General features: G+C 70.8%; 54 protein-coding genes (2 of these 54 running past the window's edge). 20 read left to right on the top strand and 34 right to left on the bottom strand.

Translation table 11 applies throughout. From position 1 onward, the window contains the following. The 4 genes from ACZ7L4_RS22970 to ACZ7L4_RS22955 all read right to left on the bottom strand — a co-directional run. Positions 1-1,082, bottom strand: the 5' portion of a protein-coding gene (locus tag ACZ7L4_RS22970) for an AI-2E family transporter (protein WP_472105083.1). Its footprint begins 232 nt before the window's first position; 1,082 of the gene's 1,314 nt are visible here — the first part of the coding sequence; its start codon is at positions 1,080-1,082; its stop codon lies beyond the left edge, outside the window. A gap of 108 nt (positions 1,083-1,190) precedes the next feature. Further along, positions 1,191-1,913 carry an aggregation-promoting factor C-terminal-like domain-containing protein gene (locus ACZ7L4_RS22965; protein ID WP_450815565.1) on the bottom strand — a complete coding sequence of 241 codons (723 nt, stop codon included), beginning with the start codon at positions 1,911-1,913 and terminating at the stop codon, positions 1,191-1,193. Between the two features lie 417 nt (positions 1,914-2,330). Then, positions 2,331-3,656: a PhoH family protein gene (locus tag ACZ7L4_RS22960; protein ID WP_399227672.1), complete on the bottom strand. Its 1,326-nt coding sequence runs from the start codon at positions 3,654-3,656 to the stop codon at positions 2,331-2,333. Between the two features lie 302 nt (positions 3,657-3,958). Then, positions 3,959-4,732, bottom strand: a complete 774-nt coding sequence (locus ACZ7L4_RS22955; protein ID WP_450815569.1) for an isoprenyl transferase — start codon at positions 4,730-4,732, stop codon at positions 3,959-3,961. Between the two features lie 108 nt (positions 4,733-4,840). Between ACZ7L4_RS22955 and mgrA the strand changes: the two genes are divergently transcribed. Next, positions 4,841-5,878: an L-glyceraldehyde 3-phosphate reductase gene (mgrA, locus tag ACZ7L4_RS22950; protein ID WP_472105080.1), complete on the top strand. Its 1,038-nt coding sequence runs from the start codon at positions 4,841-4,843 to the stop codon at positions 5,876-5,878. A 454-nt stretch (positions 5,879-6,332) separates the two neighbouring features. On the opposite strand, the gene ACZ7L4_RS22945 is transcribed toward mgrA, so the two are convergent. Continuing rightward, positions 6,333-8,291: a heavy metal translocating P-type ATPase gene (locus tag ACZ7L4_RS22945; RefSeq protein ID WP_472105078.1), complete on the bottom strand. Its 1,959-nt coding sequence runs from the start codon at positions 8,289-8,291 to the stop codon at positions 6,333-6,335. An 80-nt stretch (positions 8,292-8,371) separates the two neighbouring features. On the opposite strand from ACZ7L4_RS22945, the gene ACZ7L4_RS22940 reads away from it, so the two are divergent. Beyond that, positions 8,372-8,722, top strand: a complete 351-nt coding sequence (locus ACZ7L4_RS22940; protein ID WP_399227676.1) for an ArsR/SmtB family transcription factor — start codon at positions 8,372-8,374, stop codon at positions 8,720-8,722. A 33-nt stretch (positions 8,723-8,755) separates the two neighbouring features. On the opposite strand, the gene ACZ7L4_RS22935 is transcribed toward ACZ7L4_RS22940, so the two are convergent. Both ACZ7L4_RS22935 and ACZ7L4_RS22930 read right to left on the bottom strand, forming a co-directional pair. After that, positions 8,756-9,448, bottom strand: a complete 693-nt coding sequence (locus tag ACZ7L4_RS22935; protein WP_472105075.1) for a DUF6882 domain-containing protein — start codon at positions 9,446-9,448, stop codon at positions 8,756-8,758. Positions 9,449-9,511: 63 nt separating this feature from the next. Further along, complete coding sequence (locus ACZ7L4_RS22930; protein WP_472105073.1) at positions 9,512-10,303, bottom strand: methyltransferase domain-containing protein; 792 nt, start codon at positions 10,301-10,303, stop codon at positions 9,512-9,514. A 207-nt stretch (positions 10,304-10,510) separates the two neighbouring features. Here ACZ7L4_RS22930 and ACZ7L4_RS22925 point away from each other — a divergent pair, with 207 nt between their 5' ends. Next, the gene (locus tag ACZ7L4_RS22925) at positions 10,511-11,821 is read left to right on the top strand and encodes a cytochrome P450 (protein WP_472105071.1); all 1,311 of its coding nucleotides are present in this window, start codon (positions 10,511-10,513) and stop codon (positions 11,819-11,821) included. A 113-nt stretch (positions 11,822-11,934) separates the two neighbouring features. Then, positions 11,935-12,129, top strand: coding sequence for a hypothetical protein (locus tag ACZ7L4_RS22920; protein WP_472105069.1), 195 nt, complete (start codon positions 11,935-11,937; stop codon positions 12,127-12,129). 27 nt (positions 12,130-12,156) lie between these two features. On the opposite strand, the gene ACZ7L4_RS22915 is transcribed toward ACZ7L4_RS22920, so the two are convergent. Genes ACZ7L4_RS22915 through ACZ7L4_RS22900 form a run of 4 tightly spaced genes read right to left on the bottom strand, consistent with a single transcriptional unit; the run spans position 12,157 to position 14,218 of the window. After that, positions 12,157-12,777 (bottom strand): OmpA family protein, encoded by a 621-nt coding sequence (locus ACZ7L4_RS22915; protein ID WP_472105067.1) that lies wholly within the window; start codon positions 12,775-12,777, stop codon positions 12,157-12,159. Between the two features lie 2 nt (positions 12,778-12,779). Beyond that, positions 12,780-13,367 (bottom strand): hypothetical protein, encoded by a 588-nt coding sequence (locus ACZ7L4_RS22910; protein ID WP_472105065.1) that lies wholly within the window; start codon positions 13,365-13,367, stop codon positions 12,780-12,782. A 21-nt stretch (positions 13,368-13,388) separates the two neighbouring features. Continuing rightward, positions 13,389-13,961 carry a pilus assembly protein TadG-related protein gene (locus ACZ7L4_RS22905; protein WP_472105063.1) on the bottom strand — a complete coding sequence of 191 codons (573 nt, stop codon included), beginning with the start codon at positions 13,959-13,961 and terminating at the stop codon, positions 13,389-13,391. A 35-nt stretch (positions 13,962-13,996) separates the two neighbouring features. Then, positions 13,997-14,218: a hypothetical protein gene (locus tag ACZ7L4_RS22900; protein ID WP_472105061.1), complete on the bottom strand. Its 222-nt coding sequence runs from the start codon at positions 14,216-14,218 to the stop codon at positions 13,997-13,999. Between the two features lie 294 nt (positions 14,219-14,512). Between ACZ7L4_RS22900 and ACZ7L4_RS22895 the strand changes: the two genes are divergently transcribed. From ACZ7L4_RS22895 to ACZ7L4_RS22885, 3 genes are read left to right on the top strand one after another with little or no spacing between them, the layout of a single operon-like run. Next, entirely contained in the window at positions 14,513-16,033 is a 1,521-nt protein-coding gene (locus tag ACZ7L4_RS22895) for a zinc ribbon domain-containing protein (RefSeq protein ID WP_472105059.1), read from the top strand. 58 nt (positions 16,034-16,091) lie between these two features. Next, the gene (locus ACZ7L4_RS22890) at positions 16,092-16,472 is read left to right on the top strand and encodes a hypothetical protein (RefSeq protein ID WP_472105057.1); all 381 of its coding nucleotides are present in this window, start codon (positions 16,092-16,094) and stop codon (positions 16,470-16,472) included. A gap of 4 nt (positions 16,473-16,476) precedes the next feature. Continuing rightward, positions 16,477-17,163, top strand: coding sequence for a hypothetical protein (locus ACZ7L4_RS22885; protein ID WP_472105055.1), 687 nt, complete (start codon positions 16,477-16,479; stop codon positions 17,161-17,163). Between the two features lie 6 nt (positions 17,164-17,169). Here the strand turns inward: ACZ7L4_RS22885 and ACZ7L4_RS22880 are convergent, their stop codons facing one another. From ACZ7L4_RS22880 to ACZ7L4_RS22850, 7 genes are all read right to left on the bottom strand, one after another. Continuing rightward, a complete protein-coding gene (locus tag ACZ7L4_RS22880) occupies positions 17,170-18,072 on the bottom strand; it encodes a DUF5936 domain-containing protein (RefSeq protein ID WP_472105053.1) in 903 nt (300 codons plus the stop codon). 7 nt (positions 18,073-18,079) lie between these two features. After that, complete coding sequence (locus ACZ7L4_RS22875; protein WP_472105051.1) at positions 18,080-19,036, bottom strand: type II secretion system F family protein; 957 nt, start codon at positions 19,034-19,036, stop codon at positions 18,080-18,082. Continuing rightward, positions 19,033-20,415 (bottom strand): CpaF family protein, encoded by a 1,383-nt coding sequence (locus tag ACZ7L4_RS22870; protein ID WP_472105049.1) that lies wholly within the window; start codon positions 20,413-20,415, stop codon positions 19,033-19,035. Before ACZ7L4_RS22870 ends, ACZ7L4_RS22875 begins: the two co-directional genes overlap by 4 nt. A gap of 12 nt (positions 20,416-20,427) precedes the next feature. Further along, positions 20,428-20,757, bottom strand: coding sequence for a TadE/TadG family type IV pilus assembly protein (locus ACZ7L4_RS22865; RefSeq protein WP_472105047.1), 330 nt, complete (start codon positions 20,755-20,757; stop codon positions 20,428-20,430). A 128-nt stretch (positions 20,758-20,885) separates the two neighbouring features. Then, on the bottom strand, positions 20,886-22,472 hold the full coding sequence (locus tag ACZ7L4_RS22860) for an AAA family ATPase (RefSeq protein ID WP_472105045.1): 1,587 nt from the start codon (positions 22,470-22,472) through the stop codon (positions 20,886-20,888). A gap of 94 nt (positions 22,473-22,566) precedes the next feature. Continuing rightward, the gene (cpaB, locus tag ACZ7L4_RS22855) at positions 22,567-23,286 is read right to left on the bottom strand and encodes a Flp pilus assembly protein CpaB (protein WP_472105043.1); all 720 of its coding nucleotides are present in this window, start codon (positions 23,284-23,286) and stop codon (positions 22,567-22,569) included. Between the two features lie 46 nt (positions 23,287-23,332). Further along, positions 23,333-24,274, bottom strand: a complete 942-nt coding sequence (locus tag ACZ7L4_RS22850) for a hypothetical protein (protein ID WP_472105041.1) — start codon at positions 24,272-24,274, stop codon at positions 23,333-23,335. Positions 24,275-24,555: 281 nt separating this feature from the next. On the opposite strand from ACZ7L4_RS22850, the gene ACZ7L4_RS22845 reads away from it, so the two are divergent. Then, on the top strand, positions 24,556-25,575 hold the full coding sequence (locus ACZ7L4_RS22845) for a chitinase (protein ID WP_472105039.1): 1,020 nt from the start codon (positions 24,556-24,558) through the stop codon (positions 25,573-25,575). Positions 25,576-25,639: 64 nt separating this feature from the next. On the opposite strand, the gene ACZ7L4_RS22840 is transcribed toward ACZ7L4_RS22845, so the two are convergent. From ACZ7L4_RS22840 to ACZ7L4_RS22815, 6 genes are all read right to left on the bottom strand, one after another. Beyond that, positions 25,640-26,971: an Nramp family divalent metal transporter gene (locus tag ACZ7L4_RS22840; RefSeq protein WP_472105037.1), complete on the bottom strand. Its 1,332-nt coding sequence runs from the start codon at positions 26,969-26,971 to the stop codon at positions 25,640-25,642. 52 nt (positions 26,972-27,023) lie between these two features. Then, positions 27,024-27,533: a hypothetical protein gene (locus tag ACZ7L4_RS22835; RefSeq protein ID WP_472105035.1), complete on the bottom strand. Its 510-nt coding sequence runs from the start codon at positions 27,531-27,533 to the stop codon at positions 27,024-27,026. A gap of 77 nt (positions 27,534-27,610) precedes the next feature. Further along, positions 27,611-29,092, bottom strand: coding sequence for a GntP family permease (locus ACZ7L4_RS22830; protein ID WP_472105033.1), 1,482 nt, complete (start codon positions 29,090-29,092; stop codon positions 27,611-27,613). Positions 29,093-29,205: 113 nt separating this feature from the next. Then, positions 29,206-29,616: a RidA family protein gene (locus tag ACZ7L4_RS22825; protein WP_426901506.1), complete on the bottom strand. Its 411-nt coding sequence runs from the start codon at positions 29,614-29,616 to the stop codon at positions 29,206-29,208. A 26-nt stretch (positions 29,617-29,642) separates the two neighbouring features. Beyond that, the gene (locus ACZ7L4_RS22820) at positions 29,643-30,392 is read right to left on the bottom strand and encodes an IclR family transcriptional regulator (protein ID WP_422409316.1); all 750 of its coding nucleotides are present in this window, start codon (positions 30,390-30,392) and stop codon (positions 29,643-29,645) included. Then, positions 30,389-31,375, bottom strand: a complete 987-nt coding sequence (locus ACZ7L4_RS22815) for a sugar kinase (RefSeq protein ID WP_472105647.1) — start codon at positions 31,373-31,375, stop codon at positions 30,389-30,391. The genes ACZ7L4_RS22820 and ACZ7L4_RS22815 overlap by 4 nt, the downstream gene beginning before the upstream one ends. Before the next feature lie 214 nt (positions 31,376-31,589). Here ACZ7L4_RS22815 and ACZ7L4_RS22810 point away from each other — a divergent pair, with 214 nt between their 5' ends. Together ACZ7L4_RS22810 and ACZ7L4_RS22805 are read left to right on the top strand one after the other, a co-directional pair. Beyond that, positions 31,590-32,900, top strand: coding sequence for an amino acid deaminase (locus ACZ7L4_RS22810; protein WP_472105030.1), 1,311 nt, complete (start codon positions 31,590-31,592; stop codon positions 32,898-32,900). Between the two features lie 239 nt (positions 32,901-33,139). Further along, positions 33,140-34,744: an N-acyl-D-amino-acid deacylase family protein gene (locus tag ACZ7L4_RS22805; protein ID WP_472105645.1), complete on the top strand. Its 1,605-nt coding sequence runs from the start codon at positions 33,140-33,142 to the stop codon at positions 34,742-34,744. Positions 34,745-34,753: 9 nt separating this feature from the next. Here ACZ7L4_RS22805 and ACZ7L4_RS22800 read toward each other — a convergent pair whose 3' ends face one another. Both ACZ7L4_RS22800 and ACZ7L4_RS22795 read right to left on the bottom strand, forming a co-directional pair. Then, positions 34,754-35,308, bottom strand: coding sequence for a hypothetical protein (locus tag ACZ7L4_RS22800; RefSeq protein ID WP_472105028.1), 555 nt, complete (start codon positions 35,306-35,308; stop codon positions 34,754-34,756). Positions 35,309-35,386: 78 nt separating this feature from the next. Next, positions 35,387-36,004 carry an alpha-ketoglutarate-dependent dioxygenase AlkB gene (locus ACZ7L4_RS22795; RefSeq protein ID WP_472105026.1) on the bottom strand — a complete coding sequence of 206 codons (618 nt, stop codon included), beginning with the start codon at positions 36,002-36,004 and terminating at the stop codon, positions 35,387-35,389. A gap of 251 nt (positions 36,005-36,255) precedes the next feature. Here ACZ7L4_RS22795 and ACZ7L4_RS22790 point away from each other — a divergent pair, with 251 nt between their 5' ends. Together ACZ7L4_RS22790 and ACZ7L4_RS22785 are read left to right on the top strand one after the other, a co-directional pair. Beyond that, positions 36,256-37,467 (top strand): pyridoxal phosphate-dependent aminotransferase, encoded by a 1,212-nt coding sequence (locus ACZ7L4_RS22790; protein ID WP_472105024.1) that lies wholly within the window; start codon positions 36,256-36,258, stop codon positions 37,465-37,467. 105 nt (positions 37,468-37,572) lie between these two features. After that, a complete protein-coding gene (locus tag ACZ7L4_RS22785; protein ID WP_450815623.1) occupies positions 37,573-37,983 on the top strand; it encodes an SCO4983 family protein in 411 nt (136 codons plus the stop codon). 63 nt (positions 37,984-38,046) lie between these two features. Here the strand turns inward: ACZ7L4_RS22785 and ACZ7L4_RS22780 are convergent, their stop codons facing one another. Continuing rightward, positions 38,047-39,885, bottom strand: a complete 1,839-nt coding sequence (locus ACZ7L4_RS22780) for a phosphoenolpyruvate carboxykinase (GTP) (RefSeq protein ID WP_472105021.1) — start codon at positions 39,883-39,885, stop codon at positions 38,047-38,049. A gap of 229 nt (positions 39,886-40,114) precedes the next feature. On the opposite strand from ACZ7L4_RS22780, the gene trhA reads away from it, so the two are divergent. Further along, positions 40,115-40,798 carry a PAQR family membrane homeostasis protein TrhA gene (trhA, locus tag ACZ7L4_RS22775; protein ID WP_472105019.1) on the top strand — a complete coding sequence of 228 codons (684 nt, stop codon included), beginning with the start codon at positions 40,115-40,117 and terminating at the stop codon, positions 40,796-40,798. Between the two features lie 30 nt (positions 40,799-40,828). On the opposite strand, the gene ACZ7L4_RS22770 is transcribed toward trhA, so the two are convergent. Next, positions 40,829-42,859, bottom strand: coding sequence for a thioredoxin domain-containing protein (locus ACZ7L4_RS22770; protein WP_472105017.1), 2,031 nt, complete (start codon positions 42,857-42,859; stop codon positions 40,829-40,831). Positions 42,860-42,978: 119 nt separating this feature from the next. On the opposite strand from ACZ7L4_RS22770, the gene ACZ7L4_RS22765 reads away from it, so the two are divergent. Beyond that, positions 42,979-46,188, top strand: a complete 3,210-nt coding sequence (locus ACZ7L4_RS22765) for a tetratricopeptide repeat protein (RefSeq protein WP_472105015.1) — start codon at positions 42,979-42,981, stop codon at positions 46,186-46,188. 101 nt (positions 46,189-46,289) lie between these two features. On the opposite strand, the gene ACZ7L4_RS22760 is transcribed toward ACZ7L4_RS22765, so the two are convergent. Both ACZ7L4_RS22760 and mca read right to left on the bottom strand, forming a co-directional pair. After that, positions 46,290-46,529 (bottom strand): hypothetical protein, encoded by a 240-nt coding sequence (locus ACZ7L4_RS22760; RefSeq protein WP_472105013.1) that lies wholly within the window; start codon positions 46,527-46,529, stop codon positions 46,290-46,292. Then, positions 46,522-47,403: a mycothiol conjugate amidase Mca gene (gene mca / locus ACZ7L4_RS22755; protein ID WP_472105011.1), complete on the bottom strand. Its 882-nt coding sequence runs from the start codon at positions 47,401-47,403 to the stop codon at positions 46,522-46,524. The genes ACZ7L4_RS22760 and mca overlap by 8 nt, the downstream gene beginning before the upstream one ends. A gap of 134 nt (positions 47,404-47,537) precedes the next feature. Here mca and ACZ7L4_RS22750 point away from each other — a divergent pair, with 134 nt between their 5' ends. Next, on the top strand, positions 47,538-47,942 hold the full coding sequence (locus tag ACZ7L4_RS22750) for a DUF4307 domain-containing protein (protein WP_472105009.1): 405 nt from the start codon (positions 47,538-47,540) through the stop codon (positions 47,940-47,942). A gap of 195 nt (positions 47,943-48,137) precedes the next feature. Beyond that, positions 48,138-48,635, top strand: coding sequence for a transcription elongation factor GreA (gene greA / locus ACZ7L4_RS22745; protein ID WP_385770453.1), 498 nt, complete (start codon positions 48,138-48,140; stop codon positions 48,633-48,635). Between the two features lie 73 nt (positions 48,636-48,708). On the opposite strand, the gene ACZ7L4_RS22740 is transcribed toward greA, so the two are convergent. The 3 genes from ACZ7L4_RS22740 to ilvA form a co-directional block, all read right to left on the bottom strand. Further along, positions 48,709-49,515, bottom strand: coding sequence for an ABC transporter permease (locus ACZ7L4_RS22740; RefSeq protein WP_472105007.1), 807 nt, complete (start codon positions 49,513-49,515; stop codon positions 48,709-48,711). Further along, positions 49,512-50,507 carry an ATP-binding cassette domain-containing protein gene (locus ACZ7L4_RS22735; RefSeq protein WP_472105005.1) on the bottom strand — a complete coding sequence of 332 codons (996 nt, stop codon included), beginning with the start codon at positions 50,505-50,507 and terminating at the stop codon, positions 49,512-49,514. Before ACZ7L4_RS22735 ends, ACZ7L4_RS22740 begins: the two co-directional genes overlap by 4 nt. 125 nt (positions 50,508-50,632) lie before the next feature. Next, the gene (gene ilvA, locus ACZ7L4_RS22730; RefSeq protein WP_472105003.1) at positions 50,633-51,874 is read right to left on the bottom strand and encodes a threonine ammonia-lyase; all 1,242 of its coding nucleotides are present in this window, start codon (positions 51,872-51,874) and stop codon (positions 50,633-50,635) included. A gap of 175 nt (positions 51,875-52,049) precedes the next feature. Between ilvA and ACZ7L4_RS22725 the strand changes: the two genes are divergently transcribed. From ACZ7L4_RS22725 to ACZ7L4_RS22715, 3 genes are all read left to right on the top strand, one after another. Then, entirely contained in the window at positions 52,050-52,535 is a 486-nt protein-coding gene (locus ACZ7L4_RS22725; RefSeq protein ID WP_450815688.1) for a MarR family winged helix-turn-helix transcriptional regulator, read from the top strand. A gap of 78 nt (positions 52,536-52,613) precedes the next feature. Then, positions 52,614-53,093 (top strand): sigma factor-like helix-turn-helix DNA-binding protein, encoded by a 480-nt coding sequence (locus ACZ7L4_RS22720; protein WP_472105001.1) that lies wholly within the window; start codon positions 52,614-52,616, stop codon positions 53,091-53,093. Continuing rightward, a complete protein-coding gene (locus ACZ7L4_RS22715) occupies positions 53,090-53,344 on the top strand; it encodes a hypothetical protein (protein WP_472104999.1) in 255 nt (84 codons plus the stop codon). The genes ACZ7L4_RS22720 and ACZ7L4_RS22715 overlap by 4 nt, the downstream gene beginning before the upstream one ends. 1 nt (position 53,345) lies before the next feature. Here ACZ7L4_RS22715 and ACZ7L4_RS22710 read toward each other — a convergent pair whose 3' ends face one another. Next, positions 53,346-54,521 carry a cystathionine gamma-synthase gene (locus ACZ7L4_RS22710; RefSeq protein ID WP_472104997.1) on the bottom strand — a complete coding sequence of 392 codons (1,176 nt, stop codon included), beginning with the start codon at positions 54,519-54,521 and terminating at the stop codon, positions 53,346-53,348. A gap of 107 nt (positions 54,522-54,628) precedes the next feature. Between ACZ7L4_RS22710 and ACZ7L4_RS22705 the strand changes: the two genes are divergently transcribed. Next, positions 54,629-54,910: the beginning of a hypothetical protein gene (locus ACZ7L4_RS22705; RefSeq protein WP_472104996.1), read on the top strand. 816 nt of this gene lie beyond the right edge of the window; 282 of the gene's 1,098 nt are visible here — the first part of the coding sequence; it begins with the start codon at positions 54,629-54,631; the stop codon falls past the right edge of the window.

Genomic DNA, 54,910 nt, shown 5'->3' with positions numbered 1-54,910 from the left:
ACCGCGGCGAACACGCCCTGCGTCACCAGCGCGACGACCACCGCGAGCGCGCCCGAGACGACGGCGCCCACCAGCGGGATGAACGCGAACAGGAAGATGAAGACGGCGAGCGGCACCGCCATCGGCACGCCGAGGAAGAAGATGCCGAGGCCGATGAAGATGGCGTCGATCAGGGCCACTATCACCGTGCCGCGCACGTAGGCGGTCAGCGTGCGCCACGCCCGCGGCCCCGCGCCCGCGATCCCGGGACGGGCCTGCGCCGGGACGAGCCCCAGGGTCCACTGCCAGATCCGCTTGCCGTCGTAGAGCAGGAACAGCGTCGAGAACATCGTGAGGAGTACGCCCGTCAGCGCCTCGACGATGACGGTCACGCCCTCCAGGCCCGCGGACGTGATCTCGTCCGTGTTCGCGCCGACCGCGTCGCGCAGCGACTTGGCGATGTCGTTGATCTGACCGTCGGTCACATGGAAGGGGCTGTTGAGCAGCCAGCGGCGCAGGTCGTCGATGCCGTCCTGGACCTGCTCGGAGAGCTGGTCGATGTTCTCCTGGACCTGCCAGACCACGAACCAGCCGACGAGCCCCATGATGACGAAGCCGAGGATCGCGGTCAGTGCCGTGGCGAGGCCGCGCGGCACACCGCGGCGCATGAGCCGCGCCACCGTCGGCTGCAGCAGCGCGGTGATGAGCAGCGCCGCGACGAACGCGAAGATCACCAGCTGCACCGAGCTGATGACCTTCATCAGCACCCAGAGCGTCCCGGCGAGCACCAGGAGCCGCCAGCCCGCCTCCGCCGCCACCCGCAGGCCCCACGGCACGGCGACGGCCGGCTCGGGGCGCGGCGAGACGGCCGGCGCGTACGCGGGCGGTGCGGGCACCTGGTCCGTGTCGTGCGCCGGCTGTGCTTCGGCCGGGCCCGGTGCGCCGGGATCCGGCACGGGAGGCACGGCCGGTGCCCGCGTGGGCCGGGGCGGCAGCTCCGCCTCCTCGGCACGCTCGGCCTCCGCGCGGCGCTCGTCCAGGCGCTCGCCCACCTTGCTGATTCCCGCGCCGACCCGGCCGAGCCACCCTGGAACTCGCGACATCATCCGTCCTCTTTGAGCCTTTGGCACCGACCGTATCGCGTGGAAACGCCGAAGCCCCTCACCGTGAGGACGGTGAGGGGCTTCGCGAGGTTGCGAACTACTGGTTGCTCAGTACCAGTTGTTGGCCTGCCAGAACGACCAGGCCTCGCAGGGGCTGCCGTAGCGGTCGTTCATGTAACCGAGGCCCCACTTTATCTGCGTGGCCGGGTTGGTCTGCCAGTCGGCGCCCGCCGACGACATCTTGGTTCCGGGCAGTGCCTGGAAGAGACCGTAGGCACCGGACGAGGCGTTGACGGCCTTGTAGTTCCAGCTGGACTCGTGGTCCACGATGTTGCTGAAGCACTGGAACTGTCCGGACGGCACCATCTGACGGGCCATCGACTGGACCTGGGCGACGCTGTACGAAGCCTGGGTGGCGAAGTCGGAGGCGTCGCGGGTGGCCGAGCGGCTGGCGGCCGCCTTCTTGGCTGCCTCGCGCTCCTTGGCCTCCTTCTCGGCCTTCTCCTTGGCCTCCTTGGCGTCCTGTGCGGCCTGCTGCTTGGCGACCGCGTCCTCTGCTGCCTGCTTCCGGGCGGACTCCTCGGCGGACTTCTGCGCAGCCGTGTCGGCCGCGATGGCCTGGGTCTGCGCCTGCTGCTTCAGCGACGAGGTCTGCACCTGCGCCTGCTGGCCAGCGGGGATGTCAGCGAGGAGAGTCGCGTCGCTCGCCGTTGCCTCAGCCTCGTGAGAGGGCTGACCGGTGCTGCCCGAGGCAACACCAACAACAGCTCCGACGGTGGTGACCGCGGTGGCCGAGGCCACTGCGAATCCCCGGACCGAAATCCGGCTCACACGGTTTCCTTCCAGCATCGCCCGCTTGAGTGTGACCGTCGCGGACGCAATCGTGCCCCTGGCACTGGTCTCCCAACTGCGGGGTCACGGGAGACACGGGCCCGGTGGACAACTCCCGTGACGGGAGCGCCGCGTGGTGCTCGGGCGGCATACGACGGCCTCTATGTAGTTCAGATGCAGCGGGTGCTGCTGTGGTTTCGTACCGCTGGGGGCACGCAAGTGTCGTATGCGGGGCCTGACAGGACCGTGACTCTGCCGTATCGGAGCGTGGCAAGGCAATTCCCCACCGCGTGTGAAAGGTCACACCTCGTTTGCTCCACGGGATTTTCGGAAACGAGCACACGCCGCGGCGCCGCCCGGCTAGGCTCTCCCGCCTTGCCGAACGGCGCCAAATGGGACGAACAGGCCCTGTACGGGCTAGATCTGACCGTCCTCCAGCATTTCGGTCACCAGGGCCGCGATCTGCGACCTTTCCGATCGGGTGAGCGTGACGTGCGCGAAGAGCGGATGTCCCTTCAGCTTCTCGACGACCGCGACGACGCCGTCGTACCGGCCGACCCGGAGGTTGTCGCGCTGCGCGACGTCATGGGTGAGGACGACACGCGAATTCGCCCCAATGCGTGAAAGGACCGTCAGCAGGACGTTCCGCTCCAGGGACTGCGCCTCGTCCACGATCACGAACGCGTCGTGCAGCGAGCGGCCCCTGATGTGGGTGAGCGGCAGGACCTCCAGCATCCCGCGCGCGGTGACCTCTTCGATCACCTCGCGCGAGGTGACGGCGGACAGCGTGTCGAAGACCGCCTGCGCCCACGGGCCCATCTTCTCGGCCTCGCTGCCCGGCAGATAGCCGAGCTCCTGGCCGCCGACCGCGTAGAGGGGCCGGAAGACCATCACCTTCTGGTGCTGACGCCGCTCCAGGACGGCCTCCAGGCCCGCGCAGAGCGCGAGCGCGGACTTGCCGGTGCCGGCCCGGCCGCCCATCGAGATGATCCCGACGTCAGGGTCGAGCAGCAGATCGAGGGCGATCCGCTGCTCGGCGCTGCGCCCCTTGAGACCGAAGGCCTCCCGGTCGCCGCGCACCAGGCGGACGTTGCCCTCGGGCGTGACGCGGCCGAGCGCCTTGCCGCGCTCGGACTGGATCGTCAGGCCCGTGTGCACGGGAAGGTCGGCGGCCTCGGGCACGTAGAGGGTGTCCTCTTCGAAGAGGAGGTCGACCTGCTCGGCGGGCAGCGTCAGCTCGGACATGCCGGTCCAGCCGGAGTCCGTGATGGCGAGTTCGGCGCGGTACTCCTCGGCGAGGAGGCCCACGGAGGACGCCTTGATCCGCAGCGGCAGGTCCTTCGACACGACGGTGACGTCGTACCCCTCGGCCTGCAGATTGCGGGCGACGGCCAGGATGCGGCTGTCGTTGTCGCCCAGGCGGTAGCCCGAGGGCAGCACGCTGGGATCGGAGTGGTTGAGCTCGACGCGCAGGGTGCCGCCCAGTTCGCCGGTCGGAATCGGCGCGTCCAGGCGTCCGTGGCGGATCCGGTAGTCGTCGAGCAGGCGCAGTGCCTGCCTGGCGAAGTAACCCAGCTCCGGATGATTCCGCTTGGCCTCCAGCTCCGTGACCACGACGACAGGAAGGACCACTTCGTGTTCGTCGAACCGGGTCATGGAGTTCGGATCGGCCAGCAGGACGCTGGTGTCGAGTACATAGGTGCGCCGGTCGGGCTTGGGAAGGCGCTTGTTACTGGTCACCACGGAAGGACGTACCCCCTCGGATGAGGTCGGGGAGCGACGGATTTTTCGGGGCCGGTTCATCGGCCGCGATGCGCGGGCCGAGAACCGGCCCTCCAAGTCGTCTTCCGTACCCATCTGCGTACGGTCGTCCTGGTGCAAAGGGCCTCCCGGGCGGACGGCCCGTGCCGCCCGCTGAGATGCGGTGTCCTTGGTTCGGGCACCGACTTGGAAGGCTTATTCCCTCGAACAAGCGCCGCCATGCAAAGGCACATGACGGCGCGTTCGTTAACTCCTGGTGACGTACGTCTCCCGGTGACCGGGGGTCAGCCGCCGAAACGGCGGTGGCGCAGGGCGTAGTCGCGCATCGCGCGCAGGAAGTCGACCTTGCGGAAGGCCGGCCAGAAGACGTCACAGAAGTAGTACTCGGAGTGGGCCGTCTGCCAGAGCATGAAGCCGGACAGGCGCTGCTCGCCGCTGGTGCGGATGACCAGATCCGGGTCGGGCTGCTCCTTGGTGTAGAGGTGCTTGCCGATGGCGTCGACCGTGACCGTCTCGGCGACGTCCTCGAGCGAGCTCCCCCGGTCGGAGGCGTCGAGCAGCATCGAGCGGACGGCGTCGGCGATCTCCTGGCGGCCGCCGTAGCCGATCGCGACGTTGACCACTATTCCGTCGCGCCCCGCGGTGGACTCCTCCGCCTCCTTGAGCACGGCCTGCATGCCCGACGGGAGGATGTCGGTGTTGCCCACGTGCTGCACGCGCCAGCGGCCGTCCTCGGCGAGCGTGCGCACGGTGTCCTCGATGATGCCGAGGAGCGGGACCAGCTCCTCCTGGGGGCGGTCGAAGTTGTCCGTCGACAGCAGCCAGAGGGTGACGACCTCGACGTCCGTCTCGCTGCACCAGCCGAGGAACTCCTCGATCTTGGCCGCGCCCGCCTGGTGGCCCTGGGCGGTGGTGGATCCGGCGGCCTTGGCCCAGCGGCGGTTGCCATCCATGATGACGCCGATGTGCTTGGGCACCTGGGCGTGGTCCAGGTGGCCTTCCACCCGGCGTGCGTACAGCCTGACCAGCAGGCCGCGCAGCCTGTCGCGCAGGTTCACGGTCTTTTTGCCCTCCGTGCAGATGGAAGTCCCCGAAGGCGAAAGCCTACTCGGGCGTAGCTTGGTGCCGGCTATGGGGTGTCAGTGGCCTGACGTAGCTTCGTATCCATGAACGACACCTCTCCTTATGTCGCCTCGGTGGGTCGGTACGGTTCCATGGAGTACCGGCGCACGGGCCGCAGCGGCCTCAAGCTCCCCGCCGTCTCCCTCGGACTGTGGCACAACTTCGGTGACGACCGCACACTTGCGAGCCAGCGCTCGATCCTGCGCCGCGCCTTCGACCTGGGCGTCACACACTTCGACCTCGCGAACAACTACGGGCCGCCGCCCGGCAGCGCGGAGCTGAACTTCGGCAAGATCTTCGCCCAGGACTTCGCGCCGTACCGTGACGAACTCGTCATCTCGACCAAGGCGGGCTACCGGATGCACCCCGGCCCGTACGGGGAGTGGGGCAGCCGCAAGTACCTGATGTCGTCGCTCGACGCGTCCCTGAAGCGGATGGACCTCGACTACGTCGACATCTTCTACTCGCACCGCTTCGACCCGGACACCCCGCTCGAGGAGACGATGGGCGCGCTGGCGTCCGCGGTCCAGCAGGGCAAGGCGCTGTACGTGGGCGTCTCCTCGTACAGCAGCGAGCAGACGGCCGAAGCGGCGCGCCTGCTCCGGGAGATGGGCGTTCCGGCGATCATCCACCAGCCCTCGTACTCGATGCTCAACCGCTGGACCGAGGACGACAACCTGCTGGACACGCTGGAGGCGGCCGGGATGGGCTGCATCTCCTTCGCGCCGCTCGCGCAGGGCCTGCTGACCGGCAAGTACCTGAAGGAGATCCCGGAGGGTTCGCGTGCGACGCAGGGCAAGTCGCTCGACCCGAACCTGCTGAGCGACGACGTCGTCCGCCGGCTGAACGGGCTGAACGACATCGCGCAGCGCCGCGGCCAGTCGCTCGCGCAGATGGCGCTGAGCTGGGTGCTGCGGGACGAGCGGATGACATCGGCGCTGATCGGGGCCTCCAGCGTCAAGCAGCTGGAGGAGAATCTGGCGGCGCTCGACGGGCCGAAGTTGACCGACGAAGAGCTGACCGAAATCGACTCGTTCGCGGTCTCCACGGCGGGCACCAACATCTGGAACGGCCGGCGCTGAACTCCCGTGCCGGGAGCGGGGGTTCGCCCGGGCACTCCCGGGACAGAAAAACGGGCCGGTCCGTGGGGGGGGGGGGGATACGGACCGGCCCGAGGGGGGGTTTCCACCATAACCCTTCGTAAGTGCCGCCGCTCGCATCGGCGTGCCACAACTACGCTCCGAAGTCGTCCGGCGACGCCCGGAGGTGGCTTTCAAGCCGTCCCGCAGCAGGTTCGAGGGGGTGCGCGGCCCGGATGCGCGGGGATTCGCGGGGCCGGAGCCCCCGGCGCGGCGTCCCTCTCCCGTGTTACGCGCGAGGTTGACACGCGGGCGATGACGGCCGGGGCACCGCGCGGCCCCCTCCACCGCGCGGTACCGACGCGCAGCTTTGCTCACGCGAATTGCCGTTGGTCTGAACTTACGTGATTCTTAGGCCGCATTCGATCGCGTATCGATAACGATCCGGATCGGCCGCTCAGCGCGTCCAGGCGCGCTCGCGCAGCAGGCGCAGGCCGTTGAGGCCGACCAGGACGGTGGAGCCCTCGTGCCCCGCGACGCCGAGCGGCAGCGGCAGGTGCCCCGCCAGGTCCCAGATCACGAGTCCGGCGATGAAGACACCGGCGACGACGAGATTCTGGACGACCAGCCGGCGCGCACGCCGGGACAGCGCCACGGTGCGCTCCAGGGCGCCCAGCTCGTCCCGCACGAGGACCGCGTCCGCGGTTTCGAGGGCGAGGTCGGAGCCGCCGCGGCCCATGGCCACGCCGGTGTGCGCGGCGGCGAGCGCGGGGGCGTCGTTCACCCCGTCGCCGACCAGGAGGACGGTGCGGCCCGCGGCCGCCAGCTCGCGTACGGCGTGCGCCTTCTCGTCGGGCAGCAGACCTGCCCGTACGTCGCCGGGGGCGATGTCGACCTGTCGCGCGACGGCGGCCGCGGCGTGTTCGTGGTCGCCGGTGAGGAGGATCGGCGCGGTGCCGGTGCGGGCCCGGAGGGCGCGGACCGCCTCCGGGGCGGCGGGGCGGAGGGTGTCGGTGAGGGTGATTCGGCCGGCGAGCCTGCCGTCCACCTGGACGGCCACCTCGGTGCCGGGGGTGGATGTGGCGTCGACGCCGAAGTGGTGCGGGGAGCCGGCGGCGACTTCGGGACGTCCGTCGTCGGGGCCGCCCCCGAGGACCCGTCCCGAGACACCCTTGCCCGGCATCGACTCGAAAGCCTCCACGGGGTGCGGCGTCAGGCCCCTGTCGTGGGCCGCCGCGACGATCGCCCGCCCCACCGGGTGTTCGCTCTGTTGCTCCACCGAGGCCGCCAGGGTCAGCAACTCGGCCTCGGTGTACGGGGATTCGGGGCGGACCTCCGTCACCTGGGGGACGCCTTCCGTCAGCGTTCCCGTCTTGTCGAAGGCGACCGTGTCGGTGCGGCCGATGCGTTCCATCACCACGGCCGACTTGATGAGCACGCCGTGGCGGCCCGCGTTCGCGATCGCCGACAGCAACGGCGGCATCGTCGCGAGCACGACGGCGCACGGCGAGGCCACGATCATGAACGTCATGGCCCGCAGGAGCGCGTCCGTGAGCGCGTCGCCGAGGGCGAGCGGGACCAGGAAGACCGCGAGGGTCGCGGCGACCATGCCGAGCGCGTAGCGCTGTTCGACGCGCTCGATGAACAGCTGGGTCGGCGCCTTGGTGCGGGTGGCCTCCTCGACCAGGGCGACGATGCGGGCGATGACCGTGTCGGAGGGGTCGCGGGCGACGCGGACGCGCAGCGCGCCCGTGCCGTTGAGGGTGCCGGCGAAGACCTCGTCGCCGACCGTCTTGGGCACGGGCAGGGGCTCGCCGGTGATGGTGGCCTGGTCGACGTCGCTTGCGCCTTCGAGGACGCGGGCGTCGGCGCCGACGCGTTCGCCGGGGCGGATCAACAGCACGTCGTCGACGGCGAGTTCGGAGGCCGGGACGGTCTCCTGCGTCCCGTCGGGGGCGAGCCGGGTGGCGGTCGCCGGGGCCAGGTCGAGCAGCCCGCGGACGCTGTCCTCGGTGCGGGCGGTGGCGAGGGCCTCCAGGGCGCCGGACGTCGCGAAGATGACGACGAGCAGGGCGCCGTCCATGACCTGCCCGATCGCGGCGGCGCCGAGCGCGGCCACGACCATCAGGAGGTCGACGTCGAGGGTCTTCTCGCGCAGCGCCCTCAGGCCTTCGAGCCCGGGCTCCCAGCCCCCGGCCACGTAGGCGACGGCGTACAGCGGGCCCCACAACCAGACGGTGGCGTCGAGGAGTTGGAGCGGGAGGGCGAGGAGGAAGGCGACGGTCGCGAGCGCCGCCCAGCGGGCCTCCGGGAGGGCCAGGACGGGGGTGCGGGCGCCGCGGACGGCGGTGCGCGGCGCGGTGGAGGCGGGCGCGGCGGCCTCGGCCGGTGCGGAGGCGGACACGGGTGCAGGCATGGGCCACACGATACAGGAACACATGAAGACCTCTTCATGCATGCCATGGATGACGGCCGTCGCCTGGATACGATGAGCCCATGGGCCATGGAATCGATCACAAGAGCAGCACGCGCGAGCGGCTCGACGCCGTGGGCGCGGCGGATGTCGCGGCAACGCTCCAGGCCCTCGCGACCCCGTCGCGGCTGCGCATCCTGGCCCGTCTGCAGGAGGGGCCGTGCGCGGTCGGCGATCTCGCGGAGGCGGCCGGCCTGGAACAGTCGGCGTGCTCGCACCAGCTGCGGCTGCTGCGCAATCTCGGCCTGGTCAGCAGTGAGCGCAAGGGGCGCTCGATCGTCTACGCGCTGTATGACGACCACGTCGCGCAGCTTCTCGACCAGGCGCTCTTCCACGTGGAGCACCTGCGCCTCGGACTGCGCGACGAGGCGTAGCTTCTGCGGCCGTTTCCTGCGGTCGTGCCGCCCTCAGTGCAGGGCGAGACGGATGCCGGCGATGCGACCCGCCTCGTCGAAGCCGATCTCGGCGGGGACGGAGCCGGGCAGCTCCGCGGCGATCTGCCCGCCGTTGTCCCGGTACGCCACCCCGTGGTGGTCGAAGAAGCCCGTGACCAGGCGCCGGGCGTCGACACCGAGCAGCCCTTCGGCCTGTACGAGGGTGCGCGGCAGCGTGACCGGGTCGAGGGCGGCGCGCGGCACCTGCGGATCCTCGGGCAGGAAGTAGACCTGGGTCTCGCGGTTCGCGGGCACGCCGATGTAGCCGGGGGCGCCCGTCACGCCCATCCCCGCGAAGGCGAGGGTCTCGGCGGCCCGCCGGGGGTCGGGGAAGCCGGACAGGTCGAGCACCTGGGTCGTGAACTCGGATATCCCCTGGCTCTGGCCGAAACGCCCCACCTGTTCGGAGAGCGCCGCGATCGGCGTTCCGCGCAGTTCGGGGTTGGCCCAGCCCCACATCCACGACCGCTGGGCGGCGTCGTACGTGCCGAGGACACCGACGCGCAGGTCCACATGGCCCTGCCGGTACCGGCACGTCGGCAGGTCGGCCGTCCACGACGCCCCTTCGGGCAGGAACCCCATGAGAGCTTCGAGCTGAGCGCCACCCCACGCCGCGTGCCGCTCGGTCTCGTACAGGAAAGCTTGGCTGAATTGCGTGTGGCTCATGGGGCGGGACCTTACGCGAGACGGCTGTAGAGGCCAGATTTACGGAGGTGCCCGGGGGCCCGGCTAGGGCTTGCGGGCCTCGAAGAGATGCCGGGCGCTGTGCGCCACGAACGGCCCGTCCGCCCTGATCTGCCGGTCCAGCGCCCGGAGTTGGGGTTCGTACGCCTCTACCGTGAAGTCCGGCACCATCCACACAACCTTGCGCAGAAAGTGGACAACTGCGCCGATGTCGTAAAACTCGATGCGCAGCCGCTCGGCGCGCAGATCGACGATCTCGAGGCCCGCCGCCTCGGCCTCGCGCCGCTCCGCGCGCGGGTCGCGGCCCGCGCGCACCTCGGCAGGCTGCGGGCCCAGGAAGTACTCGACCAGCTCGAACACGCTGCTGGGGCCCACGTGTTGGGCGAAGTACGTGCCGCCGGGGCGCAGTACGCGGGCGATCTCCGGGAAGTTCGCCCTGACCGGGTGGCGGGCGGTGACGAGCTCGAAGGCCGCGTCGGCGAAGGGCAGCGGGGCGTCGTCGGGCGAGGCGACGACGACCACTCCGCGCGGACCCAGGAGGCGGGTGGCCTTGTCCACATTCGGGGGCCAGCCCTCGGTCGCGGCCATGAGGGGCGGCAGCTTCGGGGCCAGGTTCAGCACCTCGCCGCCACCGGTGTGCAGATCGAGGGCGGATTCCGCGTGGGCGAGCCGCTCCCCCATGAGGCGGGCGTAGCCCCACGAGGGCCGCTCCTCGGTGGCCCGCCCGTCGAACCAGGAGAAGTCCCAGCCGTCGGTGGGCGCGGCGACGGCCTCGGCGACGAGCTCCTCATAGGGACGGTCCGCGTGAGAGGGACGAAGGTTGTCGGAAGTGGTCATGCCGCGCATGATCGCAGTCACTCCGGGTCGGATTCATCTCGATTTCACCGGTACTGGGGGTAGCCCCCGGGCGGGGGCGGGGGTTGCCCCTCTTCCGTAGAACAGGGGGATCGCACGTACCCTTGGCGTTCCCCACTGGCATTCCCCAACCCCCATACCTCCATCAGGCCCGTCCGTCCTACCGCCTCACCGCAGAAATGCGAGCACATGTCCGTACGTTCCGCGATAGCGACCTGGCTGACCCGCCTCTACTTCTCAAGGCTGCGCAAGAAGGGGGGCAGCCTGGACCTCTCCGTACTGTCGAAACTCCCCGACGCCGCGCTGCTGCCGCTGCGCCGCGAGGGCGTCGACCCCGTTCCCGAGATCGGCGTGCTGCGCGACCGGGAACCCGTGAGCAAACTGCCGATCCCCGGCATGACGGTATGGCTGGTCTCCGGATACGACGAGGCGAAGGCGGTCCTCGGCAACGCGAAGGCGTTCAGCAACGACTTCCGGAACCTGGTGGGGGTGGGCGGTGCCGAGGCCGAGCAGCACCCCGGCGGCCTCGGCTTCTGCGATCCGCCGGACCACACGCGGCTGCGCCGCCTCCTGACGCCCGAGTTCACGATGCGCCGCCTCTCCAGGCTCACGCCGCGCATCCACGCGATCATCGAGGAGCAGCTGGCGCAGCTGGAGAAGGCGGCCCGCGAGTCGCCCGACGGCACGGCCGACTTCGTCGAGCACTTCGCGATGCCGGTCCCCGCGCTCGTCATCTGCGAGCTGCTCGGCGTCCCGTACGAGGAGCGTGACGCGTTCCAGCAGTTCTCGGTCGCCCGCTTCGACGTGCTGGGCGGCGCGGGAGCCTCGTTCGGCGCGGTCTCCCAGTCGCTCGACTACCTCCGCGGCGTCGTCGCGGAGCAGCGCCGCGACCCCGGCGACGGGCTGCTCGGCATGCTGGTGCGCGAGCACGGCGACAACATCACCGACGAGGAGCTCACGGGCCTCGCGGACGGCGTCCTCACCGGCGGCCTTGAGACAACGGCGAGCATGATCGCCCTCGGCACCATGATCATGCTCAAGGACCGCGAGCACTTCACGGCGCTGCGCGACGCGGAGGACCCGGCGACGGTCGCGGCCCCGTTCGTCGACGAACTGCTGCGCCATCTGACCGTGGTGCAGACCGCGTTCCCGCGGTTCGCGCGCGAGGACACCGAGATCGGCGGGGTCACGCTCTCCGCCGGCGACATAGTCATCGTCTCCCTGAGCGCCGCGGACCGCGATCCGCGGCTCGGCGGCGAGGGCGACGACATGGACGCCTTCCTGCCCTCGCGGCCGCCCGCCTCCTCCCACCTGGCGTTCGGCTACGGCATCCACCGCTGCATCGGCGCGGAGCTCGGCAAGATGGAGCTGCGGGCGGCCTTCCCCCAACTGGTGCGGCGCTTCCCCGAGTTGCGGCTCGCGGTGGAGCCCTCGGAGCTGGAGTTCCGGAAGCTGTCCATCGTGTACGGGGTGGACCGGCTGCCGGTGTACGTGGACTGACGCGGGGCCGGGGTGTCGGGCGGCGGAGTGTCGTGTTACCTCCAATAACCCCCCGACCACTTTGGTGAACTCCCGCACTGGGTAAGGGTGTTCGGGCTCGCTAGCGTCACTGTATGAGGCGACGTAAACGTAACGGCACGACGGGGATCACGTCGTTGCAGCGCGTACGGGACCGGGCGCAGCGGCGGCGCGAGGCACGGCGGGCGCGCAGCCTGAGCAGGCGCCTCGGGCGCAGGGCCGAGCGGGTGCGCCCGTGGCTCCAGATCGTGGCGGATGTGGCGGCGCTGCTGGTGAGACTGGTGCGGTGAGCCGCGGGCGGTCCCGCGAGCGCGTCCTCAGCTCGACTTCGGGAGGGAGACCTCCACCCTTCGGTTCTTCTTGCGGCCCTGTTCCGAGCCGTTGTCCGCGATCGGGTAGTCCTCGCTGTAGCCCCTGACCTGGAACGTGATGTTCCCGCCCTTGGCGCCGAGCGCCGCGTTCAGGGCGTCGTGGACGGATTCCGCGCGGTTCTTGGAGAGCTTGAGGCCGTGGGCGTACGAGCCGAGGTTGTCGGTGAACCCGAAGACCCGTACGGAGCTTGCCTTCTGGTTCTCGATCTCGTCCGCGATGGCCTGGATCCGGGACTTCGCGTCCGGGTTCAGCTTGGCACTGTCCTTGGGGAAGAGCACCTCGGCCTGCAGCGCGAACGTCACGTCCTCGTTCGTGTCCGTCCGCCGCTCGTCGCCGGACAGGTCCTCCACGACCGACTTGATGTCCAACACCTTGGCGGGCGCGAGCGTGGCGCCGTCGGCGAGCTTCAGGCCGGGGCTGTTGGCGTCGACGGAGGGCGGCGGGGAGCTGCTGGTGCTGCCGGGTGGGGCGCCGGTGGGTTCGTCGTCGGCGACCGCCACGCCCGTGGTGAGCAGGAGGGCGGTCGCGGCGGTGAGGACGGTGGGGGCGCGGTGACGTCGGGGCATGGTTACTCGCCCTCGGTGAGGTTGAGTTGGGCCGGGGGCATGGTGGGCACCTGGAATTGAACCGACTTCGTACCCTCCGGCGGCGACGGGAACTGGGCGAACCAGTCGCGGGTTTTACCCTGGTCGATCCCGCCCTGGAACTTCGTGCACAGGCACCGGCCCTCGGTGTCCCGCAGAACCAGGTACTTCTTCTTGCCCTCCTGGTCTACGACGCTGGCCCCGGCCATCGATCCGACGCTCCCCTGCAACTCGGTCTCATCGCTCTTCCAATCAGCGCCGACCCATATCCCGGAGGTCCCGTTGGTCACGGTGCCGGTGAGGTTGAGGTACCCGCCTTGATCGCGCGTTGCCGACGTGACCGTGAGCGTCATGCCGTTGCTCTTCACCTCGGCCAGAGGCTTGTCCGTCGACGGCGCCGAGGACTCGGCCTTTCCGTCGCTGCCCTGCTGCGCCGGCGCCGAGGACTTCGCGCCTTTTCCTTCGCCCTTGTCGTCGTCGCCTCCGCAGGCGGTCACGGACAGGACGAGCCCGGCCGCGATCACTGCCGCAGCCACCGCCCGGCGGGTGGTCGTCGTACGCCGAAGGTTCATCGCTGCGGCTTCCCTCTCTCGTCAGTCGGCAAGGTGGACGGCGAACAGATCGGACGCGTCCGGCAGGTCGTCCAGGTCGAAGTCCTCGGGGTCGAACTCCAGCTCTTTGTCACCACAGGTGAGTTGCAGGGACTTCTTCAGGTCGGCGTCCAGCGGAACGTCGCAGCGTGGCTGGACCACGGCTGTGGCGTGCGCCTTCGCCCGCTGGTTCTCTGTGCCGGGGATGATCGTGTCGCCCACCGTGTGGAGGGTCTCCACGCCTACCCGATATCCCGGGTGACCGTTGACCTTGGTGAAAGCCGGGCCGTCCGTGACATCGGCATCGTTGGCTGCGGCCAGGCGGCTCGCCGCTGCGCCCGGCGCACTGTCGTCCTTGGGGTCCATACCGTCCAGCCAGTCCAACCAGTTGTCGCCACCTTCGAGCGCATCCCCCAGCCCCAGCATCAGCTCATCACGAGCGGACTGCGCTGCCGCCAACGCGGCAGCGTCAGCGGCGGACTGCGCACCGTTACGTGCCGAGGCCGCTTGCGCGAAGGCGAAGAAGGCGAATGCAGCGAACAGCAGAATCGCGGTCAGCCAGATATAGATCGGCAATGTAGAGCCGCGGTCACCGCTTGGCAGGCGGGCGCTCAGCCCCCGCCGACGACTCGGTTCACCGCATTGCCGATGGCCTGGGAAATCTTGCTGTCCAGCCCCAGGGTGTCGATGGCCAGAAAGATCCCCGCGATCAGAATCATCAACCCCGCATACTCCACAAACCCGGCCCCCGAATCCCGCCGAGCCCCCCGAACCCGCTCCCCCAGCGCGTATGTCCACGTCACCCACACCCCGATCAGCCGGTCTTTGATCACGGGATCTCCCTGTCTCTGCCGCAGCCGAAGCACCATCCGCAACGTACGCGAACTGCCACCCTCCGCACTCGGTTTCGCGCACAAAAGTGCAGCTCTTGGCCGGAATCTGTCGCCTTGTTTACAGGGGCCTCGGAGGGCCGCATCCGCGCGGGTCAGTCAACTACGGTTCGTCGTACGGGAGTTGTGGTGAAGGTGTTGTAAGGATGGACCTTTGGCGGGTCATCGGGCATCGCTTCGTGGCGGATCGGTGGTGCACTTGATACTCACGGTGGCGACGCTCACACGGGGGGTGTGATGAGTCAGGTGATCGAGACGTGCGTGGGTTGCTCCGCGGTCACGGTCGAGGGGGCCGCGTTCTGCGGTGAGTGCGGGGCCTCGCTCGTCGTGCGGGAGGGTTCGCGTGCGGTCGCCGCTCCGCGATGGGGCGGTCGTGCGGATCTGACGCGGTACCTGTGCGCCGCCGTCTTCCTCGACCGCACGTACGCGGACTCGCTGATCAAGGACATCGCGGCCGAGCCGCATCTCGGCGCCGCGCCCGCTCCCGGCTGTGACGTGCCGGTCGTGCTCCGGTTCGCGTACGCGGCGAACGCCAGGCGGCACGCGCGGGATCTGCTGCTGGCGGCCCTGTGTCTGGCCCTGGTTGTCATGCTGCTGACCGGCAGCTTCCTGAATGTGGTGTTCCTGCTCCTGCTGTTGCTCGCGTGGCTGACGACTCTCGGCTTCAGGCTGTCCACGCTGTACGGCGAACGGCTGCAGCGGTTGCGGCCCGACCGGTTCGATCCCGCCGCCGTGCCCGAGGCGCCCAACGAGGACGCCGCGCGGCGGCTGGCGGAGATCGACGGGTACGCGGACGGGAACGTCAGCGCGTACAGCGGCTTCTCGCCCTTCACCGGGTACGGGCAGGAGCTCGACTCGTGGTCGCTGACCTTCGACGTCACGGCCCCGGACACCGAGGGGGTCCCGCCGCGGGACTTCGATGTCGCGGAGCTGTACGCGTATGTGGCCGGGCGGGTCGGGGCGCTGTCGTTGCCGTGTCTGGAGATCGAGGAGCGGGTCTTCGTCGAGGGCTCGGCGCTGCTGCACGACAAGCGGTTCCTGCCCGAACCGCTGGGGCGGCCCCTCCCCCGGGTGGGCGCCGGGCAGGTGGACGCGCTGAAGCGGGCGCCCGAGGAGACGGCCCGCGTCTATCTGGGGGTTCATTCCACGGGGTGGGGCGGCGAGTTGGTGACGTCGGTGTTCCTGCGCTGCGTCCGCTCGGACTCCAACCTGTTCGTGGAGGCCGTGCCCACCGTGCTGTGCCCGCTGCAGGACCGGTACCGGGTCATCGACTCGCTCATGCCGAGCCCGAGCTTCCGCGAGTTCATGAGCCTGCTGGGGCAGAGCGTGTTCAGCACCCCGTTCGTCCTGCTGGCCGCCCCGGCCCGGGCGATCATGGGGTTCTCGCCCGACTTCCGGATGCGGCGCAGGCGCAAGCGGCAGCGCCGGCGGATCGTGAGCCTGAAGGCGTTCGACTACGGCGCGCGGCAGAGCGTGCGGCAGCTCGCGGCGTCCCGGGACCACCAGCGGTACTTCCAGAAGGCCGACTCCGGCATGGTCCTCAAGACCGTGGAGCGGCGGATCCTCGACGCGCTTGTGGAGTTCGCGGAGGACCACGGTATCGATCCGGGCGATCTCAGGCGCCGCCAGGACATGATCATCAACAACGGCATCATCGCGTCGGCGGGCGCCAGGGTGGAGTCCAGCTCGGTGGCCTCGGGCGACCGGTCGCGGATCTCGACCGTGCTGAAGAGGATCCCGCGGCCCAAGACGGACTGAGCACCTTCCCATGGTGGGCCGGTCCGGGACCGGCCTCGGACAAAGGACGAGAACGGACATGGAAGAGCGCATCAACAAGGGCGTGATCGCCGGTGCGAAGGCGACCGTCTCCCACGTGGCGGTCGCCTCCGGGGACCGGGCGCGTGTCGACTACCGGGTCACCGAGGCGGGCGACCAGGGCGGCTCGGCGGGGCAGTTGGGGCCCGCCGAGATCAGTGAGCTGCTCGCGCAGCTGATCGACGGGCTGCACCGGTCCGACCACCCCGACCGGGCGGACCTCGCCGAGTTCGCCGAGGACGCCCGCGAGGAGCTGGCCTCGGACGCGCCGCGCACCGGCAAGCTGCGGCGCGTGGCGCGGGCGCTGGTGGAGGCCGTGCCCGGGGTCGCCGGGCTCGCCTCGCTGGCGGTGACCATCGAAGAAGCCGTGCGGAACCTGTAGCCGCATGGCCACCCGCTACTGCATCCGCTGCGGCGCCGGCACCGAGGACGCGAGGCTGTCGTTCTGCCCGCGGTGCGGCACGGCGTACGCCGGTCAACGGCCGGAGCCCGCGCCGCGACCGGCCGACAAGGCCGCCGACGACTCGGCGTACATCCGGGTGGGCCCCACGCGGCTGCCGCGGCTGCTTCCCGTGGCCCTGCTCGCCGTGCTCGTCGCGGCGGGCACGGCCGTGGGCGTCACCCTCGCGAACAGGGACGACGACTCCGGCCCGCCTCCTTCGACCCTCGCGTCGTTCTCCTCGGCCACCTTCGAGGACCCCGGCACCGAGGCCGTACCGACCGAGCCCGAACCCGAGCTGCCGACCGAGCCCACCGTGCCGGAGGAGACGCAGGAGACCGAGACCGCGGCCTCGGTGGTGGAGTCGTACTACGCCGACCTCAACGCCGGTGACTTCGACGCCGCCTGGGACCTGGGCGGCTCGAACATCGCGACGGAGCAGACGTACGAGGAGTGGGTCTCCGGGTTCAGCACGACGCGGAGCATCACGGTCGACGCCACCGACGACGGTTTCGACTCGGTCGACGTCCACATCACCTCGACCCAGACCGACGGCACGACGGAGCGGTACCAGGGGACGTACACCGTGACGGACGGGGAGATCACAGCCGCCGATATCCAGAAGGCGTCCTAGCTGCGGTCAACGCCCCAAGATCGAGCCGAAGTTGGTGCCGGACCCCAGGAACATGCCCGTACCGATCAGGATCATCGTCGCCGGCAGCATGAAGACCAGCGTCACCATCGTCGCTTTCGGGATCGTCTTCGCCGCGCGGCGGCGGGAGTTCTGGGCGTCCGTGCGGCGCATGTCCGTGGCGAGCTGGATGAGGGTGTCCGCGATCGGGGAGCCCAGTTCCTCGCCCTGCTGGAGCGCGGAGACGAACTGGGCGACCTGCTCGGAGGCGTTGCGGCGGCGGAGTTCGTCGAAGGCCTGGCGGCGGGGGACGCCCATGTCCATCTGGCGCAGGGTGATGCGCAGTTCGTCGGCCCACGGGCCCTCGTACTTCTCCGAGACCCGGTCGAGGGCCTGGCGGAAGCCGAGGCCCGCCGAGACGACGACCGCGAGGACGTCCAGGAAGTCCGGGAGCGTGCGGTCGATGACCTCCTTGCGGTCCTTGACCGCCTGCCAGATGAGCGCGTCCGCCGCGAGCGCGCCGAACGCGAGGGTCAGGAGGCCGAAGAGCGGGCTGTCGGCGGAGAGGAAGACCAGGCCCATGACCAGGCCGAACGCTCCGTAGACCGCGCGCCGCGCCGCGTACCGGTCGATCGTCAGGCCGCCCGGGTTCCCCGCCATGTCGATCTTCCGGCGCTTCGCGTCCACACGGCGCGGGCCCATCAGGCGCAGCACCAGCGGCGCGAACCGCATGCCGAGGCGGTCGACCGCCGAACCGGTGGTCGAGACGCGGCTGGCCCCGACCTCCAGGGCGAGGGCCAGGTCGCTGGGCACCTTGGCGTCCGCCCGGTACATGCGGACGCCGAGGCAGATGCCCAGGACCGCCGCCCCCGCGAGGGCCGCGAGGAGTACGCCCACCATCGTTGTCGACATCGTCTGCTCACACCTCGATTCGGCCGAGGCGGCGGATCACGAAGAAGCCGATGCCGTAGAGGCCCAGGGAGATCAGAATCAGCGTGCGCCCCACCCCGGAGTCCGTCACCCGTGCCAGGGCCCCGTCGTTCGAGGCGTTGACCATGATGAGGGAGCCGAGGCCGAGGAGCGGGACGGTGAAGGCCGTCGCGTTGACCTCGGAGAGCATCGTGCGGATCTCGCGGCGGGTCTCCTTCCTGTCCTCCAGGGTTTTCGTGAGGTTGCGCAGGGAGGAGACCACCGTGCCGCCCGCCTTGTTGGACAGGACGAGGGTCGTCACCAGGACGACCAGTTCCCTGGAGGGCAGCCGGGTCGCCAGTTCGTCCAGGGCGTCGTCCACCGAGCGGCCCAGCGCCAACTGGTCCGCCACGCGCGAGAGTTCCTCGCCCGCGGGCGCCTCCAGCTCCTCCGCCGCCATCGCGAGCGACGTACGCAGGGCAAGGCCGGCGGCCGTCGCGTTCGCCAGGAGGCGGGCGACGTCCGGAAGCTGGTTGATGAAGGCCTCGATGCGTTTCTGGCGCTGCCAGTTGAGGAAGATCAGCGCGCTGTAGACGGTCACCAGCGCGGCTATCGGGCCGAAGAACGGCGCCAGTGTCGACGCCGCGAGCAGCCACAGGCCGACCGCGACCACGGTCACGTACACCGCGAACTCGCCCGCCGTCACGTCCAGGCCCGTCGCCGACAGGCGCTGGTGCACCCAGCGGCCGAGGCGGGTGCGGCGCAGGCGGCGGTCGATGGTGGTGAAGCGGCGGGCCCGGCCGCCCGCTCCTGCGGCGGCATGGTCGCCGCCCGCCGGGTACGCGTCCAGGCGGTCGGCCAGCTCCTGGCTCCGGGCCCGCCCCGAGGCCAGCGCGTGGACGCCCGCGATCGCGACGGCGCAGGCCAGGGCCGTGGCGCCCAGGGCCAGCAGAACGGCGGTCGTCATCCCGTCGCCTCCCTCGTGTTCAGTACGTCCACCGACTCGACGACGCCGAACGCCGGTGGCACCGCCTCCCCCGCCACGTACAGCCGGTCGGCGAGGAGGCGGGGCAGCGGGAGGTGCTCGTAGTAGCCGCGGACCCGGCGGATCTCGTCGTCCGTCGCCCCGGAGACGTAGGGCTGCGCGACGAAACGGGTCGCGGTCGCGATCCGGAACTGTTCGCGGCCGTGCGAGATGAGGAGGGCGATCTCCGTGACGCGGCGGGAGCCGTCGGCGGCGCGGGTGAGCTGGACGAGGACGTCCACCGCCGAGTTGATCTGGTCGCGCAGCGCCTCGAAGGGGACGTCGACCTCCGACATCGAGCCGAGCGTCTGGAGGCGGGTGAGGGCGTCCTCCGCCGTGTTCGCGTGGACCGTGGCGAGCGAGCCGTCGTGACCGGTCGACATCGCCTGGAGCATGTCGAGCGTCTCGCCGCCGCGGACCTCGCCGACGATGATGCGGTCGGGGCGCATGCGCAGGCTGTTGCGGACGAGGTCGCGGATGGTGATCTGGCCCTTGCCCTCGACGTTCGCGGGGCGGGATTCGAGACGGATCACGTGCTCCTGCTGCAGTTGGAGCTCCGCCGAGTCCTCGATCGTGATGATGCGTTCGTGGGGCGGGATGAGGGCCGAGAGCGCGTTGAGGAGCGTCGTCTTTCCGGAGCCCGTACCGCCGCTGACGATGATGTTGAAGCGGGCGCGGACGCAGGCCGCGAGGAACATCAGCATGTGCTCGTCGAGCGAGCCCAGTTCCAGGAGTTCGTTCAGGCTGTACGCGCGCGGGAAGCGGCGGATGGTGAGCGTGGCGCCGGTGAGCGAGAGCGGCGGGATGATCACGTTGACGCGTTCGCCGGTGGGGAGCCGGGCGTCGACCATGGGGTTCGACTCGTCGACGCGGCGGTTCACCGTCGAGACGATGCGTTCGATGGTCTGCATGAGCTGCTCGGCGGAGGCGAAGCGGAGCGGGAGTTGTTCCACGCGGCCCGCGCGTTCCACGAAGATCGAGTCCGGTCCGTTCACCATGATTTCGGTGATCGAGGCGTCCGCGAGGAGGGGTTCGAGGATGCCGAGGCCGAGGGCCTCGTCCACGACGCGGCGGATCAGTTGGGTGCGCTCGGTGGACGAGAGGACCGGGCCCTCGCGGCTGATGATGTGGCCGAGGACGCGCTCCAGGCGGACGCGGCGGTCCGCCGCGGCGAGCGTGGACATCTCGGCGAGGTCGATCTCCTCGAGGAGCTTGGTGCGGTAGACCGCGACCAGGCCCTCGTCGCGGTCGGGGGGTGTGGCGGCGCCTGGGCTGCCGCCTGCGGGGTCGCGGGTGGCGATGACTCGGGAACGTAGGCTCATCTCCTCGCCACCTCAACTTCCTGCGTCGGTGCGGTCGTTCGGCATGGTGGCGGTGCGGTGGACGTCCCAGCCGTCGAAGAGGGGGATGACCGGGGGGACGCGCACGGTGACCGTGTACGTCACGGTGTCGTCGGTGCCGTTCGGCTCCGCCTGGGGTTTGAGCCAGGCGCTCGTCGAGGCGGCGGCGGCCGTTTGGGCGGTGCCGGGGGTGAGGGATTCGGCGCGGGCCGCGGCGCGGGCGGCGGATCCGGCCTGGTTGGCGGCGTAGCCGACAAGGCCGAGTTGGATCGCGGCCATTCCGATCACCAGGAGGAAGGGGAGGAAGCCGGCGAACTCCAGCATGGAGACTCCGCGGTCGCCGGTCAGGTTTCGGTGGGGCGGGGTTGACGTCTCGGGGCTCTGCCCCGGGCCCCGCTGGCTCTCGTCCAAGTGCGGGGCTTGAATTGGCCGCACCGGCCTTGCGCGGGCCCTCATCGGGTCGCCTCCGTTGCTGCGCCTGCCTCGCCCTTGACCGTCCAGCCGGGGTTGACGCCCGGGAAGAACAAGGGGACATCCACGTTGACCGTGGCTCGCGTCACCGTGCCCTCGTTCGCGCACGTGATCTGGGCGTCCTGCCACGCCCCCGGCAGGTTCTTGCGGCCCGCCGCGTCGCACGCGCCCTGGCCGTCCCCGCCGGAGGCATACGCCGATGTCGCCGCGCGCGCCGCCTCGTCCGCCGCGTTTCCGGCCAGGGAGTACGTGTAGCCCCACAGGACGCACTGCCACATCAGGCCCATGACGACCAGGACCAGGGGGAACATCGCCGCGAATTCGAGGGTCACCGCGCCCTTGTCGCCGCCGCGGCGGCGGGCCCGGCGGCCGGACGTCGGGGGCGTGGGGGTGGCCACCAGGTCGAGTTCCGCCGCCAGCGCCCACATCGACTGCTTGACCGAGGAGCGGTTGTCGAGGTCCTGCATGCGGCCCGCGTCGACCGCCGCCTGGAGTTCCTTGTACGCGGCCGGGATCGAGGTGCGGGCCGTCCTCGTGCCCGTGACGCGTTCCACCAGCGACGGCTGGATCTCCGCCGAGCGGGCGTGCCGGTTGACGACCGTGAGGGTCTCCTCCGCCTTGCGGACCTGGAGGCGGTCCCAGAGGCGGACCATGCGTTTCGCCGCGCGTACCGCCACGACGTCCGGGGTGACCAGGAGGACCGCCTGGTCGGCGAGTTCGACGGCCGTGGTGTTCGCGGCGCCCATCTGCGTACCGCAGTCGACGACCACCACGTCGTAGCGGGCGCGCAGGGCGTGGATCACCTGGCGGGCCACGCGGTCCGTGACGTCCTCGCCGCGTTCGCCGTCGGCGGGGGCCAGGATCAGGTCGACGCCGGACTCGTGGACGAACGCGGCGTCCTGGAGGACGCGGGGCGTGATGTCGCGGATCGCGGCGAGGTCGGCGACGGAGCGGCGGAACTGTACGTCCAGGTAGGAGGCCACGTCGCCGGACTGGAGGTCCAGGTCCAGGAGGGCCGTTGTGCGGCCTGACGCCCGTGCGGCCAGGGCCAGTTGGACCGCCGTGACCGTGGTGCCCACGCCGCCCTTCGCGCCCGCCACCGCGACGACCCGGCCGCCGCCGCCCGCCGGGACGAGTTCCGTGCCGGTGCCGCCCGCCAGGTGGCGGCGCATGCCGGCCGACCAGGATGCCGCCGCCTGTACGCGTTCCGCGAGGGCGTCGTAGCCGAGCGGGAACGCGACGATGCCACGCGCTCCGCTGTCCATCGCGGCGGTGAGGAGGGCTGGGCCGGTGTCGGCGGTGAGCAGGACGACGCCCACCGCGGGGAAGCGGAGGACCAGGTCGCGGATGAGGTCGAGGGCGGGGACCGGGCCGATGCGTTCGTGGACCAGGACGACCTCGGGGAGTTCGTCCAGGGACTCGGCGGCGAGGCCGGCCAGGGTGTCGAGGAGGGCGGTGGCGTCGGCGACAGGTGGGGCGGGTTCGGCGTCGGGGAGCTGGGAGAGGAGGGTGACGAGGCCTCTGGCGGTTTCCGGGTCCGCTACCGCCGGGAGGATTCGGGTGGTCATCGGCGGCACGCTCCGTTCCGCGGCACCGTGGTTGACGACTCGGGGCTCTGCCCCGGACCCCGCTGCTCAATCGCCGCAGGGGCTTCAGATGGGCTCACTTGTCGCCCTCCAGCGTGTACGAGCGGTCCTCCGGGGTGATCTTTTCGTCGTCGCCCGGGGCCACCAGGGCCAGCCGGACGTGGGTCGCGAAGGACTCCGCGTAGGCGACCCGTTGGGCGTCCGCGGGGCCGAGGGCGAAGGTGATCGGGACGGCCTCGCCCTGCCTGCGGGTGGAGTTCTCGCTGTCGGCGGCGCCCTGTTGGTCGATCGGGGTGAGCTTGCCGACGTCGATGACGCCGGCGTTCTCCACGATGACCTTGGACTGGTCGCGCTCCTTGTCGTTCTCGGCCTTGAAGGTGGCGTAGATGTTGACCTTCGAGCCGGGGTTGATCTTTCCGGCGACGCCGGTCTCCGCGTCGATCATGATGGCGATCTCCTGCTGGCCCGCCTCCAGCTTCGGGCGGTCGACGATCATGTCGGACTGCAGCAGGGAGCCCTTCTTGAGCTGGGTGACGGCGATCTTGCCGCGGATCTCGCCGAGGTCGGTGACGGCCGTGTCGGACAGCCACCGCTTCGGCATCCGCACCTTCTCGAACTGGTCCGCCGTGAGCTGCTTGTACGGAGGCACGTCCTGTTTCAGCTCGTACGCGTCCTTCTCCGGCCCCACCTTCGAGTCCACGTCCTGGATCACGGCCAGCACACCGGCGAACGCGCCGATGGCGCACAGGGCCGAGACGACCAGGAGTATGACGCCGCGGCGCTGACGTGAGTTCATGGACCGAGCAACCTCGTTGGTAGGGGCCAGTGGGGTCGGGGTGGGGTCAGTGGTGGCTTGCGCGTGGGAGCGCCGTTCGGGTCGAGCCCGCCGCCGGTGCGAGCGCGGAGCGCGCCGTGGCGCCCGCGCTCTCGGGTGGCGCCTCGCCGGCCAGCGGCGCGGCGCAGAACCCGCAGCGGTCGCCGATGAGTTCGAGGCCGCACCAGTGGCACTGCTCGCGGCGGACGGACGAGACGAGCTGGTAGAGCACGGAGATGTCGGGGATGGCCGCCGCGAACTCGACGATCCGGCCCGGGCTGCCCGGCTTGCCCGTCGCCCACCAGCGCGGCGAGTCGGCCGGCAGTCGCGTCCGCGACACGCTCTGTACGCGCCAGGCGGGGGCGAGGACGCCGGTGAGCCAGTCCGGGGTGTGCTGGCCGACGGCGTAGACCATGCGGGTGCCGAAGGTGGGGCCAGTCGGGGTCTCCGAGCCGGTCAGGCGCAGCAGTTGGGGCTGGGGCGAGGCGACCACCGCGAACTGGGCGTTCGGGGACCAGGACTTCGCGTGCGCCTTCAGGGAGACCGGGACCCGGTCCAGTTTGGCGACCGAGCCGACGACCGCGCCCGCGTGGACGTAGTGCGCGAGCAGGCGGGCCGAGGAGGCCAGGACGCCGGGGCTGAAGTCGCAGATCGACAACTGGCGCAATTGCAGCGCGAGGACGGCGAGGCCGAGGGGCGGGAGCGCGGGGCGCAGGATCGCCATCCGGTCGGTTTCCAACACCGAGCGGATCGAATGCAGCCGGTGCACGGTCGCTTCCGGCGCCGATTCCGGGCAGAGCACGATCACGTACCCGTGCTGTTCGATCAGCGTATGGACGTCGGTCAGGGCCCGGTCGAGCGGATACTTCTGCTGCGGTTCACCCACGGGCAGCACGGTGGCGGTCGGTGTGTGCCGGTCCGGCGAGGCGAGGACCAGGTCGGGGTCGGTCACGGCTATGGCGGTCGGCACGCGTGAACCCCCCGGTCGTCGCTCTGCGTCCCTCCAGCGGCGCCTCGCGGTGCCGCTGCTCCAGCACCATATCCACGCAGCCGCCCCGCAACACCCCACTTCGCACTGTTCACGGGGCGATCGGAGCGGTCCTGTGGCGGGTTGGCGAAGAAGCGCCGGTGACAACCCTTGACAAGTTCAATGGTCTGGACCAGCTTGTACGGCCAGCAGCTGCTTCCCCAACTCCCCCCACATCTCCCCCACTTCGGTGCCGGGAGCCCTCCCCCCACTTGGAGGAAGAAATGGCGCATTCCTATCGCAGACGGTCCCGTATCGGCGTACTTCTCGGCGCGTTCACGGCGGCGGCGCTCGCCGTGGGCACTCTCGCCACGACAAGTACGGCGAATGCGGCGAGTACGGCGGAAAGCTCCACGGCCGCCGTTCCCGCGCACGCGGTCACCGGCTACTGGCAGAACTTCAACAACGGCGCGACCGTGCAGAAACTCGCCGATGTCCCGGACGCGTACGACATCGTTGCCGTCGCCTTCGCCGACGCGACCGCGACGCCGGGCGCCGTCGACTTCACGCTCGACTCGGCCGGTCTCGGCGGCTACACGGAGGACGCCTTCAAGGCCGACATCAAGGCCAAGCAGGCGGCCGGCAAATCCGTGATCATCTCGATCGGTGGCGAGAAGGGCACCATCCAGGTGAGCGATTCAGCCTCCGCGACCGCCTTCGCCGACTCCGTGTACGCGCTCATGCAGGAGTACGGCTTCGACGGCGTCGACATCGACCTGGAGAACGGGCTCAACTCGACGTACATGTCGCAGGCGTTGAAGTCGCTGGCCGGAAAGGCGGGCGGGGACTTCGTGCTCACCATGGCGCCGCAGACCATCGACATGCAGTCGACGTCGGCCGAGTACTTCAAGACGGCCCTCGCGGTGAAGGACATCCTCACCGTGGTCAACATGCAGTACTACAACAGCGGTTCGATGCTGGGCTGCGACGGCAAGGTCTACAGCCAGGGGACGGTGGACTTCCTGACCGCCCTCGCCTGCATCCAGCTGGAGGGCGGGCTCGACCCCTCGCAGGTCGGCATCGGCACGCCGGCCTCGTCGAGCGCGGCGGGCAGCGGCTACGTGGCGCCCTCCGTCGTGAACGACGCGCTCGACTGCCTCACCAAGGGCACGAACTGCGGTTCGTTCAAGCCGTCGAAGACCTACCCGGGCCTGCGCGGCGCGATGACCTGGTCGACCAACTGGGACGCCAGTTCCGGCAACGCGTGGTCCTCGGCCGTCGGTCCGCACGTCGACGGCCTGTAGTCACCCGCGCGGGCAGCGCCACCGCTCCCCCGGTGGCGCTGCCCGCACCCGGGCCCCGTACGGATCAGAAGAACTCCGACCAGGGCTGGTCCCAGATCTGCTTCACGCACAGCACGACGAACAGCAGTCCCGCGATCGTCAGCATGCTGTTGCTCAGCCAGCCGTTGCGCCAACTCGCCGGAGTGCGCGAGGAGTTCAGGAGCCAGACCAGGGTCAGCGCCAGGAACGGCATGAAGGCCGCGCCCAGGACTCCGTAGATGATGACCAGGCGGAACGGCTGGCCCTGGAAGAGCAGAATGATCGGCGGGAACGTCATCCACAGCAGGAACGCGCGGAACGGCCAGCCCTTCTCGCGGTCGCCGCGTGCCACTTCCTCGCCGGTGACGACGCGCGAGAGCCGGTAGCGCTCGACGAAGTCGGCGAACATCAGGCTCACGCCGTGCCAGACGCCGATCAGCGAGGTGAAGGACGTCGCGAAGAAGCCGACTAGGAAGAGCTTCGCCGTCGCCGTGCCGTACTGGTTCTCCAGGATCTTGGAGAGGTCCACGAGCCCCTTGTCGCCCTCGGCGATCGCGGTGTGGGACGAGTGCAGCAGTTCCGCGCCGACGAACAGCATCGCCACGACGAAGATGCCGGTGGTGATGTACGCGACGCGGTTGTCGAGGCGCATCACCTTCATCCACGTCGTGTTGGTCCAGCCCTTCGCGTTGACCCAGTAGCCGTAGGCGGCGAGCGTGATCGTGCCTCCCACGCCGCCGATCAGGCCCAGCGTGTTGAGGATCGAGTCCTTCTCGTCGGGGAGGACCGGGAGCAGGCCCGCGAAGGCGTCGCCGAGGTGCGGGGTGACGCGGATCGCGAGATAGACAGTGACGACGAACATGACGCCGACGAGCACCGTCATGACCTTCTCGAAGACGCTGTACTTGTTCAGCCAGACGAAGACCAGGCCGACGACGCCGGACAGGATCGCCCACGGCTTGATCGACCAGTCGGCCGGGAACACGTCGGGGAACAGCGCCTGCAGGGGCAGTCCGCTCGACGACATCGCCGCGGCGCCGTACACGAAGCCCCAGATCACCGCGTAGATCACGAAGAAGTACGTGGTCCACTTGCCGAGGCTCGCCCAGCCGTCGAACAGGGTGCGGCCGGTGGCCAGATGCCAGCGGCCCGCCGCCTCCGCGAGGCTGATCTTGACGAGGCAGCCGAGGACGGCGGCCCAGAGCAGGGTGTAGCCGAAGTTGCTGCCCGCGATGAGGGTGGCGACGAGGTCGCCCGCCCCGACACCCGTCGCGGCGACGACGATGCCGGGGCCGATGTACTTCCAGCTGGATTTGCGGGGGCCTGGGTCGGAGGAGGTGGTGCTGCCGGTTCCTGGGGTGCCCGTGGTGTCCGCCATGAACACCAAGGGTGCGCAAAGCGGCGCCGCTGGCAAGAGGCCCGTCAGGAACTCATTCCTCGAAGTACGTGTCCAGCGCCTTGTCCAACTGGTCGGTCCACTCGGTGAGGCGGGCCTTGTCGGGCGCCTCGACGTCGTTCGGGAACCAGCGGCTGTTGGGCATGTGGACCGTCACCGTGAGGCGCTTGCGCGTGGTGCCGAACTCGACCGCGCTGATCTCGTCCCAGGTGAAGTCGGCCTCCTGGTCGTCGAGCGTGAAGCGGACGCCCTTCGCGTCGACGGTGATGGAGCCGCGGCGGTCCTTGGCCTCCATGACGGGGCCTTCGGCGTCGGGCTCCGCGGCGGCCTCGGGGGTCTCCGCGGTCTCGGCCTCCCCCGCGGCCTCTTCGGGCTCTTCGGGCTCTTCGGGTGCTTCGGGCTCCGGCGTCACCTCCCGCGCCGGTTCCGTGGCCTCCTCGGCCTCCGGCTCCCCGACGGGGGCCGTCAGACCGGGGATGTGCGCCGGGTCGAAGCCGGCACCGGTGACGGGCGTGACCTTCTCGTTCTCCATACGCTGCTCCACGGGCGGAAGTATGGCGGACAAGCCTGTGCCGCACCTCCCCCAGGGGTGGGTGCGGCACAGGGGCGGGGCGCCGGGCGCTAGACGAAGAGGCTGAGCACCAGGGCCACCACGAATCCGGCGACCGAGAGGACCGACTCCAGGACCGTCCAGGAGCGCAGGGTGTCGCGCTCGGAGATCCCGAAGTACTTGGAGACCATCCAGAAGCCGCCGTCGTTGACGTGCGAGGCGAAGATGGAGCCCGCCGAGATCGCCATGATGACGAGGGCCGTGTACGGCTGCGAGTAGTCGCCGGCCTGCAGCAGCGGGCCGACGATGCCGGCCGTCGTGACGATCGCGACCGTGGCCGAACCCTGCGCGACGCGCAGCACCAGCGAGATCAGGTACGCGAGGACCATGATCGGCAGGCCGATGCTGTTGAACGTGTCGGACAGCGCCTGCGCGATGCCGCTCGCCTGGAGGACGGCTCCGAAGACCCCGCCCGCACCGACGACGAGCAGGATGTTGGCGACCGGCTTCAGGGACGCGGTGGACACCGTCTCCAGGGACTTGCGGGACCAGCCGCGGCGCAGCCCGAGCAGGTAGTACGCGGCGAACAGCGCGATGGTGAGCGCCACGAACGGGTTGCCGAAGAACTCGATGACGGAGCGGGGCGTCGACGGGTCGAGGGCGATCGAGGAGAACGTCGCGGCGAGGATCAGCACCAGCGGGATGGCGATGATCGTGAAGACGATGCCGAGCGGGACCGGGTCCTCGCGGGGCGTGATGCCCTCCTTGCGCTGCTCCTCGGCGAGCGCGGCCTTCGCCTCGTCGGCGGCCTCGACCATGTCGTGCGGCACGGGCACGAAGATCTTCTTGCCGATCCAGGCGGCCCAGGCCCACGCGGCGAGCACGGCGGGGATGCCGCAGACGATGCCCATGAGGATGACCCAGCCGAGGTCGACGTGGAGCAGTCCGGCGGCGGCGACGGGGCCCGGGTGCGGCGGCAGGAACGCGTGGGTCATCGACAGCCCGGCGAGCAGCGGCAGGCAGTACAGCAGGATCGACTTGCCGCCGCGCTTGGCGGCCGCGTAGACGATCGGCGCGAGGACGAAGATGCCGACGTCGAAGAAGACGGGGATGCCGAAGATGAGTCCTGTGAGGCCCATCGCGACGGGGGCGCGCTTCTCGCCGAAGAGGTGGATCAGACGGGACGCGAGCACTTCGGCTCCGCCGGACACCTCGAGCATCGCGCCGAGCATGGTGCCCAGGCCGATGATGATCGCGATATGTCCGAGGGTACCGCCCATGCCGTCCTCGATGACGGAGGTGGCGGTGGACTTCTGGACGGTGCCGAAGAGTTCGGTGACCGAGAGGCCGGCGGCGAGGCCGACGGCGATGGAGACCGTCAGAAGGGCCACGAAGGGCTGCAGCCTGGCCTTGATGATCAGGAAGAGCAGCAGCACGATGCCGAGGACCGCGACGGTCAGCAGGCCGGCCGTGCCGGGTATCAGGAGGAGCAGACCACCGGTGTGCTCAGGCGTGTCCGCGGCGGCGGACGCGAGGGGGGCGTACGGGGACATCGTTGACCTCGTAAGTACATGGGGGGATGCGGGGCGTTTCCAGCGTTTTCAGACAGGAGGGATCGCGGTGCGGCGCCCCGCGGGGCGCCGCACCGTGGCACGGCGGGGGTGGCTCAGCTCAGGACGGCGAGCGCGTCGATCTCGATGAGCAGGCCCTTGGGCAGACCGACGTAGACGGTCGTGCGGGCGGCGGGGGCCTCCTTGAGGCCCTGGCCCTCGAAGTACTCGTTGTAGATGGCGTTCATCTCGGCGAAGTGGTCGACGTCCGTCAGGTAGACGCGCATCATCATGACGTCGTCCCAGCTCGCGCCGCCCTCTTCGAGGATCGCCTTGACGTTGGCGAACGTCTGGAGGGTCTGCTCCTTGAGGGTCGGGCCCGCGGGAGTCGGGGCCTTGCCCTCCTCGGCGGGCAGGAAGCCGACCTGGCCGGCGACCTGAAGGATGTTGCCCTTCTTGACGCCGTGGGAGAACTTCGCCGGCGGGGTGGTGTGGGTGGAGGGCGTGAGGGCGGTCTTCTCGGACATGTGAACTGGCTTCCTTCGGAGGGGTGTTACTTGGGAGGGGTACCGGAGTAGTCCCGGCTGATGGCTTCCGCCGTGCGGCGCACCAGCGGGAGCAGGGTGAGGAGTTCCTCGGCGGTGACGACGACGTTCGGCGCGGAGACCGACATGGCGGCGACGACCCGGCCGTCCGCGCCGCGGATGGGGGCGCCGACGCAGTTGATGGACTCCTCGTGGCCACCGAGGTCGGTGGCCCAGCCCTGTTCGCGCACCTTCTCCAACTCCCGCAGGAACGCTGCGGCGTTGGGGGTCGAACGGGCCGTGTACATGGGGTAGTCGAGCTTCTCCGCGAGGGCGCGGCGCTCGGCTTCGGAGAGGTCGGCGAGCAGCAGCTTGGCGACGGCGGCCACGGTGATGGCGACCGGCTTGCCGACGCGCGAGTACATGCGCACCGGGTAGCGGCTCTCGACCTTGTCGATGTAGAGGACCTCGTTCTCCGCGTACACCGCGAGGTGGACGGTGTGCCCGACCTTCTCGTTGAGTTCGACGAGATGGGCGTGGGCGATCTCGCGGACGTCGAGGTTCTCGACGGCCTCCTGGGCGAGCGCGAACAGGCGGGCGCCGAGGCGGTAGCGCTGGTCGGTCTGGCGGTAGACCAGGCCGTGCTCGTGGAGGGTGCGCAGCAGGCGCAGCGCCGTGGACTTGTGCACGCCCAGGCGGTCGGCGACCTGGCCCAGGTCGGCGGGTCCCTCGGCGAGCAGCGGCAGGATGCTGAGCGCGCGGTCGACGGTCTGGCTCATGGTGTACGTACCTCCTCGTCCACCCCGTCGTCGGCTGCTGCCCAACCGGGGCCGACGTGCAGTGTCCCCCACGAGGCGGCGTCGAGGCCGACCAGGCGGTCCGCCCGGGCGCGGCTCGGCGGCGCGGCGAGGTCGCCGGGCTCGGTGAGGGCGACGGCGGCCCAGAGGTGGCCGTGCCTGAGGCGTTCGGCGACGGGCAGTCCGCGCAGGGTGGCGGAGAGGAAGCCGGCGGCGAAGGCGTCGCCCGCGCCCACGGCGGCGACGACGTCGACGCGCGGTGAGGGCTCCTCGTGGCGTCCGTCGGCGTCGAAGGCGACCGCGCCGTCGGCGCCGCGCTTGACGACGAGCAGCGACGGTTCGGGCAGTGCCTCGCGGATGGCGTCGGGGCCGCCGGTGATGCCCCAGGCGTCCTCGGCCTCGTCGTCGCCGACGAAGACGATGTCGGCGCCGCGCGCGAGTTCCAGGAGCACCTCGGGGCCCTCGGCGGCTCCCGACCACAGGCCGGGCCGGTAGTTGACGTCGAAGGAGACGAGGGGGCGGCCGGCGCGCGGGGCGGTCAGCTCGCGCAGCAGGCCGAGGCAGCTGTCGGAGAGCGCGGCGGTGATCCCGGACAGGTGCAGGATCCGGCCGGAGCGCAGCGCGTCCAGGTCCAGGTTGGCCGTGGACATCGCGGAGGCGGCGGACCCGGCGCGGTAGTAGGCGACCTCGTGGGCGGCGGTGGCCCGGTCGCCCGCGGTGCGGAAGTAGATGCCGGTGGGCCGGTGCAGATCGCGGCGTACGGCGGAGGTGTCGACGCCGTACGCGCCGATGGCCTCCACGAGGTGGTCGCCGAAGCCGTCGGCGCCGACCCGGCTGACCCACGCGGAGCGGTGCCCCGCGGCGGCGAGGACGCACGTCACGTTGGACTCGGCGCCGCCGATCCCGCGATCGAACGAGGGCACGTCGGCGAGCCGCCCGGGGACGGAGGGCCGGAACGTGACCATGGACTCGCCGAGCGCGACTACATCGGCGCCATCGACGACATCGCCGGCGCTGGTCGGTACTGCGGGTCCGGTGGCGGTCACGGTGGGTCGCACTCCTCGCGGCAGGGGACTTCGGGCTCCGTTGACCCGACGTTGGCTCGGATGTTAGACAGCATGAAGCGACATACGCAATGACCGTTGCAAATGGTGCAACGGGCTGCCTGGAGGAGGCGCCGTGACCGCCCAGAACGCCGACAATGCCTTCGAGCGCCGCACCGCTCGTCTTGAGGAGCTGGCGACGGAGCGGGGGGACTTCCGCTTCAAGGGACTGCCTCCCGAGGCGGACGGCGCGACGATCGGCGAGCTGGCCGCCCGCCGCCTGAACCTCTTCACGGACGGCTTCACCACGCCCGTCCTCGCCCTCTCCGCCGAGCGCCTGGAGCACAACCTCGCGCTCATGGAGGCCTATTCGGCCCGGCACGGCCTCGCCTTCGCCCCGCACGGCAAGACGTCGATGGCCCCGCAGCTCTTCCACCGGCAGCTCGAGCACGGCGCGTGGGGCATCACCCTCGCGGTGCCGCACCAGGTGCGCGTGGCAAGGGAGTTCGGCATCGACCGGATCTTCCTGGCGAACGAGCTCGTCGACGCGTCGGCGCTGCGCTGGCTCTCCAAGGAGCTGGACGCCGACCCGTCCTTCCGCTTCATCTGCTACGTCGACTCCGTGCGCGGCGTGGAGCTGATGCAGGCCGCGCTCGCCGAGGCCGGGGCGGGCCGTCCGGTCGACGTGGTCGTGGAGCTGGGCGCGGGCGACGGCGCGCGCACCGGGGCCCGCTCCGAGGCGGACTGCGCGGAGATCGCGGACGCGGTGGCGGCCTCCTCCGCGCTGCGGCTCGCCGGTGTCGCCGGTTACGAGGGCGAGGTGCCGGACGCGGACGGCGAGCGGGTGCGCGCCTGGCTGCGCCGACTGGTCGCGCTCGCGGCGGACTTCGACAAGGCGGGCCGCTTCTCCGGGCTCGACGAGATCGTGGTGAGCGCGGGCGGTTCCGCGTGGTTCGACGCGGTGGCGGACGTGTTCGCCGAGATCCCCGAACTGGGCGCGCCCGTCCTGAAGTTGCTGCGCTCCGGCGCGTACGTGTCACACGACGACGGTCACTACCGGCACCTGACCCCGTTCAACCGGGTGCCTGAGGAGGGCGCTCTTGAGCCGGCGTTCCGGCTGTGGGCGCAGTTCGTGTCCCGGCCGAACGACGGGCAGGCGTTCACCAACGCGGGCAAGCGGGATGCCGCGTACGACATCGACCTGCCGGAGGCGCAGGTCGTGCGGGACGCGCGGACGGGCGAGGTCCGGGAGGCCACGGGTGTCGCGGTGACCGGGCTCTCCGACCAGCACGGGTGGGTTCGCACGGAGCCGGGCGCCGACGTCGAGGTGGGCGACTGGCTCGGCATGGGCCTGTCCCACCCCTGCACGTCCTTCGACAAGTGGCAGCTGATCCCCCTGGTGGAATCGGACGGCACGGTCGTGGACTACATCCGCACGTACTTCTAGGCAGCCCGCGGCCGACGCCTCACGGGCGTCGGCCGCACCCGACTTGGGCAATCGCCGCCTTGGGCGGCGGGTGGGCAAGGCGGCCCCCGGCGCCGCGCGCCGACACGACGGCCCCACCCACGGCACCGCCACGGGGCTCCGCCCCGGACCCCGCTGCTCAATCGCCGCAGGGGCTTGATTTGCCCACCCCCGCCTGGGGCAACCTGCCGCAGGGGCTTGAACTGAGAGAGGCACCCCTCATGGACCTGGTCATCCGCGACGCGCGCGTCATCGACGGCAGCGGCGGCGCTTCGTATCGAGCCGACGTCACCGTCAACGACGGCCGCATCACCGGGATCACCCCGGAGGGGACCGGCCCCCGCCCCACCGGCACCCGCACCATCGAGGCGGACGGCCTCGCCCTCTCCCCCGGTTTCATCGACATGCACGCGCACAGCGACCTCGCCGTGCTCCGCGACCCCGACCACAGCGCGAAGGCCGCCCAGGGCGTCACCCTCGAGGTCCTCGGCCAGGACGGCCTGTCCTACGCCCCCGTCGACGACCGCACCCTCGCCCAGGTCCGCCAGGCGATCACCGGCTGGAACGGCGACGGCTCGGACATCGACTTCGACTGGCGCACGGTCGGCGAGTACCTGGACCGGATCGACCGCCAGGGCATCGCCGTGAACGCGGCGTACCTGATCCCGCAGGGCACCGTCCGGATGTACGCCGTCGGCTGGGACGACCGCGACGCGACGCCCGCCGAGCTCGACCACATGAAGCGGCTCGTCGCCGAGGGCATGGAGCAGGGCGCCGTAGGAATGTCCTCCGGGCTGACCTACACCCCCGGCATGTACGCCAAGGACGCCGAACTCACCGAGCTGTGCCGGGTGGTGGCCCAGTACGACGGCTACTACTGCCCGCACCACCGCAGTTACGGCGCCGGCGCCCTCGACGCGTACCGGGAGATGGTGGAGCTGACCCGCACCGCGGGCTGCTCCCTGCACCTCGCGCACGCCACCATGAACTTCGGCGTGAACAAGGGCAAGGGCGTCGACCTGCTGGCCCTCCTCGACACGGCCATCGCGGACGGCGCCGACATCAGCCTCGACACGTACCCGTACACCCCGGGCGCGACGACGCTCGTCGCGATGCTGCCGAGCTGGGCCAACGAGGGCGGCCCCGACGCCACGCTCGCCCGCCTCAAGGACGACGAGACCGCCGAGCGGATCCGCCACCACGTCGAGGAGATCGGCGCGGACGGCTGCCACGGCGTGCCGATCGAGTGGGACAAGATCGAGATCTCGGGCGTCTCCGACCCGGGCCTGGCCTCCTGCGTCGGCAAGACCGTCGCGCAGGCCGCCGCCGAGCGCGGCGAGGCCCCGTGGGTCACCGCCCGCCGCCTGCTGATCAACGACAACCTCGGCTCGTCGATCCTCCAGCACGTCGGCCACGAGGAGAACGTGCGGGCGATCATGCAGCACCCGGTGCACACCGGCGGCAGCGACGGCATCCTCCAGGGCTACAAGCCGCACCCGCGCGCGTACGGCACGTTCCCGCACTACCTCGGCCACTACGCCCGCGACCTCGGCGTCATGTCCCTTGAGGAGACGGTCGCCCATCTGACCTCGCGTCCGGCGGCCCGGCTGCGCCTGCCCGACCGCGGCCTGGTCCGCGAGGGCTACCGCGCCGACCTGGTCCTGTTCGACCCGGAGACCGTGGCCGCGGGCTCCACGTTCGAGGCGCCGCGCACGCTGCCGGTCGGCATCCCGCACGTCCTCGTCGACGGGCAGTTCGTGATCGAGGACGGCAAGCGCACGGACGTCCTCGCGGGCCGTTCGGTGCGCAGGACCGTCAGCGGCTGAGCGATCCGGTCACTTGGGGCCCTTGCCGGCTCCCGGTGAGGCGTTCCCCCGTCCGGGGTTGCTCCCGGAGTTCCCCCGGGCGGGTGCGGTGCTGGACGCCGTGGCCGCCGGCGCCGTGGTCGCGGACGTCGACGGCGAACCGGTCGGGGCCGCGGCCTTCTCCTTGGGTTTCTCGGACGATGCGCCGGCCGTGCCGGTCGGCGTGGCCGAGGGGCCCGGCTTCGACACGGAGCCGCTCGGGGCGGGCGCGGGTCCGGTCGTCGCGGGCGCCGAGTGCTCGGCTCGCTGCCTCTTGCCGTCCTCGGCACCGCCCCAGGGCAGCGGACCGCTCGCCGGGCTCGACCCGAAGAGCCCGGTGGCGACGGCGCCGAGGAAGACGACACAGACACCCCCGAGCGTGATGCCGCCGACCCGCATGAGGCGGCGCCGCCGCCCGGAGCCGTCGGCGAACACGGCGCTGCCCCGCGCGTGCGCGGGCCCGGTGGCCGGTACGCGCGGGAGCGGGGCCGTGTCGCCCGAGGCGTCGGCCGGCTCCTGCCGGCCGTGCGCGGCGGCCGGGTCCACGTACCCGTCGTACGTGTGGGCCGCCTAGTGCCGTTCGTACGGAGTCGAGCCCCGGCCCAGCGATCACGCGAACCGGCCTCAACGCACCCCGTGCGGCCGGAACTGGACGCTGATCCGGCCGCCCGCCGCGCGGGCCGACTTGGGGATCGCGTGTTCCCAGGTCCGCTGGCAGGACCCGCCCATGACGATCAGGTCGCCGTGCCCGAGCGGCCTGCGCACGACGGGGCCGCCGCCGACGGGCCGCAGCGCGAGGTCCCGCGGTGTGCCCACCGACAGGATGGCGACCATCGTGTCCTCGCGGGCGCCGCGCCCGATCCGGTCGCCGTGCCAGGCGACGCTGTCCCGGCCGTCCCGGTAGAAGCACAGGCCCGCCGTGCTGAACGGTTCGCCCAACTCCCGCGCGTAGTGCGCGGACAGCGCGTCCCGCGCCGCGTCGAGCACGGGGTGCGGCAGCCGCTCCCCCGCCCCGTAGAACCTCAGCAGCCGCGGCACGTCGACCATCCGCTCGTACATCTGCCGCCGCTCGGCCTTCCACGGCACGCCGTCCGCGAGGTGCCCGTACAGCTCGTCGGCCCCGCTCAGCCACCCCGGCAGCACGTCGATCCAGGCGCCGTCACCGAGCACGGTGCGCCGCACCGCCCCGAGCGGCCCGAGCGCGATCTCCTCGGCCTGGTCGAACAGCGATCCCTGAAGCATGCCTCCACCGTAGCGAATGTTTCGAACATACGCGCGATTAGACGCGCCGCACCGCCCGCCGGAGGCCGGGCGTGGTCCATCTCACCCGCCCCGCCGACCCGCCCCATCAAAGCCGCGACCACCCCGGAACCCGCCGTTCCGGAGGTATCCGGCACCGCGTGCCACCGCATCCGAAACCCATGCCGCGCGGGCCGCCCCACCGGCCGACAAAGGGTGCGCGGCATCCCGAAACACGGCCGTAAAGTTTGGGGATGCAGCTCATCCAGTCGACCAAGCTCTCCAACGTCTGCTACGAGATCCGGGGCCCGGTTCTCGAGGAAGCGATGCGGCTGGAGGCGGCAGGGCACCGCATCCTGAAGCTCAACACCGGCAACCCGGCGGCGTTCGGCTTCGAGTGCCCGCCCGAGATCCTCGAGGACATGCTCCGCAACCTCGGGGACGCGCACGGCTACGGCGACGCCAAGGGCCTCCTCGCCGCCCGCCGCGCGGTGATGATGCACTACCAGACCCTCGGCGTGGAGACCGACGTCGAGCACGTCTTCATCGGCAACGGCGTCTCCGAGCTCATCGTGATGGCGATGCAGGGCCTGCTCGACGACGGCGACGAGGTGCTCGTCCCCGCCCCGGACTACCCGCTGTGGACCGCCGCCGTCTCGCTCTCCGGCGGCACCGCCGTGCACTACCGCTGCGACGAGCAGGCGGACTGGATGCCGGACCTCGCCGACATCGAGCGCAAGGTGACCGACCGCACCAAGGCGATCGTGGTCATCAACCCCAACAACCCCACCGGCGCCGTCTACAGCGACGAGATGCTGCGCGGCATCACCGACATCGCCCGCCGCCACAACCTCCTCGTCTGCTCCGACGAGATCTACGACAAGATCCTCTACGACGGCGCCACGCACACCCCGACCGCCGCCATCGCGCCCGACCTGATGACGCTGACCTTCAACGGCATGTCGAAGGCGTACCGCGTGGCCGGCTACCGGGTGGGCTGGATGGCGATCTCCGGGCCGCGCGCGCACGCGGAGTCGTACATCGAGGGCCTCACGATCCTCGCCAACATGCGCCTGTGCGCGAACATGCCGGGCCAGCACGGCGTCGTCGCGGCGCTCAGCGGACGGCAGACGGTCAACGACCTGGTGCTGCCCGGCGGGCGGCTCAAGGAGCAGCGCGACGTCGCGTACGAGCTGCTCACCCAGATCCCGGGCGTGACGTGCGTGAAGCCCAAGGGCGCGCTGTACCTGTTCCCGCGCCTCGACCCGAAGGTGTTCAAGGTCAAGGACGACCGGCAGATGGTGCTCGACCTGCTGCGGGCCGAGAAGATCATGGTGGTGCACGGCACCGGCTTCAACTGGCCGGAGCCCGACCACTTCCGCGTCGTCACGCTGCCCGACACCCGGCAGCTGACGGAGGCGGTCACCCGGATCGGGAACTTCCTCGACGGCTACAGCCAGCCGTGACGCCCCGCCCCTGTCGTGACACTCCTACTTTGGACAGGTTCTAACTTAGACACGATCTAAGGTACGATGGAGGCCAAGCTGACACGCATGCCCTGGAGGCCTCCCATGTACGAGCCGATCCGCACCAAGTCGGTCCACTCGACGGCGGCCGACAGCGGCGAATTCCCGCACCGCTCCCGCGAGGAGGAGCTGGACATCCAGCTCGCCGGGCACCTGAGCGCGCTGCTCGCGATCACCGACGAACTGCGCGCACTGGGCCCCGCGGCCGACCTCGACGAGGCGGCCGACGCACTGGCCGCACAGGTCGCCCGGCTCCGCGGCGGCAACGCCCCGGTCCGCTCGGCCGTGGCGGCCTCGGTCCACGAGCCGCACGTCGCGGCGCTGCACCAGCGGGCGCACGCCCTCGCGGGCCGCGCCCTGGTGGTCGCGGCGTCCCGCGCGGACACGGCGGCCGCGATTCTGGCGGCGCAGCGCATGGAGGCGCACGCCTCCGCGGGGGATCTCGTCGCTGTGTGACCGACGCGGACATGCGGAAGGGGCGCGGCCGGAAGCCGCGCCCCTTCCGCATGTCACACGGCTCTAGCCGAGCCGGTCCACCAGCTTGCGGTACTCGTCCCACAGCTCGGTCGGCGTGTGGTCGCCGAACGTATTGAGGTGCGCGGGCACGAGCGAGGCCTCGTCGCGCCAGGCCTCCTTGTCCACCGTCAGCAGGAAGTCCAGGTCGGACTCGGCCAGGTCCAGGCCGTTCGTGTCCAGGGACTCCTTGGTCGGCAGGATGCCGATCGGCGTCTCGACGCCCTCGGCGCGGCCGTCGAGGCGGTCGACGATCCACTTGAGGACGCGCGAGTTCTCACCGAAGCCGGGCCACACGAACTTGCCGTCCGCGTTCTTCCGGAACCAGTTGACGTAGTAGATCTTCGGCAGCTTGGCCTGGTCCTTGTCCGCCCCGACCTTCACCCAGTGCGCCATGTAGTCGCCCATGTTGTAGCCGCAGAACGGCAGCATGGCGAACGGGTCGCGGCGCAGCTCGCCGACCTTGCCCTCGGCGGCGGCGGTCTTCTCGGAGGCGACGTTCGCACCGAGGAACACGCCGTGGTTCCAGTCGAAGGACTCGGTCACCAGCGGCACGGCGGAGGCGCGGCGGCCGCCGAAGAGGATCGCCGAGATCGGCACGCCCTTCGGGTCCTCCCACTCGGGCGCGATGATCGGGCACTGCGAGGCGGGCGTGGTGAAGCGGGCGTTCGGGTGCGCGGCCGGGACGCCCGAGTCCGGGGTCCAGGAGTTGCCCTTCCAGTCGGTGAGGTGAGCCGGGGTCTCCTCGGTCATCCCCTCCCACCACACGTCGCCGTCGTCGGTGAGCGCGACGTTCGTGAAGACCGAGTTGCCCCACAGGGTCTTCATGGCGTTGGCGTTGGTGTGCTCGCCGGTGCCGGGCGCGACGCCGAAGAACCCGGCCTCGGGGTTGATCGCGTAGAGCCGGCCGTCCTCGCCGAACCGCATCCAGGCGATGTCGTCACCGATCGTCTCGACGGTCCAGCCGGAGATCGTGGGCTCCAGCATCGCGAGGTTCGTCTTGCCGCAGGCGCTCGGGAAGGCGGCGGCGACGTACTTCGACTCACCCTGCGGCGGGGTGAGCTTGAGGATCAGCATGTGCTCGGCGAGCCAGCCCTCGTCGCGCGCCATGACGGACGCGATGCGCAGGGCGTAGCACTTCTTGCCCAGCAGGGCGTTGCCGCCGTAGCCCGAGCCGTACGACCAGATCTCGCGGTCCTCGGGGAAGTGCGAGATGTACTTCGTGGAGTTGCACGGCCACGGCACGTCCGCCTCGTCGGGACCCAGCGGGGCGCCCAGCGTGTGCACGGCCTTCACGAAGAAGCCGTCCTCGCCCAACTCGTCGAGGACCGGCCGGCCCATCCGGGTCATCGTGCGCATGGAGACGGCCACGTAGGCCGAGTCGGTGATCTCGACGCCGATCGCGGACAGCGGCGAGCCGAGCGGTCCCATGCAGAACGGGACGACGTACATGGTCCGTCCGCGCATCGAGCCGCGGAAGATCCCCCCGTTCCCCTCGTTGCCCCGGAAGATCTCCCGCATCTCGGCGGGGGCCTTCCAGTGGTTCGTCGGGCCCGCGTCCTCCTCCTTCTCGGAGCAGATGTACGTACGGTCCTCGACGCGCGCGACATCGGACGGGTCGGAGGCGGCGTAGTACGAGTTGGGGCGCTTGATGGGGTCGAGCTTCTTGAACGTCCCCTTCGCCACGAGCTCCTCCGCGAGGCGCTCGTACTCGGCCTCGGAGCCGTCGCACCAGACCACATTGTCCGGCTGCGTCAGTTCGGCGATCTCGTTGACCCACGAGATCAGTTCCTGGTGGTTCGTCGGGAGGGTGTCCAGGGAGGGAGCCGCGATGTCGCGCGCCACGATCGCTCCTAAATGAGGGGTATTGAGGTTGATGCCCCGTGGGGGCTGCGACCCGGACGCTGCGCCTCCCAGTCCACTGGAGCTCAGTGGGCGCTCATCCGGTGCCGACCGCACTCATTTGATCATCCGACCGAAACGCCCATCTGTCCAGGGGGCCTCACAGGTGAGCGAAGTGAGCATCACCACTCACGGGGTCCGTTACCTACGGTCGCGTAGGTACCATGCGGGGATGAGCGTCGCCACCGAGCAGCCCGAAGTGCCCGCCGTCCAGCCGTCAGCACTGAAGCCGAGACTGCGCGGCTGGCTGCACGCGGGGATGTTCCCCGCCGTGCTGATCTCGGGCCTCTTCCTCACGGCGCTCGCGGACTCGACGCGCGGCCGGGTCGCGTGCGGGATCTTCGTCCTCACGGCCTGCCTGCTGTTCGGCGTCAGCGCGCTCTACCACCGGGGGAACTGGGGACCGCGCGCCGGCGGCGTACTGCGCCGTCTGGACCACGCGAACATCTTCCTGATCATCGCCGGCACGTACACGCCGCTGACGATGCTGCTGCTGCCGGGCGCCAAGGGGCAGTGGCTGCTGTGGGGCATCTGGGCGGCCGCCGCGGCGGGGATCATCTTCCGGGTGTTCTGGGTCGGCGCCCCGCGCTGGCTCTACACGCCCTGCTACATCGCGATGGGCTGGGCCGCCGTCTTCTTCCTGCCCGACTTCATGCGCACGGGCGGCATCGCGGTGCTCGTCCTGGTGATCGTCGGCGGGCTGCTCTACAGCGCGGGCGGCGTCATCTACGGCATCAAGCGGCCGAACCCCTCACCGCGCTGGTTCGGCTTCCACGAGGTCTTCCACTCGTTCACCCTCGCGGCGTTCGTCGTGCACTACGTCGGCATCTCGCTGGTCGCCTACCAGCACGGCTGACCCCGGGCCGGGGTCAGCCCGCGCCTTCTTCTACTCCTGCGTCTCGCCCAGGGCCCGCTTCAGGTCGTCGGCGTCCGTCACCGGCGCGTCGCACACGAAGCGGCGGCACACGTACGCCGCCTCCCGCCCGTCCACGAGCGGCCGGTCGGCCAGCAGCGGCAGCTCGCCGCCGCCCTCCTCGCCGGCCGCGACGACGGCCCCGGGAGCGGTCCCGGTGAGCGCCGCGTGGTGCAGCCGCCCGCCGACCTCCCCCACGACCGCGACCTCGCGCGGACCGTCGAGCAGCGCCTCGGCGACCGCGAGCCCGTTCCCGATGAACCGCGGCGCCCGCGGGCCCAGCGCCTTGACGACGCCGAGGGCGCGCTCGGCGGCGCTGCGGTGCGGCTCGGAGCCGGTGTGCGCGGCGTACGACAGAAGGGCACCCGCCGCGGCGGTCCAACCCGAAGGCGTCGCGTTGTCGGTCGGGTCCTGGGGCCGGCGGATGAGCTTCTCCGCGTCGGCGGCGGTGTCGTACAGCGCGCCGCTCTCCGGGTCCGTGAACCGGTCGAGGACGTGGTCGAGCAGGAACCCAGCGAACTCCAGCCACACGCCCTCGCCGGTCACCGACGCGAGCGCGAGGAAGCCCTCGGCCACGTCGGCGTAGTCCTCGAGGACGCCCGCGTTCGCGCCGACGTGCCCGTCCTTGCTGGTCCGCGCGAGCCGGGCCAGCGGGTCCATGTGCAGGCGTACGAGCAGGTCGCCCGCGCACACGGCGGCGTCCACGAGATCCTGGCGGCCGAAGTACGCGCCGGTCTCCGCCAGCGCCGCGATCGCGAGCCCGTTCCACGCCGCGACGACCTTGTCGTCCCGGCCGGGGACCGGCCGCCGGGACCGCGCCTCGCGCAGCCGCTCCCGGATCCGCTCGGCCTGCCCGGCGTCGAGGACCCCGTCCGCCTGCGGAAGCTGGAGCACGGAGGCACCCTCCTCGAAGGTGCCCTCCTCCGTGACGCCGTAGTGGCGGGCGGCCGCCTCCGCGTCGGCCTCACCGAGCACCTCCCGGAGCTGCTGCGGCGTCCACACGTAGTACGCGCCCTCGACGTGCTTCCCGCTGACCGGGTCCTCGCTGTCGGCATCGAGCGCGGAGGCGAAGCCGCCTTCGTTCGTCCGCAGCTCACGCACCATGAAGTCGGCGGTCTCCAGCGCGACCCGCTTGGCCAGCTCACTGCCCGTCGAGCGCCACAGATGCGCATACGCCCGGCACAGCAGCGCGTTGTCGTACAGCATCTTCTCGAAGTGCGGCACCGTGAACTCCCGGTCCACGGAGTACCGCGCGAAGCCGCCGCCGAGCTGGTCGTAGATCCCGCCGCGCGCCATCCGCTCGCAGGTGTCGACGGCCATCTGCAGCGCGCCCTCGGCGCCGGTGCGCGCGTGGTGCCGCAGCAGGAACTCGATCACCATGGACGGCGGGAACTTCGGCGCGCCGCCGAAGCCGCCGTACGTCGCGTCGTACTCGCGCGTGAGCCCGAGCAGCGCCTGCGCCAGCTCGTTCTCCCCCGGCAACTCCGTGTTCCCGTACGGCAGTTCCCGCGCGGCCAGATCGGCGGTGATCTTCCCGGCGACCTCGGTGACCTCGCCGTGCCGCTCGGTCCACGCGTCCCGCACGCCGTGCAGGACCTGGGTGAACGAGGGCATGCCGTGGCGCGGCTCGGGCGGGAAGTACGTACCGAAGTAGAACGGCTCGGCGTCCGGCGTCAGAAACACGGTCATCGGCCAGCCACCCTGCCCCGTGGCGGCCTGCACGGCCTCCATGTAGACGGCGTCGACGTCGGGGCGCTCTTCGCGGTCGACCTTGATGTTGACGAAGTTCTCGTTGAGGACGGCGGCGGTGGCCCCGTCCTCGAAGGATTCGTGGGCCATCACATGGCACCAGTGACAGCTCGAATACCCGACGCTGAGCAGCACCGGCACCCCGCGCCGCTGCGCCTCCGCGAAGGCCTCGGCCGACCAGGGCCACCAGTCCACCGGGTTGTCGGCGTGCTGGAGGAGGTAGGGGGACGTCTCATGGGCCAGTCGGTTCGGCATGCCTCCCATCCTCGCTCATCGTGATCCGGGTCGCGTCTCTGATCGCCGGGACCCTCGCGCCGACACCCCATACGCAGCACACTTGACCCCGTACTGTCGCCACCGGAGGGGGACCGAAGATGCGGGACAGCCATCGGGCGGAAGCCGAACGGCTGTTGGCTCGGGCCGTGGAGGAAGAGGTCAGGCGTTCGGGTGGGCGCGCGGACGGGGCCGTGCTGCTGTCCCGGGCGAAGGGCGCGCTCGACTCCATGGGGAGGAGCGCGGCCGACGAGTACGACGCGTTCACCCGGGCCCTCGACGAGGCCGACGCGGGGCGGATGACGTTCGGGCAGCGGTTCGCCAAGGAGGGCGGATCAACTCCGTTGATGGTGGCGGGGGTTGGTGCCGTCACCGCTTGTGTGGCGGATCTGGTGCTGGGGGCCGGGACCGGGACGGCCGTGGGCGCGGGTGTCGCCGTCGCCGTACTGGGGTCCGCCGCGACCGTCGCGAAGGTGACCGCTTCGCACGTGCCGGCGGCGAGTCGCAGCGCGGGGGCGCGCAATCAGCCGGGCGGTCCTGAGCAGCTGCGGTTGCAGTGGCTGACGGCGCTGGAGGTGCGGGGCATCAGGCCGTTCCTCGATCAGCAGCGGGTGCTCGCCGCGAGCACCGGGACGTCGAAGAAGACGGTGGGGCCGCAGCTGCGGCGGACCGACAAGAGCGCGGCCGCGCGGCGGCGGAGCGTTCTTGAGCAGTCGTTCGGTCAACTGCCGGAGCCCGAGGGGCCGTTCGCCGGGCGTCGCGTCGCGATGTCGCAGATCGCGCAGTGGGTGCACGCGGCGCGGGCCAGCACCGAGACCCGGCCGACCGTGGTGGTGCTGCACGGGGACCCGGGTGTCGGGCGGACGACGCTCGCGGTGCGTGCGGCGCACGAGCTGCGGGACCAGTTCCGCGGGGCGTGCGTGGTGGATCTGCGCGGCGACCGCCCGGACACCGCGCCGCTGCCGACGCGGGACGCGCTGCTGCATCTGCTGAACCGGCTGGGGGCGCCGCGCGAGCAGTTGCTGTTCCGTGAGCGTTCCTCGCAGGAACAGCAGGTCAAGCGGCTCAGCGAGCTGTACCACCAGCATCTGACGGGGCTGCCCGTGACCATCGTGCTCGACGACGCGGCGAGCGCCGAGCAGGTGCGCACGCTTGTTCCCGAGCGCTCCGACAGTCTCGTGATCGTCACGTCGCGCGAGCCCCTGGAGCTCGGTGACGACACACCCGCCTGGGTGCACCATCTGCCCGTCCGGGCTCTCGACTCGGCGGGCGCGGAGGAGCTGCTGCGGGAGGCCGCGGAGGACCCGAGCGGCCCGTACGACGCCGAATCCTCGGACGCCGTACGGGAGTTGTGCGGCGGCCTGCCGCTGGCGCTGCGCGTCGCGGGCTCCGCGATCGGGCCGCGCACGACGCGTCAGCTCGCCGCGGATCTCGCCGCGTACGGTCCCGTGGACCCGGTCGAGCGGGTGCTGTGGCTGCGCTACACCGACCAGTCCGAGCAGGGCAGGCGGCTGCTGCGGCGGCTCGCGCTCGCCGGGCGCGCCTCGCTCGGCGCGGCCGCGGCGGCCGCGCTGCTCGCCACCACGACGGCGGAGGCGGAGCGGTACCTGACGGCGCTTGCGGGCGCCGGGCTCGTCGACCATGTGCGCGGCAGCCGCTACCGGCTGCACGACCTCGTCCGCGCCTTCGCCCAGGCCCGCCTCGCCGACGAGGAGGAGCCCGCGGAGCGCACGGCCGCGCAGGAGCGGCTGATCCAGAACTACGCGGACCTGGCCGACTCGGTGATCCGCCTGGTCGACGGCAACATGTCGACGCGCGCCGGCCAGACGGGTCCGCACGGCTTCACGTCCCTGGACGCGGCGCTGCGCTGGCTGGACGACGAGTCGAGCTTCATCACGGCGGCGCTCCGGCACGCGGAGGGCGTCAACCAGGACGCGGTGCTGGGCCTGCTGGGCGCGCTGTGCGACTACTGCCTGCTGCGCGGCGACCTCTACCGTCTCGGCGAGATCCAGGAGCTGACACAGTCCATCGACCAGGGTCTGCTCATGCGCTCGGTCCAGTGGCGCACGGGTATCGCGGCCCGCCAGCTCGGCGAGCTCGACAAGGCGCGTACGACGCTGACCTCAGTGGTCGACCTGTACCGCGAGGCGCACCACAGGGCGGGCGAGGGCCGCGCGCTGTGTTCCCTCGGCATCACGCTGCACCACCAGGGCCAACTCACCGAGGCGGCGGCCAAGTTGAGGGAGGCGCTCGATCTGCAGACGACGCCGGAGACGAAGGGCGACCGCGGGTGGACGCTGCACGCGCTCGCGGCGGTCGAGCGCGACCGCGCGAACGTACGCATGTCCCTTGCCCTGCTCACCGACGCGTTCGCCCTGCACCGCGAGAACGAGTCGCTGCACGGTGAGGCGTGGGCGCACTTCCAGCTCGGCCAGCTGTGCCTGCGGATGGGCAACGTGCCGCGCGCGGAGGAGGAGCTGCGGACCGCGCTCGACCTGTACGGGCAGACCCGCGACAACCGCGGCCAGGCCTGGGCGCTGACCGAGCTGGCCCGCGCCCGGCTGATCGACGGCGAGGCGTCGGCGGCGGTCGACGGGCTGCGCCAGGCGGCGTCCCGGCACCGCGAGAATGAGGACGCGCGTGGCGAGGCGTGGACGTACTACTACCTGGGCCAGGCCCTGGAGGAGACCGGCGACCTCGACAAGGCGGTGCGGGAGCTGGAGCGTTCGCGCACGATGTTCTCCCGGATGCGTGACGTGTACGGGCTTGCCTGCGCCCGCCACCATTCGGCGCGCGTCACCCGTGACGAGCGGGCCGCGCAGACCGGCTCACTGCGCAATTCCGGCTTCGCCCGCCAGCTCCTGGTCGACGCCCGCGCCGACTTCCAGCGCATCGGGGTGCCGCACGGCGAGGGGTGGACGTGTCTGGAGCTCGCGGTGGTCGACGCGGGCAACGCGCGGCTCGCGCAGGCGATGGAGCTGTGCGAGGAGGCGGCGGCGATCTTCGCCGGGTACGAGGACCAGCGGGGCGAGGACTGGGCGACGTTCCTGCGCTGCACGCTGCTCCCGTACGCCTCCCCCGGCGGCTCGGAGGTCGGCACGGCGGTCGCGCAGGAGGAGCTGTCCCAGCTCGCCGCGGCCACGCACCCGGCGCGCGACGGCAAGCTCGACGACTACGTGGAGGCGTACCAGCTGCTCCTGGAGCGGGGCGTGGATCTGGACGCGGGCTGGCAGGCCTGGCGCCTCGGCATGGTGCCGAACCGGCACTCGCGGGACGTGATGGGCGTCGCCAAGGAGGCGCAGCGCTCATAGGCACGGCGCCGCCTCCGCCCGCCCTGAACATGACAGGCGGGGGCGCGCGCCGGACAGCGCAGCGGCCCCGCGCACGCTCGTGCGCGGGGCCGGCGGCGGGTTCAGGCGGACTTCTGCCCGGCGTCCTTGCCGCTCGTCGCACCGGCGGGCTCGTCCGACTTCTCCTTGAAGTCGACCTTGCCCATGTGCCTGTTCATCGACTTCATCAGGCCCCAGACCGCGACGGCCATCACGGCGAAGACGATGAAGCCGAGCACGCCCGGAGTCACCTTGTTCTCGTCGACCTCCTTGGCAAGAGGGACGAGATGGGTCAATGCCAGATTCGCGTTCACATCAGGCATTGTGTCGGATGCCCGCGAAGAGGTCGTCCTCGGGGAGGGAGGTATCGACGAGCGACTTCGCGAGCTCGTACTCCTCGGTCGGCCAGACCTCCTGCTGGATGTCCATCGGCACGCGGAACCAGCCGCCGTCGGGGTCGATCTGCGTGGCGTGCGCGATCAGCGCCTTGTCACGGATCCCGAAGAAGTCGGCGCACGGAATGTGCGTGGTCAGCGTGCGCTCGGTGCGCGCCATGTCGTCCCAGCGCTTGAGCCAGTCCCCGTACGGGGACTCCATGCCGCGCTCCAGGAGCGCGTTGTGCAGCGCCTCGGTGCGCGGCCGGTTGAAGCCCTGGTTGTAGTAGAGCTTCTTCGGCTGGAAGACGGGGCCGAACTCGGCCTCGGGGTACTTCTCCGCGTCGGCCGCGCCGTCGAAGGCCACCATCGTGATCTTGTGGGTCATGATGTGGTCGGGGTGCGGGTAGCCGCCGTTCTCGTCGTACGTCGTGATGACCTGCGGGCGGAAGGAGCGGATCTGCTTGACGAGGGCGCCGGCCGCGTGGTCGACGTCCTCCAGGGCGAAGCAGCCCTCGGGCAGCGGCGGCAGCGGGTCGCCCTCGGGCAGCCCCGAGTCGACGAAGCCCAGCCAGTCCTGCTTGACGCCGAGGATCTCGCGCGCCTCGTCCATCTCCTTGCGGCGGACCTCCCGGATGTTCTCCTCGACGTACTTGTCGCCCTGGAGCTTCGGGTTGAGGATGGAGCCGCGCTCGCCGCCCGTGCAGGTCACGACGTGCACGTCCACCCCCTCGGACACGTACTTGGCCATCGTGGCCGCGCCCTTCGACGACTCGTCGTCGGGGTGGGCGTGAACGGCCATGAGTCGCAGCTGCTCAGTCAAGACAAGTTCCTCGGTGAGTAATGGGGCGCCCGGGTGCCTGGAGTGCAACGGGCAGCTTCTATAGTGACGGAACCGGGGGGCGGAAAATTCCGGTGCCCGTCCCACCTGTCGGGCGACGCGAGAGGAACTGGGCGATGACCGCCGTGCAGCAGCTGCCCGAGGGCCGATACGGATCCTCGCGTTCCGCCGACGCCCGCGCCGACCGCAAGCTGAAGATCACCGGAATCGTCCTCGGCACACTGTTCGCGGCCATGATGGTCTGGTTCGGCTGGTACTACGTCGTCGGCGGCAGCAAGTTCAGCGGCGAGCTCATCGCGTTCGACACGAACAAGAGCAACGTCCAGGTCCACATGGAGATCCGCAAGGACGCCGACGCCACCGGCTACTGCACGATCCGCTCGCAGAGCGAGGACGGCGCCGAGGTGGGCCGCGCGGACTTCCGCTTCGACCAGAAGCAGGACCGGATCGACAAGGTCGTCACGCTGCGCACCACCGGCAGGGCCACCTCCGCGGAGCTCATCGGCTGTCACGCCGACTGATCGGCCCGGTCCGACGATCCGACCAATTGTCGATACGCGGCGCGGTCGCTGACCTGCGGCGACGCAACACTGATGCCTTTTGTCCTCCCCCTTTCACGCCTGAATTGTTAGGCTCGTGGTTTCGCCCACTCAGTAGGGAACATCCTTCTGAGTAGGGCGATGCTTTGTATACCCAGTACCTACGAGGAGCGACCTGTGACCCAGACCAGCGAAGACGTCACCTGGCTGACGCAGGAGGCGTACACCAAGCTCAGGGATGAGCTGGCGTACCTGTCTGGTCCCGCGCGCGAGGAGATCACTCAGAAGATCGCCGCGGCGCGCGAGGAGGGCGACCTGCGGGAGAACGGCGGGTACCACGCGGCCAAGGAGGAGCAGGGCAAGCAGGAGCTCCGCATCCGCCAGCTGACCCAGCTCCTGGAGAAGGCCAAGGTCGGCGAGGCCCCGGCGGCGACCGGAGTGGTCGCGCCCGGCATGGTCGTCACGATCGCTTTCGACGGCGACGAGGACGACACCCTGGAGTTCCTGCTCGCCTCGCGCGAATACGCGAGCAGCGACTTCGAGACGTATTCGCCCCAGTCCCCGCTCGGCACGGGGGTCAACGGCCACAAGGTGGGCGAGGACGTCGACTACGAACTGCCGAACGGCAAGAAGGCCTCGGTCCGCATCCTCAAGGCGGAGCCCTTCAACGGCTGACGCGCGAAGCACACGAGTGGGGCCCCGCAGCATGCGTGCCGCGGGGCCCCACTCGTGTGTACGGGACCGGTTGTCAGGCCGCCTTGCGGTACTTGCGCACCGCGAGGGTGCGGAAGACCAGGATGATCAGGACGGACCAGATCAGCGAGGCCCAGACCGGGTGCTCCATCGGCCAGGCTCCGGTCACCGATTTCGGTACGCCCTCGATCGTGTTGCCGAACAGCTCGCGGGCCGCCGCCACCGTGGCACTGAAGGGGTTCCACTCCGCGATGTACTGCAGGAACGTCGGCATGCCGTTGACCGGCACGAACGCGTTCGAGATGAACGTCAGCGGGAAGAGCCAGATCAGGCCGCCCGAGGTCGCCGCCTCGGGGGTGCGCACCGACAGGCCGATCAGCGCGCCGATCCAGGTGAACGCGTACCCGAGCAGCAGGAGCAGGCCGAAGCCCGCCAGGACCTTGCCGAGGTTCTCGTGCGTCCGCCAGCCGACGAGCAGCGCCACCACCGCGAGCACGGCGAGCGTCACCGCCGTCTGCACCAGGTCGGCGAGGGTGCGGCCGGTGAGCACCGCGCCGCGCGCCATGGGCAGCGAGCGGAACCGGTCGATGAGGCCCTTGTGCATGTCGTCCGCGATGCCCGCGCCGGCGCCCGCCGTGGCGAACGTGACGGTCTGGGCGAAGATGCCGGCCATCAGGAATTCCTTGTAGGCGCCGGCACTGACCCCGGCGCCCGGGATGGCGATCGAGCCGCCGAAGACGTACGTGAACAGGACCACGAACATCACCGGCTGGATGATCCCGAACAGGATCATCTCGGGGATCCGGGTCATCCGGATCAGGTTCCGCTTGCCGACGACCAGGGAGTCGCTCCAGGCGCTCATGCCCTCGCCCCCTTCGCGTCCTCGATCCGCTCGTCCGCGTCGGCCGCCGGTTCCTCGGCGACATGGCCGGTCAGCGAGATGAACACGTCGTCCAGGGTCGGGCGGCGCAGTCCGATGTCGTCGATCTCGATGCCGCGCGTGTCCAGGTCGCGGATGACCTCCGCGAGGAGCTTCGCGCCGCCGGTGACGGGGACGGTCAGCTTGCGGGTGTGCTCGGCGACGGTCGTCTCGCCCTTGCCGTAGCCACTGAGGACCTCTCGCGCGGCGTCGATGTGCTCCCGCTCGTGCACCACGACCTCGACGCGCTCGCCGCCGGTCTGCGCCTTGAGCTGGTCGGCGGTGCCGCGGGCGATGACGCGGCCGTGGTCCACGACGCAGATGTCGTGCGCCAGGTGGTCGGCCTCCTCCAGGTACTGCGTCGTGAGCAGCAGCGTCGTGCCGCCCGCGACCAGCTCCTGGATCACTTCCCACAGCTGCTGCCGGTTGTGCGGGTCGAGGCCCGTCGTCGGCTCGTCCATGAACATCACCGGCGGGGAGACGACGAGCGCTGCCGCGAGGTCGAGCCTGCGGCGCATGCCGCCGGAGTACGTCTTCGAGGGGCGGTCGGCGGCGTCCGTGAGGTTGAAGCGCTCGAGGAGCTCGCCGGCCCGCTTCTTGGCGGCCTTCTTGGACAGCTGGTAGAGCTGCCCGACCATCTGCAGGTTCTCCCGCCCCGTCAGGTATTCGTCGACCGCGGCGAACTGGCCGGACAGGCCGATGGACCGCCGTACCTCGTTCGGGTGCTTCAGTACGTCGATGCCCGCGACGACCGCCTTGCCGCTGTCCGGCGTGAGCAGTGTCGTCAGACAGCGCACGGCCGTCGTCTTCCCCGCCCCGTTCGGCCCGAGCAGGCCGAGGACCGTGCCCTCCGGTACGTCCAGATCGACGCCGTCCAGAGCTTTTACATCGCCGAAGGTCTTCACCAGGCCTTCGGCGTAGATAGCGCCTGGCATGCCGTTCCCCCAGTGTGTCGATGACTACCTATGTGAGGAAAGTGTAAATTTGCCGGGTTCCCCGCGCCCGGCAAGTCGTGAAGCGTGCCACACGCTATCGCGATGTATCGCGTACCGCCACGGAATTACTCGATGACCGTGTAGCCCGCCTCCCGCAGCGCCGCCTCGACCTCCGTGCAGTGCGCGGGACCCTTGGTCTCCAGGTGCAGCTCGACCTCCGCCTCCGTGAGCCCGAGCCGCGGATCGGTCCGTACGTGGCTCACATCGGTGACGTTGGCGTCGGCCACTGACAACACCTGGAGAAGCGTGGCCAGGGCGCCGGGGCGGTCGGTCAGGCGCAGCCGCAGCGAGAGATAGCGGCCCGCGGCGGCGAGGCCGTGGGTGAGTACGCGCTGCATCAGGAGCGGGTCGATGTTGCCGCCGGACAGCAGCGCCACGACCGGGCCCTCGAAGGCCCCGGGCTCGCTCAGGAGCGCCGCGACGGGGCTCGCGCCGGCGGGCTCGACGACCAGCTTGGCGCGCTCCAGGCAGAGCAGCAGGGCGCTGGACAGCGCGTCCTCCGAGACCGTGCGGACGCCGTCGACCAGGCCGGAGACGAGCTCGAACGGGACGTCACCGGGCCGCCCCACCTTGATCCCGTCGGCCATCGTCGACGGGTCCTTGATCGCGACCGGGTGCCCGGCGGCCAGCGAGGGCGGGTACGCGGCGGCGCCCGCGGCCTGGACGCCGATCACCTTCACGTCGGGCCGCAGCGCCTTCACCGCGACGGCGATGCCGGCCGCGAGTCCGCCGCCGCCCACGCCGACCAGGATGGTCCGCACCTCCGGGCACTGCTCAAGGATCTCCAGGCCGAGCGTGCCCTGGCCCGCGACGACGTCCGGATGGTCGAACGGGTGGATGAAGACCGCGCCGGTCTCCTCCGCGTAGCGCTGCGCCGCCGCGAGGGTCTCGTCGACCACCTGGCCGTGCAGCCGGACCTCGGCGCCGTACTCGCGGGTCGCGGCGACCTTCGGCAGGGGCGCGCCGACCGGCATGAACACCGTGGAGCGCACGCCGAGGAGCGAGGAGGCCAGGGCCACTCCTTGCGCGTGGTTGCCCGCGCTCGCGGCCACCACGCCTGCGGCCCGCTCCTCCGGCAGCAGGCCCGCGATCCGCACGTACGCGCCGCGCAGTTTGAAGGATCCGGTGCGCTGGAGGTTCTCGCACTTGAGGTGGACCGGCGTCCCGGCCAGCTGGGAGAGGTGGTGGCTGTGCGCCATCGACGTCACGCGCGCCACCCCTGAAAGCATCTTCTGGGCGCCGCGGACGTCGTCGAGGGTCACCGCGGGCGTCGAGGTCGGCAAGTAGTCAGACGCGCTGTTGCTCATGACGAAAGTCTTGCAGCTCACGGCGCACGCCTCTCGGGATGCTCACGCTGCGAGACCGGATTGCGCACGGCCGGTACGGCCAGCGCTTTCGCCGCGTACCCTGTGGGCCAATCCAGTGCAATCCACCACCCACGCATGAAGTGAGCCCCCGGCCATGCCCACACCACAGGAAACGATGGACATGACGACCGCCGGCGACACCGGCCTCCTCGAAACGCTCCAGCACGAGGTGGCGGTCTTCGCCCGTCGCGCCGAACAGACCCGGCTCGGCGGGGTCGGGCAGGTGCGCAATTCGATGGACCGAGCGGCATACCTGCTGCTCAACCGCCTCGACAAGGAAGGCCCGATGGGCGTCAAGGCGCTCGCGTCGAGCATGGGGATCGACTCCTCGACGGTGACCCGGCAGGTCGCCCCGCTCGTCGACACGGGCCTCGTCAAGCGCACCTCTCACCCGGAGGACGGACGTGCGGTGGTGTTGCAGTTGTCGCCGCGCGGTGCGGCCCGGCTGGACGAGGTACGCACGTCCAGGCAGGAATTGATGGCGCAGTTGACGCAGGAGTGGGAACCGCAGGAGCGCGAGCAGTTCTGCGCGCTCCTCGCGCGCTTCAATTCCGCGCTCTCCGCGCGCCACGGCCAGCCGACGCCGCCCGCCGAATCCTGACGGTTTCCGGGCACACCAGTACGGCAAGAGCGGCTCCTGCCTCTTGACCAGGGAGCCGCGCTCGGCCTCATATGAAGGGTGCGAGAACGGCAGGCGTTGCAGGACGCCCGCCGGGCCCGTGAGTTCGAGGCGTTCGTCGCGGGCGCGGCCGGGCGGCTGCTGCGTGCCGCGACACTCCTGACGGGGGAACCGTCGGACGCCAATCCCCGCGCGCGAAAGCTGCTCACGGCCGCACTCGGCCGGACGTATGCCTCCTGGGACCGCCTTCGGGGTGAGGATCCCTACGACTGCGCGCGCAAGGAGCTGGCCGTCCGGTTCGCCCGCGGCGCGTGGCGCAGGCACCGCGCGCTGGGCGGCGCGCTCGGGCAGCTCAGCCCCCAGGAACGTCTCGTCCTCGTGCTGCGGCTCTTCGAAGGCGTCGGCGAGGAGCAGACCGCCTCCCTGCTCGGGCTGCCCGCGGAGCGCGTCCGCTCGGTGCACGCGCGGGCGATGGCCCTCGTCCTGCACCCGCCGCGCGGGCCCGCGCCCGCCGAACTGCGGGGAGCGGCCCCGGCATGAGTCTCCAGGAGCGCAATGAGGCGGCCGTGCGTGCCGTGCTCGACCACGGGCCCGCGCCGGTGGTGCCGGCGGAGCTGTGCGCGGACGCGATGCGCAGGGGCGGCCGGGCGCGCAGGCGGCGCAGGGCCGCGGCGCGGTTGATGTGGTTCGTGCTGGTCGCCGCCGTCGTCGCGTTCGTGGTGTGGGCGACGGTCGAGCGGCCGTGGGTGGAGCCGCCTTCGAAGACGACTCCACAGCTCACCGGCTGGTGACCTACTTCTTGTCGAGCGCCTGCTGGAGGTCGGCGAGCAGGTCGTCGACCGACTCGATGCCCACGGAGAGGCGTACGAGGTCGGCGGGGACCTCCAGGGCGGAGCCCGCGACGGAGGCGTGCGTCATCCGGCCGGGGTGCTCGACGAGGGACTCGACGCCGCCGAGGGACTCGCCGAGCGTGAACAGCTTCGCCCGGTTGCAGACCTCGACGGCCGCCTCCTCGCCGCCCTCGACCCGGAACGACACCATGCCGCCGAAGGCCTTCATCTGCTTCGCCGCGATCTCGTGCCCGGGGTGCTCGGGCAGGCCCGGGTAGAGCACCTTCGTGACCCGCGGGTGGCGGGAGAGCATGTCGGCGACGCGGGTCGCGTTCTCGCTGTGCCGGTCCATGCGCACGGGCAGCGTCTTGATGCCGCGCAGCACCAGCCAGGCGTCGAAGGGCCCGGCGATGGCGCCCATGGCGTTCTGGTGGAACGTGAGCTCGTCGGCGAGGGCGTCGTCGTTGACGATCAGCGCGCCGCCGACGACGTCGGAGTGGCCGCCCATGTACTTGGTCATCGAGTGCACGACGACGTCGGCGCCGAGAGCGAGCGGCTGCTGGAGGTAGGGGCTCGCGAAGGTGTTGTCGACGACGAGCTTCGCCCCGGACTCGCGGGCGACCTGGGCGACGGCCGCGATGTCGGTGATGCCGAGCAGCGGGTTGGAGGGCGTCTCCACCCACACGGCCTTGGTCAGCGGGGTGATCGCGGCGCGCACCGACTCGACGTCGCTGGTGTCGGCCACCGAGAACTCGACGCCCCACCGCGTCACGACCTTCGCGAACAGCCGGAACGTGCCGCCGTACGCGTCGTTCGGGATGACCACGTGGTCGCCGGGGCTCAGCAGCGTGCGCAGCAGGCAGTCCTCGGCGGCGAGCCCGGAGGCGAAGGCGAGCCCGCGCCGGCCGCCTTCGAGGGCGGCGAGGTTCTCTTCGAGTGCGGTACGGGTCGGGTTGGCGCTGCGGCTGTACTCGTAGCCGCCGCGCAGGCCGCCCACGCCGTCCTGCTTGTACGTGGAGACCTGGTAGATCGGCGGGACGACGGCGCCGGTGACGGGGTCGGCCGTGTTGCCGGCGTGGATGGCGGTGGTCTCGAAGCCGCGCGGGGTGCTGCCGCTGTGGCTGTGCGTGTCGCTCATGGCGCCCGAGCGTAGGCGTTCGGGAGCGCGCAGGTGGGGCGCAGCGCGCTTTTGCCGCCACCGCTGTCGGGAACCCGGTGTCGGACCGGCGCGTTAGCGTTGTTGATATGGGAATTCTCTGGGGGCTGATGGCCGCGGTCATGATCGGGCTCGTGGTGTCGCAGTTGATGCGGCGCCGCGGCGGGATTCGTCAGGTCGCGCCCGGGTCTCCCGACGCCGCGGACCCGGCGGACTACGGGTTCATGCTCCAGGAGGACCTGGACGTGCGGCTGCCGGGCCCCGACCAGGACCTGCTCGACGTGATGGCGGTCGTGCAGCGCAATCAGGACTTCACGGCCGCCTCCCAGCTGCTCGCCGGGACCGGCAAGGAGACCGAGACCCGCTGGGAG

It is taken from the genome of Streptomyces sp. NPDC107575, assembly GCF_055657265.1.
Note: the sequence above shows the minus strand (reverse complement) of the source record. Positions and strands in the feature narration are given on the sequence as shown.

Excerpts from the sequence above, each read along its gene's own strand:
- ACZ7L4_RS22880 (WP_472105053.1), bottom strand. The coding sequence starts at position 18,072 with ATGTCGACAACGATGGTGGGCGTACTCCTCGCGGCCCTCGCGGGGGCG.
- ACZ7L4_RS22840 (WP_472105037.1), bottom strand. The coding sequence starts at position 26,971 with ATGGCGGACACCACGGGCACCCCAGGAACCGGCAGCACCACCTCCTCC.
- ACZ7L4_RS22845 (WP_472105039.1), top strand. The coding sequence starts at position 24,556 with ATGGCGCATTCCTATCGCAGACGGTCCCGTATCGGCGTACTTCTCGGC.
- trhA (WP_472105019.1), top strand. The coding sequence starts at position 40,115 with ATGAGCGTCGCCACCGAGCAGCCCGAAGTGCCCGCCGTCCAGCCGTCA.
- ACZ7L4_RS22735 (WP_472105005.1), bottom strand. The coding sequence starts at position 50,507 with ATGCCAGGCGCTATCTACGCCGAAGGCCTGGTGAAGACCTTCGGCGAT.
- ACZ7L4_RS22930 (WP_472105073.1), bottom strand. The coding sequence starts at position 10,303 with ATGACCACTTCCGACAACCTTCGTCCCTCTCACGCGGACCGTCCCTAT.
- ACZ7L4_RS22860 (WP_472105045.1), bottom strand. The coding sequence starts at position 22,472 with ATGACCACCCGAATCCTCCCGGCGGTAGCGGACCCGGAAACCGCCAGA.
- ACZ7L4_RS22870 (WP_472105049.1), bottom strand. The coding sequence starts at position 20,415 with ATGAGCCTACGTTCCCGAGTCATCGCCACCCGCGACCCCGCAGGCGGC.
- ACZ7L4_RS22710 (WP_472104997.1), bottom strand. The coding sequence starts at position 54,521 with ATGAGCGACACGCACAGCCACAGCGGCAGCACCCCGCGCGGCTTCGAG.
- ACZ7L4_RS22760 (WP_472105013.1), bottom strand. The coding sequence starts at position 46,529 with ATGCCTGATGTGAACGCGAATCTGGCATTGACCCATCTCGTCCCTCTT.
- ACZ7L4_RS22820 (WP_422409316.1), bottom strand. The coding sequence starts at position 30,392 with ATGAGCCAGACCGTCGACCGCGCGCTCAGCATCCTGCCGCTGCTCGCC.
- ACZ7L4_RS22805 (WP_472105645.1), top strand. The coding sequence starts at position 33,140 with ATGGACCTGGTCATCCGCGACGCGCGCGTCATCGACGGCAGCGGCGGC.
- ACZ7L4_RS22815 (WP_472105647.1), bottom strand. The coding sequence starts at position 31,375 with ATGGTCACGTTCCGGCCCTCCGTCCCCGGGCGGCTCGCCGACGTGCCC.
- ACZ7L4_RS22920 (WP_472105069.1), top strand. The coding sequence starts at position 11,935 with ATGAGGCGACGTAAACGTAACGGCACGACGGGGATCACGTCGTTGCAG.
- ACZ7L4_RS22790 (WP_472105024.1), top strand. The coding sequence starts at position 36,256 with ATGCAGCTCATCCAGTCGACCAAGCTCTCCAACGTCTGCTACGAGATC.
- ACZ7L4_RS22865 (WP_472105047.1), bottom strand. The coding sequence starts at position 20,757 with ATGCTGGAGTTCGCCGGCTTCCTCCCCTTCCTCCTGGTGATCGGAATG.
- ACZ7L4_RS22825 (WP_426901506.1), bottom strand. The coding sequence starts at position 29,616 with ATGTCCGAGAAGACCGCCCTCACGCCCTCCACCCACACCACCCCGCCG.
- ACZ7L4_RS22915 (WP_472105067.1), bottom strand. The coding sequence starts at position 12,777 with ATGCCCCGACGTCACCGCGCCCCCACCGTCCTCACCGCCGCGACCGCC.
- ACZ7L4_RS22770 (WP_472105017.1), bottom strand. The coding sequence starts at position 42,859 with ATGCCGAACCGACTGGCCCATGAGACGTCCCCCTACCTCCTCCAGCAC.
- ACZ7L4_RS22945 (WP_472105078.1), bottom strand. The coding sequence starts at position 8,291 with ATGCCTGCACCCGTGTCCGCCTCCGCACCGGCCGAGGCCGCCGCGCCC.
- ACZ7L4_RS22785 (WP_450815623.1), top strand. The coding sequence starts at position 37,573 with ATGTACGAGCCGATCCGCACCAAGTCGGTCCACTCGACGGCGGCCGAC.
- ACZ7L4_RS22750 (WP_472105009.1), top strand. The coding sequence starts at position 47,538 with ATGACCGCCGTGCAGCAGCTGCCCGAGGGCCGATACGGATCCTCGCGT.
- ACZ7L4_RS22715 (WP_472104999.1), top strand. The coding sequence starts at position 53,090 with ATGAGTCTCCAGGAGCGCAATGAGGCGGCCGTGCGTGCCGTGCTCGAC.
- cpaB (WP_472105043.1), bottom strand. The coding sequence starts at position 23,286 with ATGAACTCACGTCAGCGCCGCGGCGTCATACTCCTGGTCGTCTCGGCC.
- ACZ7L4_RS22725 (WP_450815688.1), top strand. The coding sequence starts at position 52,050 with ATGGACATGACGACCGCCGGCGACACCGGCCTCCTCGAAACGCTCCAG.
- ACZ7L4_RS22765 (WP_472105015.1), top strand. The coding sequence starts at position 42,979 with ATGCGGGACAGCCATCGGGCGGAAGCCGAACGGCTGTTGGCTCGGGCC.
- ACZ7L4_RS22925 (WP_472105071.1), top strand. The coding sequence starts at position 10,511 with ATGTCCGTACGTTCCGCGATAGCGACCTGGCTGACCCGCCTCTACTTC.
- ACZ7L4_RS22935 (WP_472105075.1), bottom strand. The coding sequence starts at position 9,448 with ATGAGCCACACGCAATTCAGCCAAGCTTTCCTGTACGAGACCGAGCGG.
- ACZ7L4_RS22895 (WP_472105059.1), top strand. The coding sequence starts at position 14,513 with ATGAGTCAGGTGATCGAGACGTGCGTGGGTTGCTCCGCGGTCACGGTC.
- ACZ7L4_RS22910 (WP_472105065.1), bottom strand. The coding sequence starts at position 13,367 with ATGAACCTTCGGCGTACGACGACCACCCGCCGGGCGGTGGCTGCGGCA.
- ACZ7L4_RS22940 (WP_399227676.1), top strand. The coding sequence starts at position 8,372 with ATGGGCCATGGAATCGATCACAAGAGCAGCACGCGCGAGCGGCTCGAC.
- mgrA (WP_472105080.1), top strand. The coding sequence starts at position 4,841 with ATGAACGACACCTCTCCTTATGTCGCCTCGGTGGGTCGGTACGGTTCC.
- ACZ7L4_RS22795 (WP_472105026.1), bottom strand. The coding sequence starts at position 36,004 with ATGCTTCAGGGATCGCTGTTCGACCAGGCCGAGGAGATCGCGCTCGGG.
- ACZ7L4_RS22885 (WP_472105055.1), top strand. The coding sequence starts at position 16,477 with ATGGCCACCCGCTACTGCATCCGCTGCGGCGCCGGCACCGAGGACGCG.
- ACZ7L4_RS22875 (WP_472105051.1), bottom strand. The coding sequence starts at position 19,036 with ATGACGACCGCCGTTCTGCTGGCCCTGGGCGCCACGGCCCTGGCCTGC.
- ACZ7L4_RS22740 (WP_472105007.1), bottom strand. The coding sequence starts at position 49,515 with ATGAGCGCCTGGAGCGACTCCCTGGTCGTCGGCAAGCGGAACCTGATC.
- ilvA (WP_472105003.1), bottom strand. The coding sequence starts at position 51,874 with ATGAGCAACAGCGCGTCTGACTACTTGCCGACCTCGACGCCCGCGGTG.
- ACZ7L4_RS22890 (WP_472105057.1), top strand. The coding sequence starts at position 16,092 with ATGGAAGAGCGCATCAACAAGGGCGTGATCGCCGGTGCGAAGGCGACC.
- ACZ7L4_RS22830 (WP_472105033.1), bottom strand. The coding sequence starts at position 29,092 with ATGTCCCCGTACGCCCCCCTCGCGTCCGCCGCCGCGGACACGCCTGAG.